General features: G+C 72.1%; 31 protein-coding genes and 1 pseudogene. 19 read left to right on the forward strand and 13 right to left on the reverse strand.

Annotation, left to right across the window (positions count from 1 at the left end):
• Window positions 1-97, forward strand: a 97-nt coding sequence (locus ACFY2B_RS42775) for an acyl-CoA dehydrogenase family protein (protein WP_376524717.1), incomplete at its 5' end; no start/stop codon positions are given.
• A 536-nt stretch (window positions 98-633) separates the two neighbouring features.
• On the forward strand, window positions 634-1,185 hold the full coding sequence (locus ACFY2B_RS42780) for a hypothetical protein (protein ID WP_390768486.1): 552 nt from the start codon (window positions 634-636) through the stop codon (window positions 1,183-1,185).
• 59 nt (window positions 1,186-1,244) lie between these two features.
• On the opposite strand, the gene ACFY2B_RS42785 is transcribed toward ACFY2B_RS42780, so the two are convergent.
• Window positions 1,245-1,793 (reverse strand): acyl-CoA thioesterase, encoded by a 549-nt coding sequence (locus tag ACFY2B_RS42785; RefSeq protein WP_390768487.1) that lies wholly within the window; start codon window positions 1,791-1,793, stop codon window positions 1,245-1,247.
• Window positions 1,794-1,912: 119 nt separating this feature from the next.
• Here ACFY2B_RS42785 and ACFY2B_RS42790 point away from each other — a divergent pair, with 119 nt between their 5' ends.
• Complete coding sequence (locus ACFY2B_RS42790; RefSeq protein WP_390768488.1) at window positions 1,913-3,217, forward strand: LCP family protein; 1,305 nt, start codon at window positions 1,913-1,915, stop codon at window positions 3,215-3,217.
• An 87-nt stretch (window positions 3,218-3,304) separates the two neighbouring features.
• On the opposite strand, the gene ACFY2B_RS42795 is transcribed toward ACFY2B_RS42790, so the two are convergent.
• Window positions 3,305-3,667, reverse strand: coding sequence for a four-helix bundle copper-binding protein (locus ACFY2B_RS42795; RefSeq protein WP_390768489.1), 363 nt, complete (start codon window positions 3,665-3,667; stop codon window positions 3,305-3,307).
• A gap of 151 nt (window positions 3,668-3,818) precedes the next feature.
• Window positions 3,819-5,195 carry an LCP family protein gene (locus ACFY2B_RS42800; protein ID WP_390768511.1) on the reverse strand — a complete coding sequence of 459 codons (1,377 nt, stop codon included), beginning with the start codon at window positions 5,193-5,195 and terminating at the stop codon, window positions 3,819-3,821.
• Window positions 5,196-5,446: 251 nt separating this feature from the next.
• Here ACFY2B_RS42800 and ACFY2B_RS42805 point away from each other — a divergent pair, with 251 nt between their 5' ends.
• Window positions 5,447-6,475, forward strand: coding sequence for a glycosyltransferase family 2 protein (locus ACFY2B_RS42805; RefSeq protein WP_390768490.1), 1,029 nt, complete (start codon window positions 5,447-5,449; stop codon window positions 6,473-6,475).
• A gap of 135 nt (window positions 6,476-6,610) precedes the next feature.
• On the opposite strand, the gene ACFY2B_RS42810 is transcribed toward ACFY2B_RS42805, so the two are convergent.
• From ACFY2B_RS42810 to ACFY2B_RS42825, 4 genes are all read right to left on the reverse strand, one after another.
• Window positions 6,611-8,260: an LCP family protein gene (locus tag ACFY2B_RS42810; RefSeq protein ID WP_390768491.1), complete on the reverse strand. Its 1,650-nt coding sequence runs from the start codon at window positions 8,258-8,260 to the stop codon at window positions 6,611-6,613.
• Window positions 8,261-8,506: 246 nt separating this feature from the next.
• A complete protein-coding gene (locus ACFY2B_RS42815) occupies window positions 8,507-10,252 on the reverse strand; it encodes an LCP family protein (protein ID WP_390768492.1) in 1,746 nt (581 codons plus the stop codon).
• 226 nt (window positions 10,253-10,478) lie between these two features.
• Window positions 10,479-11,672, reverse strand: a complete 1,194-nt coding sequence (locus ACFY2B_RS42820; protein ID WP_390768493.1) for an LCP family protein — start codon at window positions 11,670-11,672, stop codon at window positions 10,479-10,481.
• 433 nt (window positions 11,673-12,105) lie between these two features.
• Window positions 12,106-12,861 (reverse strand): TIGR03089 family protein, encoded by a 756-nt coding sequence (locus tag ACFY2B_RS42825; RefSeq protein ID WP_390768494.1) that lies wholly within the window; start codon window positions 12,859-12,861, stop codon window positions 12,106-12,108.
• A 129-nt stretch (window positions 12,862-12,990) separates the two neighbouring features.
• Between ACFY2B_RS42825 and ACFY2B_RS42830 the strand changes: the two genes are divergently transcribed.
• Window positions 12,991-14,403 carry a peptidoglycan recognition protein gene (locus ACFY2B_RS42830; RefSeq protein ID WP_390768495.1) on the forward strand — a complete coding sequence of 471 codons (1,413 nt, stop codon included), beginning with the start codon at window positions 12,991-12,993 and terminating at the stop codon, window positions 14,401-14,403.
• 130 nt (window positions 14,404-14,533) lie between these two features.
• A pseudogene (locus tag ACFY2B_RS42835) lies at window positions 14,534-14,776 on the forward strand (NDP-sugar synthase); the annotation flags it as partial.
• A 353-nt stretch (window positions 14,777-15,129) separates the two neighbouring features.
• On the opposite strand, the gene ACFY2B_RS42840 reads toward ACFY2B_RS42835, so the two are convergent.
• From ACFY2B_RS42840 to ACFY2B_RS42855, 4 genes are all read right to left on the reverse strand, one after another.
• Window positions 15,130-16,134 (reverse strand): DNA-3-methyladenine glycosylase family protein, encoded by a 1,005-nt coding sequence (locus tag ACFY2B_RS42840; RefSeq protein ID WP_390768496.1) that lies wholly within the window; start codon window positions 16,132-16,134, stop codon window positions 15,130-15,132.
• A 273-nt stretch (window positions 16,135-16,407) separates the two neighbouring features.
• Window positions 16,408-17,760 (reverse strand): coenzyme F420-0:L-glutamate ligase, encoded by a 1,353-nt coding sequence (locus ACFY2B_RS42845; protein ID WP_390768512.1) that lies wholly within the window; start codon window positions 17,758-17,760, stop codon window positions 16,408-16,410.
• A gap of 188 nt (window positions 17,761-17,948) precedes the next feature.
• Window positions 17,949-18,908, reverse strand: coding sequence for a 2-phospho-L-lactate transferase (gene cofD, locus ACFY2B_RS42850; RefSeq protein ID WP_390768497.1), 960 nt, complete (start codon window positions 18,906-18,908; stop codon window positions 17,949-17,951).
• 33 nt (window positions 18,909-18,941) lie between these two features.
• Window positions 18,942-19,448 (reverse strand): cysteine dioxygenase, encoded by a 507-nt coding sequence (locus tag ACFY2B_RS42855; protein ID WP_390768498.1) that lies wholly within the window; start codon window positions 19,446-19,448, stop codon window positions 18,942-18,944.
• Between the two features lie 769 nt (window positions 19,449-20,217).
• Between ACFY2B_RS42855 and ACFY2B_RS42860 the strand changes: the two genes are divergently transcribed.
• From ACFY2B_RS42860 to ACFY2B_RS42870, 3 genes are all read left to right on the forward strand, one after another.
• Complete coding sequence (locus ACFY2B_RS42860) at window positions 20,218-20,481, forward strand: WhiB family transcriptional regulator (RefSeq protein ID WP_003975777.1); 264 nt, start codon at window positions 20,218-20,220, stop codon at window positions 20,479-20,481.
• 182 nt (window positions 20,482-20,663) lie between these two features.
• A complete protein-coding gene (locus ACFY2B_RS42865; protein ID WP_390768499.1) occupies window positions 20,664-24,524 on the forward strand; it encodes a glycosyltransferase in 3,861 nt (1,286 codons plus the stop codon).
• A complete protein-coding gene (locus ACFY2B_RS42870; RefSeq protein ID WP_390768500.1) occupies window positions 24,521-26,029 on the forward strand; it encodes a DUF5719 family protein in 1,509 nt (502 codons plus the stop codon). Before ACFY2B_RS42865 ends, ACFY2B_RS42870 begins: the two co-directional genes overlap by 4 nt.
• A 112-nt stretch (window positions 26,030-26,141) precedes the next feature.
• Here the strand turns inward: ACFY2B_RS42870 and ACFY2B_RS42875 are convergent, their stop codons facing one another.
• On the reverse strand, window positions 26,142-26,594 hold the full coding sequence (locus ACFY2B_RS42875; protein WP_390768513.1) for a metallopeptidase family protein: 453 nt from the start codon (window positions 26,592-26,594) through the stop codon (window positions 26,142-26,144).
• A gap of 296 nt (window positions 26,595-26,890) precedes the next feature.
• On the opposite strand from ACFY2B_RS42875, the gene ACFY2B_RS42880 reads away from it, so the two are divergent.
• The 9 genes from ACFY2B_RS42880 (at window position 26,891) to ACFY2B_RS42920 (ending at window position 37,995) form a co-directional block, all read left to right on the forward strand.
• Window positions 26,891-27,313 carry a DUF3499 domain-containing protein gene (locus tag ACFY2B_RS42880; protein ID WP_390768501.1) on the forward strand — a complete coding sequence of 141 codons (423 nt, stop codon included), beginning with the start codon at window positions 26,891-26,893 and terminating at the stop codon, window positions 27,311-27,313.
• A gap of 177 nt (window positions 27,314-27,490) precedes the next feature.
• Window positions 27,491-29,107: an L-lactate permease gene (locus ACFY2B_RS42885; protein WP_390768502.1), complete on the forward strand. Its 1,617-nt coding sequence runs from the start codon at window positions 27,491-27,493 to the stop codon at window positions 29,105-29,107.
• A gap of 347 nt (window positions 29,108-29,454) precedes the next feature.
• Window positions 29,455-30,819: a phosphomannomutase/phosphoglucomutase gene (locus ACFY2B_RS42890; RefSeq protein ID WP_390768503.1), complete on the forward strand. Its 1,365-nt coding sequence runs from the start codon at window positions 29,455-29,457 to the stop codon at window positions 30,817-30,819.
• A gap of 675 nt (window positions 30,820-31,494) precedes the next feature.
• Window positions 31,495-31,665 carry a Trm112 family protein gene (locus ACFY2B_RS42895; RefSeq protein WP_109005418.1) on the forward strand — a complete coding sequence of 57 codons (171 nt, stop codon included), beginning with the start codon at window positions 31,495-31,497 and terminating at the stop codon, window positions 31,663-31,665.
• Window positions 31,666-31,779: 114 nt separating this feature from the next.
• Window positions 31,780-32,907 carry an SIS domain-containing protein gene (locus tag ACFY2B_RS42900; protein WP_390768504.1) on the forward strand — a complete coding sequence of 376 codons (1,128 nt, stop codon included), beginning with the start codon at window positions 31,780-31,782 and terminating at the stop codon, window positions 32,905-32,907.
• Window positions 32,908-33,124: 217 nt separating this feature from the next.
• Complete coding sequence (manA, locus tag ACFY2B_RS42905; protein ID WP_390768505.1) at window positions 33,125-34,276, forward strand: mannose-6-phosphate isomerase, class I; 1,152 nt, start codon at window positions 33,125-33,127, stop codon at window positions 34,274-34,276.
• A gap of 156 nt (window positions 34,277-34,432) precedes the next feature.
• Complete coding sequence (locus tag ACFY2B_RS42910; protein ID WP_390768506.1) at window positions 34,433-35,413, forward strand: cation diffusion facilitator family transporter; 981 nt, start codon at window positions 34,433-34,435, stop codon at window positions 35,411-35,413.
• A gap of 293 nt (window positions 35,414-35,706) precedes the next feature.
• The gene (ahcY, locus tag ACFY2B_RS42915) at window positions 35,707-37,164 is read left to right on the forward strand and encodes an adenosylhomocysteinase (RefSeq protein ID WP_390768507.1); all 1,458 of its coding nucleotides are present in this window, start codon (window positions 35,707-35,709) and stop codon (window positions 37,162-37,164) included.
• 216 nt (window positions 37,165-37,380) lie between these two features.
• Window positions 37,381-37,995, forward strand: coding sequence for a hypothetical protein (locus ACFY2B_RS42920; RefSeq protein ID WP_390768508.1), 615 nt, complete (start codon window positions 37,381-37,383; stop codon window positions 37,993-37,995).
• Between the two features lie 84 nt (window positions 37,996-38,079).
• Here ACFY2B_RS42920 and ACFY2B_RS42925 read toward each other — a convergent pair whose 3' ends face one another.
• Window positions 38,080-39,108, reverse strand: a complete 1,029-nt coding sequence (locus tag ACFY2B_RS42925) for an RDD family protein (protein ID WP_390768509.1) — start codon at window positions 39,106-39,108, stop codon at window positions 38,080-38,082.
• 132 nt (window positions 39,109-39,240) lie between these two features.
• On the opposite strand from ACFY2B_RS42925, the gene ACFY2B_RS42930 reads away from it, so the two are divergent.
• Window positions 39,241-40,248 carry a stage II sporulation protein M gene (locus tag ACFY2B_RS42930; protein WP_390768510.1) on the forward strand — a complete coding sequence of 336 codons (1,008 nt, stop codon included), beginning with the start codon at window positions 39,241-39,243 and terminating at the stop codon, window positions 40,246-40,248.
• Window positions 40,249-40,576 lie beyond the last annotated feature (328 nt).

Raw genomic sequence — 40,576 nt, forward strand, 5'->3', positions numbered from 1 at the left:
TCCGGTGGAGCGGATGATGCGGGACGCGAAGATCACGCAGATCTACGAGGGGACCAACCAGGTCCAGCGGGTCGTCATGGCCCGCAACCTCCCGTAACAAGGCTGCACCGCTCTCCCCGGCGTTGTCGGTCGCCGCTGGTAGAACTGCCGCACGCGTCACCCCTCTTACCCGTCGTACGGCAGGAGCAGCCCGCATGAGGACCCAGGACGACCACCTTGAGGAGCTGTACGGCCTCCCCGTCTTCACGTTCCCCGTGCCCGGTGCGACGGCGAAGCTGCCCGAGCCCGGTGCCGTGGCCTGGCGGATCGGCCATGAGAGGTGGACGAGTGGGGAGCCGTGGAAGGACACCTTCGGTCGTTTCTCTGCCGAAGTCGACCTCATGCGGGTCCGCGCGCTGATCGTCGGCATCTGGGACGATCCGGAGGACACCGATCCGTCCGAGGTGGTCGAAGCGCTGTTGGCCGTGCGCGACCGGTTGCCCGCCCTGCGGTCGGTGTTCCTCGGGGACATCACGGACAAGGAGTGCAAACTCTCCCGGATCAGTCAGACCGACGTCACGCCGCTGCTGGCGGGTTTCCCCGCGCTGGAGGAATTCGGCGCGCGCGGGAGAAGGCAGCAGCGGGGGAGAGGACTTGAGGCTGAGGTTCCCCGCCCTGCGCCACGACGTGCTGCGCAGGCTGGTCGTGGAGAGCAGCGGTCTGCCGGCCGACGCCGTGCGCGGTGTGGGGGCGAGCGAACTGCCCGCCTTGGAGCACCTGGAACTGTGGCTGGGTGACGAGGAGTACGGGGCCGATTGCGAGGTGGCCGATCTGGAGCCGATCCTGTCCGGTGCCCGGCTGCCCAGGCTGCGGCACCTGGCCCTGCGCAACAGCGCGATCCAGGACGAGGTCGCCGCCGCGGTGGCGACCGCCCCGGTGGTGGACCGGCTCGACGTGCTCGACCTGTCCCTGGGCACCCTGGGCGACGACGGCGCCCGCGCCCTCCTCGGCGGCCGACCGCTGACCCACCTCAAGAAGCTGGACCTGCACTACAACTTCCTCAGCGAGCCCGCCCGGGAACGCGTACGCCGGGCGCTCGCACCGGCGGGTGTCGAACTGGACCTCGACCAGGACGAAGCCAAGGGGTACGAAGAGGGCGACGGCACGGTGCGGCGCGAGATCTGTGGGGGGCCGGTCAGCTACTGATCAGCCATGGGCCCGCGCCCGGCCCGTTCGTCCGCCGCGCTGCCGGACGCCCCGCTCCGTCAGTCGTCGAACCCGTCCGCCGAGCGCTGTTCGCGCAGTTCCAGGATCTCCTGGCGGCGGGCGAGGCGGTGGGTGCGGCGGATCTGGGCCTCCTGGTAGCGGCGGCGGTCCCGGTCGGTCTCCGGGAGGACCGGCGGGAGCCGACGGGGTGTGCCGTCCGCGTCCACCGCCGTGAAGACCAGGTACGCGGAGCCGACATGGGTGGCCGGGGTCGACTCGTTCCAGCGTTCGGCGATGACCCGCACCCCGATCTCCATCGAGGTCCGGCCGGTCCAGTTGACCTGGGCCTGCACGTGGACCAGGTCGCCGACCCGGACCGGTTCGAGGAAGGCCATCTCGTCCATCGACGCGGTCACGGCGGGACCCTCGCTGTGCCGGCCGGCCACCGCGCCCGCCGCGTCGTCGACCAGCTTCATGATCACGCCGCCGTGCACCGTGCCCAGCAGGTTCGTGTCGTTGAGGGTCATGATGTGGCTGAGCGTGGTGCGGGACGCCGAGGTCGGCTTGCCTGGAATGTCGGAATCCGCTTTGACGGACGGGTCTGTCATGACCCCCACCATATGTCGAGCCGGCGTCCGGGGAATTTGTGTCAGATTGGCAACAGCGGCGCTCTTATTTTCCGACGGCCCTTGTAAGCCATATGGCCCTGCCCTGCACACTGGGGCGCATGAATGATTGGCCCGAGGCATGGTCCGACGACAACCGCGACAACCGGTACGGCCGCGGCAGCGCCAGCGGGCAGCCGGAGGGCGCCCGTTCGATGCGGCAGGTCAGGCGCGGCCCGGCGCCCGGGCAGGGCGGGTACGGCAACCCCGGCCCGTCGGCGCCCCCGTACGGCGGCGGGATCCCGCAGCAGCCGTCGTACGGCGGCCAGGGCTACGACGGCTACGGCGGCCAGCAGGGCTACGACAGCGGCTACAGCAACGGCCAGGTCTACGGCGGGGGCGGCCCGGGTGGCCCGGAGGGGCCGCAGCCCTACGGCCCCCGGCCCGCGCCGAACTGGCGGCGCCGGATCAAGTGGACCGCGATCATCGTGGTCAGCGCGCTGGTGGTCACCTCCGTGGCGACCTACTTCTGGGCCGACTCCAAGCTGCACCGGGACGTCGACCTCTCGAAGGTCATCGACCGGCCCGAGGCGGGCAAGGGCACGAACTACCTGATCGTCGGCTCCGACAGCCGCGCGGGCATGTCGGCGGAGGAGAAGAAGCAGCTGCACACCGGTTCCGCCGAGGGGCAGCGCACCGACTCGATGATGATCCTGCACGTCGGCGACAACGGCGACACGCTGGTCTCGCTGCCGCGTGACTCGGACGTGGAGATCCCGAGCTACAAGGGGTCGACCTCCGGCAAGGTCTACCAGGGCCAGGGCCGGCACACGAAGCTCAACGCGGCGTACGCGGAGGACGGGCCGACACTGCTGGTCCGCACGGTCGAGTACAACACCGGCCTGCACATCGACCACTACGTGGAGATAGGCTTCGGCGGCTTCGCGAAGATCGTGGACGCGGTCGGCGGCGTCGAGATCACCATCGACAAGGGCTTCAAGGACAAGTACTCGGGCGCGGACTTCAAGGCGGGCAAGCAGACGCTGAACGGCGAGCAGGCGCTGGCCTTCGTTCGCACCCGGCACGCCTTCGCCACCTCCGACCTGGAGCGCACCAAGAACCAGCAGAAGTTCCTGTCGGCGCTGGCCCACCAGGTGGCCACGCCCTCCACGATCCTGAACCCGTTCAAGCTCTACCCGACGCTGGGCGCGGGCCTGGACTCGCTGACCGTCGACAAGGACATGAGCCTGTGGGACCTGGCGTCCATGTTCTGGGCGATGAAGGGCGTCAGCGGCGGCGACGGCACCTCGATGAACATGCCGATCTCCGGCTCCAGCGGCGGCAACCTCCTGTGGGACAAGGCGAAGGTGAAGACGCTGGTGGACGAGTTGAAGAACGACGAGAAGGTCACCGTCACCGGCAACTGACCACGGCCACGGCCGCGGGACGCCAAGGGCACCCCGTGGGACGCCAAGGGCACCCCGGAGGGTGCCCTTGGGCCGGGCGGGCGAGGGTCACGCCCGCGCGGACGCCATCGCGCGGCAGGTCTCCGCGCAGCGGCGGCACGCCTCGGCGCACCGCTTCATCTGCGCGTCGTCCGGCATGGACATGCACGCCTCGGCGCACATGTCACACATCTTGGCGCACATCCCGCACATCTCCGCGGACATCGGCGAGCGCCGCATCATCATGTCCGCGCACATACGGGTCATCTCGGAACAGTCCATGAGCGTCCGCATGATCTGCATCTGGGCCTGGCCGCCCATCGACAGACAGGAGCTCATCGTCTCCTCGCACACGCTGTGGCAGTTCATGCACGCCTGAATGCAGTCCTGCATCTGCTGGGACAGGGCAGGCATGGTTCCGGGCTGGGTCATGGTTCCTCCAGGGGGACGAAAGGGCCCGGCGGGCCCCTGTGCTTCCGTCTTACGCCGGACCGATATGTACCGCCATCCGAGAGATCACGGTGAATGGGTGATAACCGTATGTATCGGGCGGTTTCTTCGGTGACCTGATCCCGAGGAACGCTCAGTCCTTGCCGGGGCAGACCACCTCGTCCCCCCGCACCGCCCCCGCCTCGCCCTGCGGCGGCGCCGGCACCTTCACCGTGCGGACCGCGCGGAAGTCCGCCCCGGCGATCACCTTCACCACCGGCCCCTGCCCCGGCACCGCCCGCAGCTCGCCGCCGGGCAGCGCCGCCGCCACGGACCTGGCCGAGCGGTCCCAGCGCGGGTCGTAGACGATCACCGTGCGCCGCACGTTCTGCTCGGTCGAGGTCACCGGCTGCCGGGTGGTGGCGAAGCCCGTCGCGGCCAGGGCCGCGTCCACGCGCCTGGCGAGCCCGGTCGTACCGGTGCCGTTCTCCACCTGCACCCGGATCTGCGGCGGCGCCACCTCCACCGGCATGACCCGGGCCCGCGCCGGCCGGTGGGCCACGGTGATCGGCTTGTCCTCGCGCAGGGCCGTGAACAGCTTCGCCGACCCGGCCGCGTCCCACTTCAGCGTCGACCCGATGCCCTTGACCGGGAACGCCATCTGTCCGATCGGCACGGTCGTGAACTCGGAGGACGAGGGGGAGAAGTTCCGCATCGCCCGGCCCAGGTCCAGCAACTCGTCCGTGCCGAAGCCGGTGTCCGCCCGGACCGAGCCCAGCACCGCCCGCGTCACGTCCCGGAACCTCATCGGGTTCAGCAGCACCCCGGACGAGGTTGCCCGCTCGATCAGCGCCGCCAGGAACCGCTGCTGACGCTGCATCCGGCCCAGGTCGCTGGCCCCGTCGACATGGCGCGAGCGGACGTACTGCAACGCCTGGCCGCCGACCAGCGTGTGCGTGCCGGGCGCCAGGTCGAGGCCGGTGTGCGAGTCCTTCAGGGGCTGCGCGGTGCAGATCCGGACCCCGCCGAGCACGTCCACGGTCTTCATGAAGCTGGTGAAGTCGACCTCCAGATAGTGGTCGATCTTCACATGGGTCATGTTCTCCACGGTGCGCACGGTCAGCTGCGGCCCGCCCTCCGCGTAGGCCGCGTTGAGCTTCACCGGATGCGCGCCGTGCCGCACCCCCGTGGTCCCGTCGACGTGCTCGGGCACCTCGACGTACGAGTCCCGCGGCAGGCTCACCACGGTGGCCCGCTCCCGGTCCTCCGAGATGTGCACGATCATGATCGTGTCGGTGCAGTGGCAGGGCGTGCCGCCCAGCCGGAACCGCCGCCGCTCCACCTCGGAGATCTTGTCCCGGCTGTCGGTGCCGACCAGCAGGACGTTCATGCCGTGCCCGCCGCTCGGGCGGTTCTTCATGTCCTTGAACGGGTCCACCCGGTCGATGTCCGCGTCCAGGCTGGTGACCACCGCGTGCCCGATCCCCGCCGAGGCCAGCACCACCACGGACAGCGTCGTCACCGCCCGCATGGCCCAGCGGGGCCGCTTCGGGCGCACGGGCCGCACGGTCCGTGCGGGCGGCCGTGGCACACGGCGGGGCGGCTGCGGGCGGCGCTGCGGCCGGGCAGCGGGCCGGGGCGGGCTGGGGGGCAAGGGGACACCTCCGGACGACGGCCGTACGTGGGATCCGGCGCAACGGTAGGCCCATACGATCTCCAGCCCGCCGCACTAGCCCGGCGGCACGCACCGGTGTCCCCCGTTCGCGGTAACGTGAGTCCCCTATGAACGCCAAGTCCGACGTGCGGCTCCCCGCAGTTTCTGTGATCATGCCCGTCCTCGACGAGGAGCGGCATCTGCGCGCGGCCGTCCAAGCGATCCTCGCGCAGGAGTACGCCGGTGAGATGGAGGTCGTGATCGCCCTCGGTCCGTCCACGGACCGCACGGACGAGATCGCCGCCGAACTGGTCCGTGACGACCCGCGTGTGCACACCGTCCCGAACCCGACCGGCCGTACCCCGGCCGGCCTCAACGCCGCGATCAAAGCCTCCCGTCACCCGATCGTGGTACGCGTCGACGGGCACGGCATGCTCTCGCCGAACTACATCGCCACCGCCGTACGGCTCCTGGAGGAGACCGGCGCGCAGAACGTCGGCGGCCTCATGCACGCCGAGGGCGAGAACGACTGGGAGCACGCCGTCGCCGCCGCGATGACCTCGAAGATCGGGGTCGGCAACGCCGCCTTCCACACCGGCGGCACGGCAGGCCCGGCGGAGACCGTCTACCTCGGTGTCTTCCGGCGCGCGGCGCTGGAGCAACAGGGCGGCTACAACGAGGAGTTCATCCGCGCCCAGGACTGGGAGCTGAACTTCCGCATCCGCGAGGCCGGCGGCCAGATCTGGTTCTCGCCGGAGCTGAAGGTGTCCTACCGCCCCCGGCCCTCGGTGCGCGCCCTGGCCAAGCAGTACAAGGACTACGGCCGTTGGCGGCACGTCGTCGCCCGCTACCACGAAGGCTCCATCAACCTGCGTTACCTGGCCCCGCCGACGGCGGTGTGCGCGATAGCCGCCGGCATCGTGGTGGGCGTCGCCCTCACCCCGTGGGCCCTGGTGGTCCCGGGCGGCTACCTGGCGGCGATCGTCGCCGGTTCGGTGCCCGCGGGCAAGGGGCTGCCGGCGCCCGCCCGCCTGCGCATCCCCGTGGCCCTCGCCACCATGCACATGTCCTGGGGCTGGGGCTTCCTGACCAGCCCGCGCTCCCTGGCCAGGCGGGTCATCGCCTCCCGCCGCCCGGCGGTGGCGCACACCCCGTGAGGCACTGAGCCCCGGAACGCGCGCGGGCCCCTCCCCCAAGCGGGGAGGGGCCCGTCGTCGTCAGCGCGCCACCACTGTCCTTACGGGCAGGGCTCCACCACTGTCAGCCGGCAGGGCTCTGCCACCGCCTGGCCCCTACCACTGGTAGGGCTTGTACACGTCCATGCACTGGTCCTTGTCGGAGCCGTTGATGGCGTCGGAGGTGCTGGGCAGGTCACCGGCCTTCGGGGCCGCCTGCTTCGGATAGTCGGTGCCGCTGCGCCAGTCGGCGCCCACGACGACCGTGACCCCCGACACATCGGTCGACTGCTTCACCGAACCCGCCGGAATTCCCAGCGACTTGGCGACCGCGGCGGCATCGCCCGCCAGATCCGCGCTCGGGTACCGCACCGTCGTCCGCTCCTCGGCCAGCGCCGCCGACGTGTCCTTCGCCGCCCTGGTGTAGCCCCGCTGTGCCAGCACCTGACTGATCTCGTCCGCCCGGCCCGGGACCGCGGCGAGCGTGGACGACCGGGTGCCGTTCTGCACCATCACACCGAGCCGGTCGGGGGAGACGGACGGCGCCTTGGTCGCCTGGGGCGAGGCCGTCGTCGTCTTCTTCTTCGGCTCGGCCGCGCCCTTGGCGTCGAACGGCACGTCGTCGCGGAGCATCTGCCACAGCTTGTCCGCGTCGGCGGTGTCCGGAACGACGTGCGCGTCCGGGTCCTGAGGGTCCTCCACCCAGGGCATCGTCGTCATCGTGATGCGGTTCGTCGGCACCGATTTGAGCTGCATGCCCAGGTCGTAGAGCTTCTTGACCGTGCCGATCTCCTCCGAGACCTTGAGCGAGTTCACGGCCGAGTCGGCGAGGCCCATCAGCCGCCCGGTGTCCGTGAAGACGTTCTGCTGCTTCAGCGTGCGGATCATCGAATTCAGGTACATGTGCTGGGCCCTGGCCCGCAGCGGGTCGCTGCCCCAGGCGTGCCGGGTGCGCAGCCACTGGAGCGCCTGCTCGCCCTTCACCTTGTGGGTGCCGGCCGTCAGCTTCAGGCCCGAGCCGCCGCTCACCCCGGGCAGCGGGCGGTCCCACACGTTCTGCTTCACACAGACGTCGACCCCGCCGATGGCGTCCGCCATGCTCACCACGCCGCCGAAGTCGATCGTCATCCAGTGGTCGATGTAGATTCCGGTGAGGTTCTCCCAGGTGGCCAGCGTGCAGCCGGCTCCGCCGCGGGCGAGCGTCTCGTTGATGATGGCGTTGGTCGCCGGGAACTTCTCGCCGGTCTTGGGGTCCTTGCACTCGGGTATGTCGACCCGGGTGTCGCGGGGAATGCTCACCAGGGCCGCGCTCTTGCGGTCCGCGGAGAGGTGGATGAGCATCTGTACGTCGGCGAGCGGCGGATTGGTGCGGAGGTCCTTGCCGCCGCCGAGCTTCACGTTCTCGTCCGAGTCACGGCTGTCGGAACCCAGCAGCAGGATGTTCACCGGCGTCTGCCCGGCCGCGTTCGGCTGGGCCTTCTTCGCCTTGGAGTCGCCGCTGCTGCGCTGCCCCTTCTGGATGCTGCCGTTGAGGTGCTGGTAGTAGAGGTAGCCGGCGCCCGCCGTCCCCAGTATCACCACCGCGAGCACCGTCGCCGACCAGCGCAGCACGCGCCTCTTGCGACTGCGTCTCTGGCCGTTCGGACCGCCGCCGTGCCGCCCGCCGCCGGGACGGCCGCCGCCGTCGGACGCACCTGACTCCCGCGGTATGAGTGGCGTCGTGCTCTCGACCGCGGGGACTTTCCCCCGCACACCGCTCTGCGCCAAAACCCTGCCCTCCCCACCCTGCGCCTGCCATACGGGTCCGTCCCGCGCCTGATTAGACGCGCGACGGACCCAATGGGTTACCTGGAAGACGCACCTCGTCTGCTTGCAATCGTCAGCGGTGCCGAAGCCGTACGCGTACCGGCGCGGGTCCCCCGGATAAACGGCGCAGCGCCGCCGGACACCGATGACGGGCAGCACTCCGCCCGGAAGGCCACCGTCCCGGCGTCCGGCCGGGCCGGGTTTCGCCTAGGAGGCGCACTTGACCTCGTCCGCCGTGGACTTGTCGACGTCCGGCGCCTTCGCCGGAGCGGACAGGGACTCACCCGGACCCTGGAAGTCCTTGCCCAGGGTCAGCGTCATCGTCGGCAGTCCCTGCGAGTTGGTCACGCTCTTGCCGGGCTTCATCTGGGCCCCGGCAAGCCCCAGGATGGAGGCCAGTTCGCGGGCCTGGTCCGCCTGGTCGGGCGCGTACTCAAGGGTGGTCTTGCTCAGCTTCACGCCCGCGGGGGCGTTGCCGGCGTTCTCCGACTTGAGTACACCCTCGTCGTTCTGCAGCCATTCCAGGGCATCCTGGGCCATGCCGGTCTCGGCGCCGCCGTTGAGGATCCGCACCCGGACCTCGGACGGGTCGGACTTGGTGCCCTTGAGCCGGCCGGCCTCCGCGTCCTTCTTCTGCTGCTGCTCCTTCTTCTTGACCTCGGTGAAGGAGACGTCGTTCTTGATCGCCTTGAACACGGCGGGGGCGGTCGCGTCGTTGAGGACGACCGTGACAGGTACCTTCTCCGCCGGGTTGTCCACCACCGGGACGGTCGTGAAGGTCAGGTTCTTCGGATCGAGTTTGCCCAGCTCAAGGCCCAGGTCCTTGAGTTTGCCGAAGCTTTCCAGCTGGCTGTCCACGGTCAGCGCCTTGGTGGCCGCCTCCGCCAGCTTCAGCATCTTCGTCGGGCTGGTCAGGGTGGAGTTCCCCTTCAGCTTGCGCATCAGCGCGCTCAGGAACTGCTGTTGCAGCGTGATCCGGCTGAGGTCGCCGCCGAAGCCGACGGAATGGCGGGTACGCACGAACGCCAGGGCCTGCTCACCGGAGATGGTGTGCTTGCCCTTGGAGAGCTTGAGGTGCGAGTCGGGGTCGTCGATGTCCTTGGCCAGGCAGACCTCCACCCCGCCCACGGCCTCGGTCAGCGTCTTGACCGCGTTGAAGTCGGCGACCATGAAGTCGTCCGGGGTGATCCCGGTCACCTCGGTCACTGTGCGCATGGTGCAGCTCGGGGTCCGCCCGTCCTGCCCGAGGCTCGTGTTGAAGCGGACGCCCTCCGTACCCGGAATGACCTTCGTGCTGCCGTCGGGCTGCTGGGTGGGGCAGTCCGGGACGTCGACGATCAGGTCGCGCGGGATGCTCAGCGCGGTCGCGTTGGACCGGTCCTTGGACACGTGGAGCAGGATGTTGGTGTCGGCGTGCCCGACGCTGCCCGCGTCGCCGTAGCCCTCGTTGCCCGAGCCGGTGCGCTTGTCCGTGCCGATCAGCAGGATGTTGATGGCCTGGTCCGTGCGGAAACCGCCGGTGCTCGCACCGTCGTCGGAGACGGAGGTGATGTTGCCGTTGAGGTGCCTGATGTAGAGGTAACCGGCCGCCGACACGGCGACCAGCACGAATGCCAGGCTGCCGCCGGTCCAGATCAGCGCCTTCTTCGCCTTCGCCTTCTTCGCCGGCCGCCGACCGCGGCCTCGTACGGGCTGCTCGGGCTCACCGCGGCGCCGCCGCTGCGCCGGGATCTCCCGCCCCGGCGCTCTGCCCTGTCCCCGTCCCGGTGCCGCCGCCCGGTCGCCGGGTACACGGCTGGTCTCCTGGGGTCCGCCGGACCGGCGCGGCCCGGGTACCGACGACTGCGGAGCGGGATTACCCAGTCGCAGTTCGTATTCGCCGGTGTTCGGATTGAGCACCCACTGGTCTGCGGGATCGAAATTGTCCGCCCGCCCACGGCCTTGCGCGTCCACGGTTGTCCGAATCCTCCGTCGGGGCCACGCGGCGCCTCCCCCCTTCAAGGCGCTCGGGTCTCGGTCAAACAGTGCACAGCCCCACATGCCTCGTGGCGTGGTGCACCGGGTCACACTATCCGCCCAGTTCAGCGTCGAGGGACGGCAGTGACAAATTCCGCACCGCTTACAACCGGGCAATCCGTCGCATACGCCTGGATAAAAGCTCGTCGACTTGCTACGCACTTCATGCGCAGTCGTCCTCGGCGGCTGTCCGGCCCGGGAACGCCGGAGCCGGAGAAGGGGCCTGCCGCCCGCCTGATTTGCCGCTGTTCGCCGATGAATGCTGCGGATCATTCCGGGTGATCGTCACCGGTGTGTCGGACCGCAGCTGTTCGAACAGCGCTCCGGCCGCGGGCTGGACGAGCTGGTCGCGATTGGTGTCGTAAGCGTACGAAGTTCGCGGAACGGTCATGAACTGCACATGTTCGGTGGGGATGTTCCGCAGCCCGCGTACCAGTTGGTACAAACCACGCAGACTCGCCAGTTCGGGATCGGTGGTGAGCGACGACGTGGCCGCGTCCAGCAGGGGATACAGCTTCACCGGGTTCAGCAGGGTGTCGTTGCTCCGCGCCTCGCCGACGAGCGCGGCGAGGAACTGCTGCTGGCGCGCCATCCGGTCGGTGTCGCTGCCGTCGCCGAGGGACTTGCGGGCCCGTACGAAGCCCAGTGCCTGTTCGCCGTCGAGCGTGACCCGGCCCGCGGGCAGCTTCAGCTGGGCGGCCTTGTCGTCGACCGGTTTCCGCAGACACACCTCGACCCCGTCGACGGCGTCCACCATCTTCTTGAAGCCGCTGAAGTCGACGACGGCGTAGTGGTCGATCCGGATGTTCGTCAGCTTCTCGACGGTCCGCACCGCGCAGGCCGAACCGCCCGTCTCGAAGGCTTGGTTGAGCATCGTCAGGGCCGGCCGGCTGCGCCCGCCGTCCGGCCGCAGACAACTCGGCACGTCGACCATCAGGTCCCGGGGGAGGGACACGGCGGTGGCGCTGCGCCGGTCCGCGGCGAGATGGAGCAGGATCATGGTGTCGGACCGCGCGGTGCCGGAGTCCCGCCCGTACGCCCCGTTGCCGTCCCCGGAGCGGGTGTCGGACCCGATCAGCAGGATGTTCTGCGCGCCGTGCACCAGGGCCGTGGGGCGCTCGCGCTCGTAGCGGGCCAGCTCGGCGGCGGCTGCCTCGTCCGCCGTCATGTTGCCGTTCAGTCTCGTGTACAGGGCCCACCCGCCCCCGGTGCCCAGCAGGACCAGCGTCGCCAGCCCCAGCGCCGACCAGGTCGTCCACCGCCGCCGGCGCCGGCGGGTCAGCCCGTCCCCGGTGGCGGAGGCGCCTGCCCCGGGACCGGGGGCGCTCCCGGAGGACGTACCTGCGGTGTCGCTCACGTACGGTCCACCCCCTCGTGGCGTACGAACGTGCGGTTCTGCTCCTTCGACGATCGCCCGGATGGGTGCCGGAGGCGGCCCGTGTTACTCCAATCGGGTGACGGCGCCGAGGGCCGCCGGGAGGGCCGAGGCGGGCAGGACCGCTCGGCGCGCGGTGCGGCCCCGGGGTGCGGCGGAGGGGGTGAATCATGTGGATGACCAGCGGAAACGGGTACGGTCTCGGACCTCGCCCGCACCCCGCAAGGCACCGCAGGGCCCGCACCTGGCACCGGCCCCTACCCCGGAAGGGCGGGACCCGGCAACGGGATGTCGACGGTAAGGGGCGGGTGTCGGGGGTGGGCCGTACCCGGGTGTCTGTGGTGCCTCCGGTGTCTCCGGTGGCCGTTTCTCTTGTGGTGCCTGTGGTGCTTTGGGTCTTGTGTTGCCCGTGGGGTCAGTGGCGGGAGGCGGTCACCCGTTCGCTCTCCATCCGCTTGGCCAGGGCGTTCTCGTCCAGCCGCGGCAGGTGCCGGCACAGCACCACGGACCCCCCGACGGCCAGCGGGGCGTACAGGCCCGCGCTCAGGCCCTCCCAGGTGTCGTACGGAAGTCCGGACAGCAGCCGGGAGCCGGGCCCGGTCAGGTCCAGCCCGGGCGCGTCGGCGCGGGCCCGGTCGACGACCTCGGACCCGGTCAGCTCCGCCCCGGCCACGATCAGCGCGGGCTCCTCCGGATCGACCGGTGCGAAGGGCGCGAACCGGTCCCCCTGGCCCGGCACCTCCACGGCGTAGTCGAGGAACCCGGCCGGCGGCTGCGGAAAGCGCCCGCCCAGTGGCCGCAGCGCCAGCGCGACCCGCTCGCCGGAGCAGGCCCGCGCCGCCTCCAGCGTGTCCGGCCCGCTTACCACGACGTCAGCCGCGGCGGGATCCCCGGCCACGTCCGCGACCGCGCCCACCGACGAACACGCCAGCAGCCACACCGCGGTCTGCCAGTGCGCGGGCAGCAGCAGCGCGACCCGGTCCCCGGGACCCGCGGCCAGGTCGCCCTGGAGCAGGTTCGCGGTCTTGGCCACCCAATTGGCGAAGGTGGCCACGGACAGTTCGACACGTTCGCCCGTGGCGTCGTCGTAGAAGGTCACCAGGGGGCGTCCGGGATCCGCGGCGAGCGCGGAACGCAGCAGGTCGGCGGGGGTGCGATCGGTGGCGTTCACCCGCGCAAGGGTACGCGCCGCCCGGCCTGCCGACCGCCCGGCGGCGCCACCGGTTCGGGCGAACGGAACCCGACGGCCCGTCAAGTCCGCAATGGACAGATATGTACGGCTCTGTTGAAGATCAGGGACATGCGTGGATTCCTCTTCTCCTCCTCCCCGACCGGCGCCCCCACGGTCGGGGTCGGCCTCACCTGCGCGGCCGTGCTCTCCCTCCCCCTGACCCTGCCCGCAGCCGCCGCGCCCGCACGACCGGTGCCGGCCGCGGACGGGTCCATGACCGGCGGCCGGACCTCCGGCCCGGCGGTCCCCGGCAGCACCCAGTCGCTGCCGCTCGTCCCCCTCACCCGCGAACTCGTCCTCGGCTCCGCCCCCCAGCAGGGCGTCCACCGCCAGGACGTACGCCACTTCTCCCTCGTCGGTGTCGTCTGGGACAATCCCGGCACCGAACTCCACGGCCAGGTCCAGGTCCGCACCCGCTCCGCCACGACCGGCACCTGGTCCGGCTGGCAGGACGTCGACACGCACAACGCGCACGGCGCCGACCCGGACACCGCGGAGAACACCTCCGGCCGGGTGCACGGCGCCACGGCCCCGCTGTGGGTGGGCGACTCGGACGCCGTGGAACTGCGGGTCCGCGCCGACGCCGCACCGGCCACCGGCGACGGCCGTACCTCGTCCGCCACGGCGCCCCTGCCGTCGGGGCTGCGCCTGGAACTCATCGACCCCGGCGCGGAGTCACCGGCCTCGGACTCCGCGGGCGACCCGGACCGCACCGGCGTCGGCCTCGACGACGCCGCGGCCGGCGCCTCCGCCGCCAACAGCGACCTCGTACCGCTCGGCGCCGCCGAGATCCCGGCGCTCAGCAAGGAGGACACCGAGCGGGAAGCGCTCGCCCAGCGCGGCCCCGAAGCGGCCGGGACACAGCTCGTGAAGCCGCACACCGGGCCGCGCCCGCGCATCGTCACCCGGCACGGCTGGGGCGCGGACGAGAAGCTGCGCGAACGGGGCTTCGTCTACACCAAGACGGTCAAGGCGGCGTTCGTGCACCACACCGCCTCGGGCAACAACTACACGTGCTCGCAGGCCCCGTCCGTCATCCGCGGTATCTACCGCTACCACGTCAAGAGCATGGGCTGGCGGGACATCGGCTACAACTTCCTCGTCGACAAGTGCGGAAACATCTACGAGGGCCGCGCCGGAGGTGTGACCAAGGCCGTCAAGGGCGCCCACACCCTCGGTTTCAACAGCGACAGCATGGGCGTCGCGGCCATCGGCACCTTCAACTCCACCAAGCCGCCCTCCGCCGCGGTGACCGGTGCCGCCAAACTCACCGCGTGGAAGCTCGGCCTCTACGGCGCGAACCCGAAGGGGAAGACATACCTGAGGTCCGGCGGTGGCAATCTGTACCCGAAGGGGAAGAACGTACGACTGAACGTGATCTCCGGTCACCGGGACGGGTACGCCACGGACTGCCCGGGCAAGCAGCTGTACTCCAAGCTCGGCACGGTCCGTGCCGCCGCGGCCCGCTACCAGGGGCGCTGAGGCCGGGGCGCGCGTTCACGCCGTCGAGGACGGCCGGGGGGACATCGCACGCGTACACCGCGTGCAGCCGCGCGGTCATCGAGGGCGTCGTCGCCGGGTCTGCATACACCGACCGGCCGAAAGAGGTTCGGCCCGGGGCGCCCGGGTGTCCAGCAGCACGATCCTGCCCGGCGCGGTCATCGAACCCGGCGCCGTCGTCACCGACTCGCTGATCGGCACCCGTGCCCGCGTCGGCGAACGCTTGGTCCTGCCCGGCACGGTCATCGGTGACGGCGCGGTCGTCGGCGCCGACAACGAACTCCGCGCGGGCGCCCGCGTCTGGTGCGACGCCCGCATCCCGGCCGGCGCGCTCCGCTTCTCCTCCGACCAGTAGTTCTCGTCCCCCGGTCAGTAGTTCTCCGTCGGCCGCAGCTTTTCGGGCTGGTTCCGGGGGCGCGGGTGGCGCCCGGAAGGGGCGCGGGGAACTGCGCGACCGGCCACGACGGCGCGGCAGACGAACGACGGCACATCGCGGCACTTCCGGCGGAGCGCACCGTGGGGCAGTGACCGCGGTCCGGGGCCCGCGACCCGGCCGGTGGTTCTCTGTCGGCCGTAGCTTTTCGGGCTGGTTCCGGGGGCGCGGGTGGCGCCCGGAAGGGGCGCGGGGAACTGCGCGACCGGCCACGACGGCGCGGCAGACGAACGACGGCACATCGCGGCACTTCCAGCGGAGCGCACCCCGCCCCGCTACAACCGCCCGATGTCCCCGCGCGGCATCCGCGGCGCCCGCCGTGCCGGGGTCCGTCCGCTCAGCAGGATCAGCCGGGTCGCCCGATGCCGCTGACCCGCGTACGGCTCCAGCAGCGACAGCATCACGGAGTCGTCCGCGTGCCGGTCCCCGGCGAGCGCCCAGCCCACGATCCCCGGCAGGTGCAGATCCCCGACGGTCACCGCGTCCGGCGCCCCATGGCTGCGCTGCACGGTCTCCGCCGACGTCCAGGGGCCGATCCCCGGCACGACCTGCAACCTCGCCTGCGCGTCCGCCGGTTCCAGCCGGACCGCCTCCTCCAGCCGCGCGGCGACCCGTACGGCCCGCAGAATCGTCGACGCCCGCTTGTCGTCGACCCCGGCCCGGTGCCACTCCCAGGAGGGAATCAGCGCCCAGGTCCGCGGCGCGGGCATCACCCACATGCGCCCCTCCACCGGCCCCGGCGCGGGCTCCCCGAACTTCCGCACCAGCAGCCGCCAGGCCCGGTACGCCTCGTCGGTCGTGACCTTCTGCTCCAGGACGGACGGGATCAACGACTCGAGCACCAGCCCGGTACGGGTCAGCCTGAGCCCCGGACGCCGGTGCCGGGCGACGGCCACCAGCCGGTGCCGCGGCGCGAACGCCTCCGGGTCGTCCGCCGCGCCGAGCAACTCGGGCAGCCGTTCCAGCAGCCACTCCGCCCCGGGGCCCCACGCCTCACCGCGCACCCGGCCGTCGTACGCCGACACCCGCAGCGTCCCGGGCCCGGCGGGCGTCCGGCTGGTCCGCCACACGGATCCGTCCGGCGCGGCCCGGAACGTGGGATCCGCCGGTCCACGCCTGAGCGGCCCCAGCACCAGCCCGATGTCGAGCTGCCACTCCGGCGCCCAGGTCCGTACCCGCTCCGGAGCCGGACCGGCCGGCCGCGGCACGCCCGCGGGCACGGCGGCCTGCCCACCGCGCACGGTGGTGCGCGTGGGCCGCGGAGCGAATCGTCCTGCCATGGCAGAGGTCCCAGAGCTTCCGGTGCCGTCTAATGCCGTCTAATGCCGTCTAATGCCGTCTAATGCCGTCCAACGAGGTCCAACGAGGTCCAACGAGGTCCAACGAGGTCTGACGACGTCCAACGAGGTCTGACGCGGTCTTCGAGACTATGAGGTCTTCGAGGTTCGTGAGGTCCACGAGGCGGTCGTCCCCACCGGTTCCGCTCAGACGTGGGGGAACTGGGCGACCCCAGTTCCCCCACGTCCCGCGGAGTCGTTGCCGAACCGCGGCGGTCACCGCACTTCGACGAAGGCCGACACCTCGCGCTCCGGACGCTCCCGGGGCCGCTCGGCCGGATGCCCGACCGCGACCGCACCCATCGGATCCCAGTCCTGTGGGAGCCCGAGCACCTCGCGCACCACGTCCCGGCAGAACATCGTCGACGACACCCAGGCCGAGCCCAGCCGCTCCCCGGCCAGCGCGACGAGGAAGTTCTGCACGCCCGCGCCCGTGGCGACCACGAACATCTCCCGCTCGGCACCGTCCCGCCGCGCGTCCCCGTAGGTGTGCGAGCCGTCCATCACCAGACACGGCACGACGAGATACGGCGCGCCCCGCAGCACCTCGCCGCGGCGCACCCGCTTGGCGATCGACTCCTCGCTCTTGCCGTCCCGCCGCAGATCGGCGATCCACGCCTCCCGCATGGCGTCGAGCAGCCGGGTCCGCGCCGCCGCCGACTCCAGCAGTACGAACCGCCACGGCGTCGTGTGGTGCGGCGCGGGCGCGGTCACCGCGGCGGCCACCGCCCGTCGTACCGCCCCGGGATCGACGGGCTCGTCGTTGAAGGCCCGTACGGTGCGCCGCAGGGTCACCGCTTCCCGCACGGCCTCGGAGGTGCCGAGCCGGAACATGTCGTCGCGGGCGTCGCGCACCAGGGCCCGCGCACCCTCGGCCTGCCCACCGCTCACCAGCTGGGACAGCCCGCGCAGCACCGCCACCGGCCGCCCGGCCGCCTTGCCCTTCACCAGATCGCCCGCGGCGGCCAGTTCGTCCGCCGTGGCGACGACGGTGGCGCTGAGCGGATTGCCGTGCGCGTCCGTGCCGCCCCGCAGATCGTCCAGGACGCGCACGCCCGCCGCGCCGATCGCCACGTCCGTGAGTCCCGCCCGCCAGGGCCGCCCGAAGGTATCGGTGACCACGACCCCGACGTCCACGCCGAGCGCTTCGCGCAACCCGTCGCGGATCGCGCGCGCGGACGCGTCGGGGTCCTCGGGCAGCAGCAGCACCGTGCCCGCCGGAGTGTTGGAGGCGTCGACCCCGGCGGCGGCCATGACCAGGCCCTGCCGGTTCTCGACGATCCGCAGCAGGCCGCGTCTGGCCACCACCCGTACGGTCTCCGCGTCGATCGCCGCCTCCCGGTCGGCCGCCTCGACGACGCGCCCCTCGGCCTTGGACACGATCTTGGAGGTGACGAGCAGCACGTCCCCGTCGAGCAGTCCCGGCTCGGCCGCGGCGATCAGCTTCGCCAGGTCGTCGCCCGGCTGGACCTCGGGAATCCCGGCGACGGCCCAGACCCGGAACCCGTCCGCACCGCGCCCCGACCCCGCACCCCCGGCCGGTCCGTCCCCCCGCCCCGCACGGCCCACGCCATCAGCGACGGCCTCCCCACCGTCGTCGGCAGGCACACGCGAGCCACCTGTGGACACACGCAAGCCGCCTGTGGACACACGCGAGCCCTCCACAGGCCCGCGCGCGCCGCCGGCAGGCACACGGGCCCCTCCGACGGGCGCAGCCGCCCCATCGACCCCGCCCGGCGTGCCGATCGTCTCGCCGCTCAAGCTCCCCGCACCTCCTCCGCGAGCGCCAGCGCCTCACGCGCCATCTGCGCCGTCGCAGCCACGTCGGTCATCATCAGGGGTACGGCCCGGCAGCGGATGCCGGCCGACTCGACCCGCTCGACCGCGTCCGCGTCGACCGTGTCGACGAGCCAGCCGTCGAGCAGGCCCGAGCCGTAGTGCTCGGCGACCGCGGCCGCCGTGGACTCCACGCCCACCGCCGCGAGCACCTTGTCGGCCATCCCGCGCACGGGCGCGTTCCCGACGATGGGGGACAGGCCCACCACCGGCACGCCCGCGTCGGCGATGGCCTCCCGGATGCCGGGCACGGCGAGGATGGTGCCGACGGAGACGACCGGGTTGGACGGCGGGAAGAGAATCACGTCCGCCTCGGCGAGGGCCTCCAGGACGCCCGGTGCCGGCTTGGACTGCTCGGCCCCGACCGGCACGACGGCCTCGGCCGGGACGGAGGCGCGCAGCCGCACCCAGTACTCCTGGAAGTGGACGGCCTTGCGCTCGCCGTCGATCTCGACCGCCACATGCGTCTCGACCCGGTCGTCGGTCATGGGGATCAGCCGGACGCCCGGCTTCCAGCGGTCGCACAGCGCCTCGGTCACCGCGCTCAGCGGATAGCCCGCGCCGAGCATCTGCGTCCGCACGATGTGCGTGGCGAAGTCCCGGTCGCCGAGCCCGAACCACCCGGGTCCGACTCCGTACGCCCCGAGTTCCTCCTTGAGGTGGAAGGTCTCGTCGGCCCGTCCCCAGCCCTGCTCCTCGTTGATGCCGCCGCCCAGCGTGTACATCACCGTGTCGAGGTCCGGGCAGACCTTCAGCCCGAAGAGGTGGATGTCGTCGCCGGTGTTGCCGATCACCGTGACGTCCGCGTCCGGCGCGGCCTGCTTCAGACCGCGCAGGAACCGGGCACCGCCGATGCCGCCTGCCAGAACCACAATGCGCATGGAATCAGTGTGTCAGCCGGGTACGACAACGCGTCAGGCAGTCAGCGGACGCGGCACGCCGCGGGCCTCGCAGTGCGGGGCGGTGTGCATGGTCATCTCGGTGAGGCCCGGATGGTAGACGTGCAGGCTGACCGCGGGCTCCAGCGCGTCGTTGACCACCTCGTGCACATATCCCGGCGCGAACACCCGCTGCACGCCCGGCGCCAGCACGCGCGCGCCCCGTGCGGACCGCTCCGTCAGCGCGCCCTCCAGGACCGTCAGCACTCCGGAGGACCGGCCGTGGTCGTGCCGCCCGGTGCCCTGCCCGGGGACCCAGGACAGCAGCCACACCTCGTAGCCGGGGCCGGTGCGCAGCCGGTGGTACCAGCGGGTCGTCGCGTCGTACCGGACCAGGTGCGCCCACTGGGCGCGGTCGGCCGCGACGGTGCGGGCGAGTCCCACGAAACCGGCGACGGTCTCCGGGTGCTCGCGCGGGGGCTGGAGCAGGTGGGGGACTTCGAGGAGGTCGCCGGCGATCTGCAGGTCGTTGTCGCTGTTCATCGTGGTGCTGTGGGTCCTCGGCAGGAAGTGGCGGGGGGCTTCGGGACGGGGGAGCGAAGAGGGGAGAAGGAGAAGCGGAGAAGCGGAGAAGAGGGGAAGCGGAGTGGAGAAGAAGAAAGGAGAGCGGTGGGCCGGGCGAAGCGGAGCGGACGGAGCGCGGAGGCTTCGGGAAGGCGGGCTGGGGCAGACAGCGGCCGAGCCGGACGGATGGGACGGACTCGGGGGAACAGCCGGAGCGCGCTTGGCTCAACAGCCGCAACAACAACAGCTGCGGCGAGCGCGGGCAGCACCGTGGGACCCGGCGGAGCGGGTCGGGGTGAGAGCCGAGTTCGCGAGCATGCCCTCAAGGACATCGGTTCACACCCGCAGTGTCAACTTGGCATCCGATATGTGGCACATGCTTCACCTCATCCGGTTCCTCTCCGGGGTGAAAGGTTTGCCCGTCGGGCCGCCGGGAGACATCGCGCACATCCGGGAGCGCGGGTTCCGCCGGAACGCGATCGAACTCCTGGGCGTCCTTCAGCGTACGGATCCCCGCAGATGCCGTACGGGTTCGGCGGCCCTCCCGGGGCTTCAGCAGCATGTCGAGGTTTATGGCGATTTGAACACTTTCCGCTCGGCCTTGGTTCCGCAGAGTGAATAACGGGCCCAATAGCAGATCTCGGCTTGACTCGCCCGGAGCAGCACACTTGTAATTTCACTCGTGTCGTTCAGCCGAAATCGGTAACGGCCGCCACACGGGGACGTGAAAGACAGACGAGGGGCGCACATGACCGAGCTGGTGCAGCAACTGCTGGTCGACGACGCGGACGAGGAACTCGGCTGGCAGGAGCGCGCGCTGTGCGCCCAGACCGATCCCGAGTCCTTCTTCCCCGAGAAGGGCGGCTCGACCAGAGAGGCCAAGAAGGTCTGTCTCGCCTGCGAGGTCCGCTCCGAGTGCCTCGAATACGCCCTCGCCAACGACGAGCGCTTCGGCATCTGGGGCGGCCTGTCCGAGCGTGAGCGCCGCAGGCTGAAGAAGGCGGCCGTCTGATCGGGGCAGCACGGAACCTTCAGGTACATACGTCGCGAACGGCCCGTAGCCGGTGGGTTATCCACAGGCGGCGGGCCGTCGTCATGCCCAGCCGATAGTGTGGTCGCTCGTCCGAGACGCCGCGCCGCCCCCTCGGGGTGCGGGCGTCCACCACAGTCCACCGAACCGGGGCCCGTACCTCGATGTCCGTGCACAGCCATACGGCAGCCAGTCAAGACGCCGCTGCCGCCGCAGCGTTCGACCCGGCCCGCCCGGCGGTGTTCGAGCCTGCCCACTCGGCAGCCTTCGACCCCGCCCGTCCGCCCGAGTTCCCGCGGCACGTGGTGACCGCGGTGCTCGTCTCCCACGACGGCGCCCGCTGGCTGCCCGACGCGCTCGCCGGGCTGTTCGGCCAGGAGCGGCCCGTCCAGCACGCGATGGCGGCCGACACCGGCAGCGCGGACGAGTCCGCCCAGCTGGTCACCGACGCGTTCGGCGCCGACCGCGTGCTGCACCTCGCCCGCCGCACCGGCTTCGGCCAGGCCGTCGAGGAGGCCAACCGCACCGCGCCCGTCCTCACCCCGGACGAGCTGCCCTACCTCAAGCGCCCCAGTGGCTGGGACCCCGTCACGCGTACCTGGCGCGACGAGGCGTACGACATGCCGGAGCTGCCGCACGGGGAGCCCGTGCAGTGGCTGTGGCTCCTGCACGACGACTGCGCCCCCGAGCCCGACGCCCTGGCCCAGCTGCTGCGCGTGGTCGACAACGAGCTGGAGCTGGGCCGCGACGACGTGGCCGTCGTCGGCCCCAAGCTCCGCGGCTGGTACGACCGCCGCCAGCTCCTGGAGGTCGGCGTCAGCATCGCCAACTCCGGCCGCCGCTGGACCGGCCTGGACCGCCGTGAACAGGACCAGGGCCAGCACGACCACGTGCAGCGCGTCCTGTCCGTCTCCACCGCGGGCATGCTGATCCGGCGAGATGTCTTCGAGGAACTCGGCGGATTCGACCGTCGGCTGCCCCTCATGCGCGACGACGTCGACCTGTGCTGGCGTGCCCATTCCGCCGGCCACCGCGTCCTCATCGCCCCCGAGGCCGTCGTACGGCACGCCGAGGCCGCCTCCCGCGAGCGTCGCACCGTCGACTGCGGCGGCCGCACCACTGCCTCCCCGCACAAGGTCGACAAGGCGGGTGCCGTCTACACCCTCCTCGTCAACGCGCGTACGGCGGTGCTGCCCTGGATCCTGCTGCGGCTGGTGCTCGGCACGCTCCTGCGCACCGTCGCCTACCTGGTCGGCAAGGTCCCCGGCCAGGCCGTCGACGAGGTCCGCGGTCTGCTGGGCGTCCTGCTGCGGCCCGAGCGGATCCTCGCCGGCCGGCGCAGCCGCGGTCGCCCGCAGGTGGACAAGGGCGAGCTGCGCCCGCTGTTCCCGCCGCCCGGCGCGACCGTGCGGGCCACCGTGGAACAGGTCGCGGGCAATGTCTTCGGCGCGTCCGACCCCGAGGTCTCCTCGGCCGGACGGCACGGCGGCGCGGTGGAGTCCGGCCCCGGCGGCGACGACGCGGACTTCCTGGAGGTCGAGCAGTTCGCCCGCCTCAAGCGCATCGCCCGCAAACCAGGCCCCGTCCTCTTCCTGGTCCTGCTGCTGGTCTCGCTGGTCGCCTGCCGCTCCCTGCTCGGCGGCGGCGCACTGTCCGGCGGCGCCCTGCTGCCCGCACCGGCCGACGCCGGCGGGCTGTGGTCGCGCTATCTCGACGCCTGGCACCCGGTGGGCACCGGCGGCACCCCGTCCGCGCCGCCCTACCTGGCGATCGTCGCGATGCTGGCGTCCGTACTGTTCGGCTCGACCGGCCTCGCGGTCACCGTGCTGCTCGTCTGCTCGGTTCCGCTGGCGGGCGTCACCGCGTACGTCGCCTCCCGCCCGCTCGTCACCTCGCGCCTCCTGCGCGCGTGGGCGGCCATCGCCTACGCCTTCCTGCCCGCCGCCACCGGCGCCCTCGCGAGCGGCCGGATCGGCACCGCCGTGCTGGCCGTGCTGCTGCCGCTGATCGCCCGCGCGGGCATCGCCGCGAGCGGCCTGGCACACGGCTCGGGCGTGCGTGGCAGCTGGCGCGCCACCTGGGCGTACGCACTGCTGCTGACCGTCACCACCGCCTTCACGCCGGTCGTGTGGCCCATCGCGCTGATCCTGGGCATCGGCGTGCTGGCCGTGCGCCGCGCGGACCTCCCCGCGCAGGGCCTGCGCTTCCTGACCCAGGTGGGCACCCCGCTGCTGGTCCTCGCGCCGTGGTCGCTGTCGCTGCTCCCGTTCGGCTTCTTCAAGGAGGCAGGACTGGAGTACGGCGCCTCGGCGGCCTCCGCGCTCGACCTGCTCGGCGCCAGCCCGGGCGGCCCCGGCACGGTGGACGGGCTGATGCTCATCGGCCTCGTGCTGGCCGCGCTGGCCGCCCTGCTGCGCTCCGAACGCCAGGCGGGCATCTACCGGGCCTGGGCGGTCGCCCTGGTGGCCCTCGTCTTCGCGGCCCTGTCCAACGGCTCCGCCTGGGCCGGCCCCGCCACTCTCGTCTACGGCATCGCGCTGCTCACCGCCGCCGCACTCGGCGCCGACGGGGCACGCGCACGCGTGGCCGAGCAGAGCTTCGGCTGGCGCCAGCCGGTCGCCGCGCTGATCGCCTTCGCGTCGGCCGCGGGCCCGCTGCTGGTCGCCGTGGGCTGGATGATCGGCGGCGCCGACGGACCGGTGGAGCGGCGCGACCCGGTGCAGGTGCCCGCGTTCGTCGCCGAGGACAGCGACACCGAGGACCAGGCCCGCACCCTGGTCCTCGACAGCGACTCCGGCGCACAGGTGCGCTACACCCTCGTCCGTGGCTCCGGCGCCCGCATGGGCGACGCCGAACTCGCCGTCGCGCAGGGCGAGAGCGCCACCCTCGACAAGGTCGTCGCCAACCTCGTCGCCGGCTCCGGCGCCGACCAGGCGGACCAACTCGGCGGCTTCGCGGTGCGCTACGTCATCGTCCACAAGGGCGCGCCCCGCGAGATGAGCCGCGTCCTCGACGCCACACCCGGCCTGAGCCGGCTCAGCGAGCAGGACGGCAGCGCGCTGTGGCGCGTCGACCAGCAGGTCTCGCGCGCGGCCATCGTGTCCGCCGACGGCTCGGGCACCCCGCAGGCCGTGGCCGCCGGTCCCGTCGACATCCACACCACCGTTCCGTCCGGCCCGGACGGCCGTGTCCTGCGGCTGGCCGACGCGGCCGCCGACGGCTGGACCGCCACCCTGGACGGCAAGCCGCTCACCCGTACCACGGTCGACGGCTGGGCCCAGGGCTTCGAACTCCCCGCCGAGGGCGGCACGCTGGACGTCGCCTACGACGCCCCGATCGGCCACACCGCCTGGCTGTGGGCCCAGGGCGCGCTCGCCGTGGTCCTGGTCGTGCTCGCCCTGCCCGGCCGTCGCCGCGACGTCGACGACGACCTGCCCGAGGAGGCCGCCGTCCCCGCCCAGGCCGTGGCCGGGGAGGGCCGCCGGGCCCGCCGCCTGCGCGCCCAGGCGGATGCCGAGGACTCCGGCGCGCCGGAGGCACCCGACCCGGACGGCCCGCCGTCCACCGAGGAGGCCCCGGCCGCCGTACCGCACCAGCAGACCTACGACACGCCGGTGCCCCCGGGCGAGGACACGGCGGCCTGGGGCAACGACACGGGCGCCTACGCGGGTACCGAGTACTACGGCGACCAGTACCAGGGCGCCGGCCAGTACCAGGGCACGGAGCAGTACCAGGGCGCCGGCCAGTACCAGGGCACGGAGCAGTACCAGGGCGCCGGCCAGTACCAGGGCGGCTACGACCAGCAGGCATACCAGGCGGATCCGTACCAGAGCGGCCAGTACGACCCGTACGGCTACGACGGCGCCCCCCAGCAGGGTGCCTACGACCCGACGTACCAGCAGGGTTACGAGCCCGGCTACGACGCGGGCTACGACCCGCATTACGACCCGGCGGCCCACCCCCACCCCCACCCCCATCCCCACCACGGCACCGCCAGCGAGCGCCCCGACGGGAGCCAGCAGTGAAGCGCACCACCCTGTCCCTGATCGCCGGCACGGCCGCGCTCGCCGCCGTCACCGGTTTCGCCACGCTGGAGACCCCGGCCGCCTCCGGCGCGGCCGCTCCCGGGGCGGCCGCCCAACTGCCGGTGGAGCGCACGAGCCTGCTGTGCCCGGCGCCGAGCCTCTCCGACATCGCCGAGACGTCGTACACGTCCTTCACCCCGGTCACGAAGGGCACGAAGGGCGACGGCAAGGCCGAACTGAAGCCGGTGACCGAGGAGTCGGCGGACGGCACCGGCGACACGGGCAAGGGCAAGGGCGGCAAGAAGAAGGACGCCGAGCCGGTGCTCACCCCCAAGGCGCCCGGCACCCCGGCCACCGGCGACACCTCCGGATCCGACACGCCCGCGCTCGCCGGCACCGCCGAGGGGAAGTCGGCGCCCGGCTGGACCGTCCAGGAGACCACCTCGATCGCCGCGGGCACCGGCCGCGGCCTACAGGGCGTCACCTGTACTACGGCGGACACCGAGTTCTGGTTCCCGGGTGTCTCCACGGCCGCCGACCGCACCGACTACGTGCACCTCACCAACCCCGACGACGGCGCGGCCGTCGTCGACCTGGATCTGTACGGCAAGGACGGCGCGATCAAGTCCACGGTGGGGGAGGGCATCACGGTCCCGCCGCACTCCAGCAAGCCCGTCCTGCTGTCCACACTCGCCGACGACGCGCAGAGCGACCTCACACTGCACGTCAACGTCCGCAGCGGGCGGGTCGGCGCGGCCGTCCAGGCCCTCGACGCCAAGACCGGCGGCGACTGGCTGGCGGCGGCCGGCGAGCCGGCCGACACGCTGGTGCTGCCCGGCATCCCGAAGGACGCCACCGACGTCCGGCTGATCGCCTTCACCCCCGCGGACAGCGACGCGGACCTGAAGATCCGCCTGGCCTCCTCGGACGGCCTGATCACCCCCGCCGGGAACGAGACGCTGCGCGTGAAGGCGGGCATGACGACGGCCGCCGACCTGGGCGAGCTGACCCGGGGCGAGGCGGGCTCCCTCGTTCTGATGCCGGGGGACCAGTCGGTGCCGGTGATCGCCGCCCTGCGGGTGACCCGGGGCAAGGGCGACAAGCAGGAGACCGCCTTCATCCCGGCGACCGAGCCGGTCGGCGCACGGGCGACAGCCGTCGGCAACAGCGCCAAGGGCACGACCCTGTCCGTCACCGCACCCACCGCCGCCGCCGAGATCAAGGTGACGGCGTCGGCCGGCACCGAGGGCGGCACACCCGTGACGAAGTCCTATCGGGTCAAGGCGGGAACCACCCAGGACATCGAGATCCCGGCCCCGTCCGGCCTGAAGGGCACGTACGCGCTGACGGTCGAGACCGTCTCGGGCGGCCCGGTGTACGCCTCCCGCACCCTCACCGCCACACAGGAGGGCATCCCCGGCTTCACGGTCCAGACGCTCCCGGACGACCGGGGAACGGTCGCGGTACCGCAGGCGGACCAGGACCTCTCGGTCCTCCAGCGCTGAGCGGCGCGACAGACGGGCGGCGCGTTACGGAAGGGCGCGGCGGTTTCGGAGGGGACGCGGCCGTACGAAGGGGACACCCAGGTGTGCGGGAGGGGCGCGCGGGTGTGCGCGCTCAGTCCTCCCCGTAGCGTGGATCGACGGTCTCCGGGGTGAGCCCCAGCACCTCGGCGACCTGCTCCACGACGACCTCGTGCACCAGCGCCGCCCGCTCGTCCCGTCCCTTCGTACGGATCTCCACGGGCCTGCGGTACACCACCACGCGCGCCCGGTGCCCGTCGCGCGCCGGCACGGTCCGGCCGAGCGGCACGGCCTCGTCGCTCCAGACGTCGCCGGGCTGTCCTTGGAGCCGGGGCACCTCCAGCACCTGGAAATCGATGTCGGCGAGCTGCGGCCAGCGCCGCCCGAGCCGCTCCACGGAGTCCTGCACCAGGTCCGCGAACGCCTCCGCGCGCGATGCCGCGAGCGGCACCTGCGGCGGGGCGATGGGCCCGCGCATGCCACGCCCGTGGCGGTCACGACGACGGGGCCCGGGGCCGACGGCACGGGGCGGTACACGGTTGTCCATCACTGGTGAAGCGTAGTCCTCGCGCGGTCCGCCCGCCGGTCCCCCACGCGCCGACCGGGACGCCGACCGGGCGCCGTGTACCGCATGTCGTGGGATGACCATTCCAGCCAAGGTTGAACACGTTTCGGCGGCTCTCCGGGACCGCCGTCCTCAAGCCAATTGGCGGTGTTTGTGCCGACTCATGACCGGATGCCCGCGTGCCGGGGACTGTGGGCGAGTCCGTTCACGCAGGTCAGGAAAGTGTGATCGCAGGGGCGTGTGGGGCGTTTCACAACACGACACGGTGGAGTGACCTGGTGGAGAGTCTTCGCGGCCCGCTCAAGAGTGCGGTACCGTCCAACGTCGTGAGCCCTGTACGTCGCTGTTCGCGCACCGCCTGCGGCCGACCCGCCGTTGCGACGCTGACGTACGTCTACGCCGACTCGACCGCCGTCCTCGGCCCGCTCGCCACCTACGCCGAACCGCACTGCTACGACCTGTGCGCCGAGCACTCCGAGCGCCTGACCGCTCCGCGCGGCTGGGACGTCGTCAGGCTCCTCGACGGCTCCGCTCCGGCCCGCCCCAGCGGTGACGACCTGGAGGCGCTCGCCAACGCCGTGCGCGAGGCGGCCCGCCCCCAGGAACGGGCGGCCGAGGCGGGCGGCGGGGCACGCACGGCGGACCCCATGGAGGTCGCCCGCCGCGGTCACCTCCGGGTGCTGCGCTCACCGGACAACTGATTCCCGCGCGCCGACCCGCGCCGCCGGCCCTCCGCACGACCGACTCCCCGTGGAACCTTCCGCGGATCGACGCATGCCCATTGACGCGAGGTTGTCGCGGACACGACCATTCCGTCAGCTGAAACGAGAAATCGATTTCCGTATGCCGGAAAACGATGAGGCCCGGGGAGGCCCCCCGTGTACGTCCAGCACCTCGATCCCGTCGCCGCTTCACTCGGCCTGTCCGCCCTGGTCGCGGCCCTGCCGCTCGTCATCGTCCTGGTCCTGCTCGGCGGCGTCCGCATGAAGGCGCACCTGGCGGGTCTGATCGGCCTCTTCGCGGCCGTTCTGGTCGCCTGGCTCGCCTACCGCATGCCGCTGGAGCAGACGCTGTCCAGCGCCGTCCAGGGGGCCGCGTTCGGCCTCTTCCCGATCCTGTGGATCGTCATCAACGCCCTGTGGGTGTACCGGATGACCGTCCGCACCCGGCACTTCGACATCCTGCGCCGCTCCTTCGGGCGGTTGTCCGACGACCCGCGCATCCAGGCCCTGGTGGTCGCGTTCTGCTTCGGCGCCCTCCTGGAGGCCCTGGCCGGATTCGGCGCGCCGGTCGCCATCTGCTCGGTGATGCTCGTCGCCCTCGGCTTCGACCCGGTGCGCGCCGCCGTGGTCTCCCTGGTCGCCAACACCGCGCCGGTCGCCTTCGGCGCCATGGGCACCCCGGTCGTGACGCTCGCTCAGGTCACCGGGCTGCCGCTGGACTCCGTCGCCTCCGTGGTCGGCCGGCAGACACCGCTGCTCGCCCTGGTCGTGCCGCTCGTCCTCATCGGGCTCGTCGACGGGCGCCGCGGGCTGCGCGAGACCTGGGTGCCCGCCCTGGTGTGCGGAGTCGCCTTCGCGGCCGCCCAGTTCGCCGCCTCCAACTACGTCTCGGCGCAACTCGCCGACATCGCCGCCTCCCTGGTCGGCGCCGGCGCCCTGGTCGCCGTACCGCACGCGCGCGTGCCCGCCACGGAGACCGTACGGGCGTCCGTGCTGACCGGCGCGCGCAGCGAGGACCTGGACGAGTCCGACCCGCGGCCCGAAGTCCTGCGCGCCTACGCCCCGTACGCGTTCATCGTGGTGATCTTCTCCCTGGCGCAGGTCCCGGTCGTCAAGGACTGGCTCGCGCGAACGACGCAGACGTACGACTGGCCCCTCCTGAACGTCGCGGCCCCCGACGGCACCCCGGTCAGCGGGAACGTCTTCAGCTGGCCCGTCGTCTCCACGGGCGGCACGCTCGTGCTGTTCGCCGGAGTGTGCACCGCGGCCGTGCTCGGCGTGCACGCGCGCGTGGCGGTGCGCGAGTGGGTCGCGACGGTGCACGAACTGAGGTTCGCGATCCTCACCGTGACGTCCGTGCTGGCCCTCGCCTACGTCATGAACCTCTCCGGACAGGCGGCGACGATCGGCCAGTTCGTGGCCGCGGCCGGCGCCGGACTCGCCTTCCTCTCACCGGTCCTCGGCTGGTTCGGAGTGGCCGTCTCCGGATCCGACACCTCGGCGAACGCCCTCTTCGGTGCCCTCCAGGTGAGCGCGGCCCGCGAATCGGGACTGTCGCCCGAACTGCTCGCCGCGGCCAATAGCTCCGGTGGTGTCCTCGGCAAGATGATCTCGCCGCAGAACCTGACCATCGCCTGCGCCGCGGTCGGCCTGGCCGGCCGCGAGGGCGACCTGCTGCGCAAGGTGCTGCCCTGGAGCGCCGGGCTGCTCCTGGTGATGTGCCTGATCGTGGTCGGCCAGAGCACACCGGTGCTGGGGTGGATGCTGCCGTGAGCCGGCCGGGCTGCTGATCCGGGCTGTGCCGGCGGGGGTGGATGCCGATGTGGGCCGCGGCGGTGGGGGCCGGACGGCGATCTGGGCCGCGCTGGTGGGGGCCGGATGGCGCTCTGCGCTGCGTCGGTGAGGGCCGGACGCCGTCGGCACGGGCCGCGCCGACGTGGTCCGGGCGCCGTCGGCACGACCTGCGTCGGCGGGATCCGGACGCTGCCGTGAGCCGTGCCCACGCCGTCCGGACGGGAGCCGACCCGGCAGCGCGGCCCGGGGCCCTGGGGCGTCCGCAGCGGACCTCCGGTTCGTACGGGTAGTTTGTGCGGACCGATAGGACTTCAGGAGGGTTGGCCGTGGCTGCTGATCTGTCGCAGATCGTGAAGGCGTACGACGTACGCGGAGTGGTCCCGGACCAGTGGGACGACTCGCTGGCCGAACTCTTCGGGGCGGCGTTCGTGCAGGTCACCGGCGCCGACGCGATCGTGACCGGCCACGACATGCGACCGTCCTCGCCCGGCCTGTCCCGCGCCTTCGCGCGTGGTGCCGCCGCCCAGGGCGCCGACGTCACCGAGATCGGCCTGTGCTCCACCGACCAGCTGTACTACGCCTCGGGCGCCCTCGGTCTGCCCGGTGCCATGTTCACGGCCTCGCACAACCCGGCGCGCTACAACGGCATCAAGATGTGCCGCGCGGGCGCGGCGCCGGTCGGCCAGGACACCGGGCTGGACCAGATCCGCGAACTGGCCGAGCGCTGGCTGGAGTCGGGCGCCCCGCAGCCCGCCGAGCGGCCGGGAACCGTCACCGGGCGCGACACGTTGACGGACTACGCGGCGCACCTCCGCTCCCTCGTCGACCTGACCTCCATCCGCCCCCTGAAGGTCGTCGTGGACGCGGGCAACGGCATGGGCGGCCACACGGTCCCCACGGTCTTCGCCGGCCTGCCCCTGACCCTGGTCCCGATGTACTTCGAACTGGACGGCACGTTCCCGAACCACGAGGCCAACCCGCTCGACCCGGCCAACATCGTGGACCTGCGGCAGCGGGTGCGTGCGGAGGGTGCCGACCTCGGCATCGCCTTCGACGGCGACGCCGACCGGTGCTTCGTCGTCGACGAGCACGGCGATCCCGTGTCCCCGTCGGCAATCACCGCCCTGGTGGCCGCGCGCGAACTGGCCCGCAACGGCGGGCAGGGCACGGTCATCCACAACCTCATCACCTCCTGGTCGGTCCCCGAGGTCGTCAAGGAGCACGGCGGCGTCCCGCAGCGCACCCGGGTGGGCCACTCCTTCATCAAGGCGGAGATGGCGCGCACAGGCGCGATCTTCGGCGGTGAGCACTCCGCGCACTACTACTTCAAGGACTTCTGGAACGCCGACACGGGCATGCTCGCGGCCCTCCACGTCCTCGCCGCCCTCGGCGGCCAGGACGCTCCCCTGTCCGCCCTCGTCGCCCAGTACGACCGCTACGTCGGCTCCGGCGAGATCAACTCCACGGTCGCCGACCAGAAGGCCCGCCTCGCCGCGATCCGCGCCGCCTACGCCTCCCGGGAAGGCGTCACCTTCGACGACCTCGACGGCCTCACCGTGTCCACCGCCGACTGGTGGTTCAACGTCCGCCCCTCCAACACCGAACCCCTGCTGCGGCTGAACGCGGAGGCCCGCGACGAGGCGACCATGGCCGAGGTGCGGGACGAGGCACTGGCGATCATCCGGGGCTGACGACCGCCCGGATGCGGACCGCTGCCGACCGCTTCGGCGCGCCTGACGACCCCCCCGGCGCGGGCCGTCGTGCCGTGCGGCCCGAGGGCCCCGTTCTTTGCCCGCAGGGGTCGCCGTGCCGAGCCGTCAGCCGTTCGGCGGGGTCGCCGTGCCGAGCCGTCCGGCGTGGGAGGCGTTGCGCCGTACCGCCGGGGCCGTGTCGCGCCGGCCGGCTGATGTGCTGTGCCGCGTGGGGCCGGGGCCGCTGTGCCTCGTAAGTGCAGGGCCGCTGGGCCGCTCAGGGCAGGGCGGCCGTAGCGCTCGGCCGTCGGCCGCCAGCGGCCGAGGCGGGGCGGGGCGGGGCGGAACGTCGAGGCGGGCCGCCGTCCCGATCCGGCTTCCGGGCGCCGCGCCGTCCCGACCCAGCCGGCGTGCCGCCCGCCGTACCGGCCCCGTCTGATGCGCGGCGCCGTCCTCGACCCCACCTGGGCGTGCCCCACTCGGGCGCACCCCCTCACCGTGCCGTCCGTCCCGCAGGAGCCGGTCGTGCGGCAGGAGCCGTCGCCCGCACGAGCCGTTTCCCGTCCGCCCGGGCCAGACATTCCAAGGCTCGCCCGGCCCCCGCGGCCCGGTCCCACAGCGGTACCCTGACCAGGCACATCAGTGCACGACCGTATCCGCTCGAAGGGACACCCCATGCCGCTGGAAGCCGGCCTCCTGGAGATCCTCGCCTGCCCGGCCTGCCACGCTCCCCTCAAGGAGCAGGACTCCGAGCTGATCTGCACCGGTCAGGACTGCGGCCTCGCGTACCCCGTCCGCGACGGCATCCCGGTCCTCCTCGTCGACGAGGCCCGCCGCCCCGCCTGAGGACGAGCCCCCTGGACCGGCCACCGGCCCGGGCCCCGGGGCCGCCCACCGAGGCGCCCACCCGCACAGACGAGCCGCCCCTCAAGGACCCCGGCGCATCGGAGGCAGTCACCCATGCTCGACGAATCGCTGCTCGACACCCCGGAGGGCCTCTCCGAGGCCGACCGCCGAGGTCTCCTGCGGGGCGCCGCGGAAGCCGGTGCCCGCGTGCGCGTCGCCGCCCGGCAGGCCATCGAAGCCGGCATCGGCGGCCTCAAACCGGACGGCAGGCCCCGGTCGGTCCTGATCGCCGGACCCGGCGCCGCCGCCACCCACGCCGCCGACTTCCTCGGCTCGCTCGCCGGCCCCGGCAGCCCCGTCATCCGGCTCGCCCCCTCCGGCGTCGCCCCCGCGGCCGGCGCCCTGCGCTGGGAACTGCCCGGCTGGGTCGGCTCCGTCGACCTGCTGCTGATCGCCACCCCGGACGGTTCCGAACCCAGCCTCTCCCTCCTCGCCGACCAGGCGTACCGCCGCGGCTGTTCGGTCGTCGCCGTGGCTCCCGCCCGCACCCCGTTGGCCGAGGCGGTCACCGGAGCGCACGGCCTCTTCGTACCGATGGCCACCGCCCCCTACGACCACGAGGAACCGCTCGCCGCGTCCTCCCCGGGCGTCCTGTGGGCGCTGCTCACCCCGCTGCTCGCGCTCCTCGACCGCATCGGACTCGTCACCGCCCCGTCCGATGCCCTGGACAAGGTCGCCGACCGCCTGGACCAGGTCGCCGAGCGGTGCGGCCCGGCCGTCGTGACCTACAGCAATCCAGCCAAGGCGCTCGCCGCCGAACTCGCCGACGCGCTCCCGGTGATCTGGACGGAGGGCGCCGCGGCCGGTCCGGCGGGCCGGCGTTTCACCGCGGCCCTCGCCGAACTGGCCGGCCGCCCCGCCCTCGTCGCGGAACTCCCCGAGGCGCTCGCCGCCCACAGCGCGCTGCTCGCCGGCCCGCTCGCCGCCAGCGCCGACCCGGAGGACTTCTTCCGCGACCGGGTCGACGAGCCCGCCGCGCTGCACGCGCGCGTGGTGCTGCTCCGCGACCGTCCGATCGGCGGCCTCACCGCCGCCCCGGCCGCCCGTGACCTGGCCCTCAGCCACGACACGCCCATCAGCGAGCTGGAACCGGCATCCGGCGACGAACTGGAGACCCTGGCGGAGCTGATCGCCATGACGGATTTCGCCGCCGTTTACCTGGCGCTCGCTTCAGGAGCCTGACCTGGACACCCAGGGGGCCCGGCCCGGCCAACAGATCCCGCCCGGTCACCGGATCCCGCCCGGTCACCGGATCCCGCCCGGTCACCGGATCCCGCCCGGCGGACAGATCGCGACCAGACACCGGACCCCGACCCACCGGCACCCCGACCGGCCGTACGCGGGACCGACCCCAGACATACGCGGCGACAGTACGCACACATCCGGCAGAGAGAGCCCCATGGACCGCCTCGACAACACCATCCGCCCCTACGCCTGGGGCTCGGCCACCGCGATCCCGAAGCTCATCGGCGTCGAGCCGACCGGCGAACCACAGGCCGAGATGTGGATGGGCGCGCACCCCGGCGCCCCCTCACGCACCCCGCGCGGCACGCTCGTCGACGTCATAGACGCGGACCCGAAGCGGGAACTGGGACCGGAGGCGGTCGCCAAGTTCGGGCCGCGGCTGCCGTTCCTGCTGAAGATCCTCGCGGCCGGCGCCCCGCTCTCCCTCCAGGTCCACCCCGACCTCGAACAGGCCAGGCAGGGGTACGAGGACGAGGAGCGGCGCGGCATCCCGGTGGACGCCCCGCACCGCAACTACCGGGACGCCAACCACAAGCCCGAACTGATCTGCGCGCTCACCGAGTTCGACGGCCTGTGCGGCTTCCGCGACCCGCTCCGGGCCGCCGACCTCCTCGACGGCCTCGGCGTCGACTCCCTCAAGCCGTACGTGGATCTCCTGCGCGCCCGCCCGGCGGACGCCGCGCTGCGCGAGGTCCTCACCGCCGTCCTCACCGCCGACCGGGACGAGATGGCCCGCACCGTCGCCCAGGCCGCCACCGCCTGCGCCCGCCTCGGCGGCGACCACGCCCCCTACGCCGACATCGCCCAGCACTATCCGGGCGACCCCGGCGTCATCGCCGCGATGCTCCTCAACCACGTCCGCCTGCAGCCCGGCGAGGCCCTGTTCCTCGGGGCCGGCATACCGCACGCCTACCTGAACGGCCTCGGCGTCGAGATCATGGCCAACTCCGACAACGTCCTGCGCTGCGGCCTCACCCCCAAGCACGTCGACGTCCCCGAACTCCTGCGCATCGTCCGCTTCGAGGCGAGCGACCCGGGCGTGCTGCGCCCGGAAGCCTCCCCGGACGGCGAGGAGGTCTACGAGACCCCCATCGACGAGTTCCAGCTCTCCCGGTACGTCCTCCCGGCGGGCGGCACCACCCACGACCTCACCCTGCCGACCCCGCAGATCCTGCTCTGCACGGCCGGCACGGTACGGGCGGGCGAGCACGAACTGACCCCCGGCCAGTCCGTGTTCGTACCGGCGGCCGACAAGGCGGAGGTGTCCGGAACCGGAACACTCTTCCGGGCCACGGTGCGCCTCTGACCCGACTTGTCCGATCATCCGACCGAGGTTGTGGACACCTGGCGCACCAGGAACAGACGGGGCTGCAAGAATGGCCCATCGGCAAAGGGCGGGCAAAGGCGACCGGCATCGGCCCGCACGGCGTAGCGGTACGTAGGGGAAGGGGCAACGCGACACATGAGCGCGTCAGGCGGCACCAAGGCGATCGTGGCGGCACTCGGCGCCAACCTCGCGATCGCGGCATCGAAGTTCGTGGCGTTCGCGTTCAGCGGATCATCCTCGATGCTCGCCGAGGGCGTCCACTCGCTGGCCGACTCGGGCAACCAGTTCCTGCTGCTCATCGGCGGCAGGAGAGCCCAGCGCGAGGCCACCCCGCAGCACCCCTTCGGCTACGGCCGCGAGCGGTACATCTACGCCTTCCTCGTCTCGATCGTCCTCTTCTCGATCGGCGGCATGTTCGCCGTCTACGAGGGCTACGAGAAGATCAGCCACCCCCATGAGCTGGAGAACTGGTACTGGCCGGTGGGCGTCCTCGTCTTCGCGGTCATCGCCGAGGGCTTCTCCTTCCGCACCGCCATCAAGGAGTCCAACGAGCTCCGTGGCAAGCTCTCCTGGTCGCAGTTCATCCGCCGGGCCAAGGCACCCGAGCTGCCGGTGGTCCTGCTGGAGGACTTCGGCGCCCTGATCGGCCTCGTCCTCGCCCTCGGCGGCGTCGGCCTGTCCGTCCTCACCGGCGACGGCATCTGGGACGGCATCGGCACGCTCTGCATCGGCCTCCTGCTCGTCGCCATCGCCCTCGTCCTCGCTGCCGAGACCAAGTCGCTGCTGCTCGGCGAGGCCGCCGGCACCGAAGAGGTCAAGAAGATCGGAGCCGCGATCGTCGACGGCGAGACGGTCACCGGCGTCATCCACATGCGCACGCTCCACCTCGGCCCCGAGGAACTGCTGGTCGCCGCGAAGGTCGCGGTCCAGCACGACGACACGGCCACCGAGGTCGCGGACGCCATCAACGCCGCCGAGGCCCGCATCCGCACCGCCGTCCCGATCGCCCGCGTCATCTACCTGGAACCGGACATCTACAGCGAGGCCGAGGCCACCAAGGGCCCGGACCCGGAAGCGGCCCCCGGCGGCCCCACCCCGCACGCTGCCGGGCACTGACCCCGGCCCGCCCACGGGTACCCGCCGGCCTTTACCGCGCCGGGAAAGGCGTGAAGTGTTCGGAGGCGGACTGGGGCGGCACGGTCCCGCGGTGTAGCTTGGGACGGAGCCAGACGTCGCTGCTGATGGCGGTCGGGCGGCCTAGTACGGGCCGACCGAGGGAGAGAGGGCCTCCGACGGACTGCGCTGCGCGTACGTGGGCATGCCTGTGTCCTCTTCTCGGGCACCCCTGTGTCCGCCGCCGCGCAGACCAGCCGTACCCACCTCGACCCAACCCCGAGGAGCAGCTCGCAATGACGACTGTCGACAACCGACAGGACTTCAAGGTCGCCGACCTCTCCCTGGCCGAGTTCGGCCGCAAGGAGATCACCCTCGCCGAGCACGAGATGCCCGGCCTCATGGCGATCCGCAAGGAGTACGCGGAGACGCAGCCCCTCGCCGGCGCCCGCGTCACCGGCTCCCTGCACATGACCGTGCAGACCGCCGTCCTCATCGAGACCCTGGTCGCCCTCGGCGCGCGCGTCCGCTGGGCCTCCTGCAACATCTTCTCCACCCAGGACCACGCGGCCGCCGCCATCGCCGTCGGCCCGAACGGCACGCCCGACAACCCGCAGGGCATCCCGGTCTTCGCCTGGAAGGGCGAGACCCTGGAGGAGTACTGGTGGTGCACCGAGCAGGCACTGACCTGGCCGGACGCCGCCACCGGCGGCCCGAACATGATCCTCGACGACGGCGGTGACGCCACCCTCCTCGTCCACAAGGGCGTCGAGTACGAGAAGGACGGCAAGGTCCCCGGCCTGGAGACCGCCGAGTCCGACGAGCACCGCGTCATCCTCCAGCTGCTCCACCGCACCCTGGGCGAGAACCCCCAGAAGTGGACCCAGCTGGCCTCCGAGATCCGCGGTGTCACCGAGGAGACCACCACGGGCGTCCACCGCCTGTACGAGATGCAGCGCGACGGCGTCCTCCTCTTCCCGGCGATCAACGTGAACGACGCCGTCACCAAGTCGAAGTTCGACAACAAGTACGGCTGCCGCCACTCCCTGGTCGACGGCATCAACCGCGCCACCGACGTCCTGATCGGCGGCAAGACCGCGGTCGTCTGCGGCTACGGCGACGTGGGCAAGGGCTGCGCGGAATCCCTGCGCGGACAGGGCGCCCGCGTCATCATCACCGAGATCGACCCGATCTGCGCGCTCCAGGCCGCGATGGACGGCTTCCAGGTCACGACCCTCGACGAGGTCATCGACAAGGCCGACATCTTCGTCACCACGACCGGCAACAAGGACATCATCATGGCCTCCGACATGGCCAAGATGAAGCACCAGGCGATCGTCGGCAACATCGGCCACTTCGACAACGAGATCGACATGGCCGGCCTCGCCAAGGTCCCGGGCATCGTCAAGGACGAGGTCAAGCCCCAGGTCCACACCTGGACCTTCCCGGACGGCAAGAAGCTCATCGTGCTGTCCGAGGGCCGCCTGCTGAACCTGGGCAACGCCACCGGCCACCCGTCGTTCGTGATGTCCAACTCCTTCGCGGACCAGACCCTGGCCCAGATCGAGCTGTTCGCCAAGCCCGACGAGTACCCGACCGGCGTCTACACGCTGCCCAAGCACCTCGACGAGAAGGTCGCCCGCCTCCACCTGGACGCGCTCGGCGTGAAGCTGACCACGCTGCGCCCCGAGCAGGCCGCGTACATCGGCGTGGAGGTCGAGGGCCCGTACAAGCCCGACCACTACCGCTACTGAGCCGGACCACCGCTGCCGCTGAGCACCACCCGCAGCGGATCCACCGGGAGGTGCGCGCCCGGCCATGGACGCACACCCCCGGCGGCAGCCCCTCCGAGGCAGGCCCCCGCACCCCCGTGCCGGGGGCCTGCCCCTTTGGTCCGACCGGCCGTCACACCGGCCGGGGCGGCCCGTCGAGCCGACCGGACCACCCGCCCGTCAAGCCCCAGGACCCCCATGCCCCGCGGCCGCTATTCGCTCCTCGATCCGCACGATCACACCCCCTTCGCACAAGAACACTTCCAGTGCGCCCCCGGCCCCTCCGGCTGGCGCTACGTCTCCCGGCTGACCACCCCTTCGGGCCACCCCAGCGGCTCCGTCGACCTCACCCTCGACGAACTCGGCCGCCCCATCCGCCTCGAACTCCACGTGGGCGGCTGGCAGGTGCGCGGCGCCGCCCTCGACGGAGTGACCTGGGTCCGCACCGACCCCACCGGCTCCCATGCCACCGAAGGCAATGTGCGCGCCCACGCCTTCACCGGCACGTCCCCCGCGTTCCTCATCGCCACCGTCCGTCTCCTGCGCCTCACTCCTTCCGACTCCGCGACCCGCGTACGCCTCGTGGCCTTCACGGACCCGGTCCTCGCCCCGCGCACCGTGGACCAGTCCTGGGCCTTGGTGAACAGCGAAGCACACGCCACTGACAACGGCCCGCTGGCCGTGGACGAATACCAGGTCACAGCCCTGGACACGGGTGAACGGCACACCGTTCACATCGCCGGCGACGTGGTGCTCGCCGCACCCGGCGTCGAACTGGACGACCTCGACTCCCCGCCGTCGGTCTTCGGCTGACCGGATCACCCGAGCCGCCCGACGCGGCCATACCCCCGGCACAGCGGTCCCGTGGAGCGCGGACGACCGACGGGACCGCTGTCCCTACGCGGGCGGTACGAAGCCGGTGGCCGGCCGGTCGTCCGATGCCCCCGGGCGGCCCGCTGCCGACCCGGGCGGGGCATCGGACGCCGGGTTCCGCCCGGCACCGCCGACGGGATACTCCACCGGCCGCTCGGCCTGCGGCCAGTACGCCGTAGACGCGGGAGCCGGCGGTACCGGAGTGCCGTATCCGCCCACCGGGCCATACCCGCTCGGAGGGACGTACCCGCCCGGCGCACCGGCCGCGGCCGGTGAACCAGCAGCCGCACCGTCCCGGACCTGTCCACCCCCGAAAGCACGCCGGGCCTCCCGCGCCTGGCGCTCCTGCACCACCGCCGCCAGGTACGCGGCCGGCGGCACGCCCTGCGGCGCCGGCACCCCCGTGCCCGCCGCCAGGTCGGCCGCCAGCCGCTCCGCCATGGCCCAGGACACCTGCGGGTCGAGTTGCCGCATCCGCGTCAGGTACTGGCGGACGGCGAGCCACAGACTGTCCGGAACCGCCGACAGATCAAGCCCCGCGAAGCGCCCCGCCAGCCACGGCGGGGGCGGAGGCACGAACGCCGTCCGCCCGGAGGGCACCCGCTCCCGCACGACCAGCGTGCCCGCGAAGACGTCCCCGAGGCGCCGCCCCCGAGCCGACACGAGCGAGGCGATGCACGCGATGACCCCGAACGTCAGCAGAATCTCGACGACACCGAGCGCCCCGCGCATCAGCGCGTGCCGGAACCGGATCGGCCCGCCGTCGTCCCGGACCACCCGCAACCCGCACGCCATCTTCCCCAGCGATCGACCATGACTGAGCGTCTCCACCGCGATCGGCCCGCCCACCAGCACCAGCAGGAACGACGCAACCGACAGCGCGACCTGCGCCGCCTCGTCCAAGGACGACGTCGACGCCACCAGAACCGTCGCCACGGCGATGTAGACGAGCACGGCCACCGCCAGATCGAGCAACACCGCCAGCGCCCTGCTCGGCAGCTTGGCGGGCCGCAGTTCGAGCGCCACCGCCTCGCCGGTCACCAGCTCACTCACACCCGTCCTCCTTCCCCTGGCCTGCCCCGAGAACCGCAAGTCTGCCAAGCTGAAGGCGCAGCGCCGCCCCAGTAGGACAAACCGACAGTCACGACGAGCGGTCGACGACCAGCCGAGGAGCAGGCAGACCCGATGGACCTGGACGTCTTCGTCACCGCCCACCGAGCCGAGTGGGACCGCCTCGACGCCCTGCTGCGCCGCCGGGGCCGCCTCAACGGCACCGAAGCCGACGAACTCGTCGCCCTGTACCAGCGCACCGCGACCCACCTCTCACTGATCCAGTCCAGTGCCCCCGATCCCCAGCTGACGGGCCGGCTCAGCCAACTCGTGGCACGCGCGCGCAGCGCCGTGACCGGAACGCGCCGCGCCTCCTGGCGTGACGTGACCCGCTTCCTGGGACAGGGCTTTCCCGCCGCGGTCTACCGGGCGCGCCACTGGTGGGTGCCGACCGCGCTGCTGTCCACGGTTGTCGCGGTCCTCCTGGGATGGTGGATCGGCGCTCACCCCGAGGTGCGGTCCTCGATCGCCGCGCCCAGCCAGTTGCGCGATCTGACCCGCCCTGGCGGCGAGTACGAGACGTACTACTCAAGCCACCCGGCTGCCTCCTTCGCCGCCCAGGTATGGACGAACAACGCCCAGGCCGCGGCGATGTGCCTGGTCCTCGGAGTCTTCCTCGGCCTCCCGGTGCTCTGGATCCTCTTCCAGAACATGCTCAACCTGGGCGTCGGCTTCGGCCTGATGTCATCGGCCGGCCGACTCGACACCTTCCTCGGCCTGGTCCTCCCCCACGGCCTGCTGGAACTGACCGCCGTCTTCGTCGCCGCGGGTACGGGCCTTCGCCTGGGCTGGACCGTCATCGACCCAGGTCCACGCACCCGCCGCACCGCTCTCGCCGAGGAGGGCCGGGCCGCGATCGGCATGGCGATCGGCCTCGCTCTCGTCCTTTTCGTCTCCGGCGCCATCGAAGGCTTCGTCACGCCCTCCGGCCTGCCCACCTGGGCTCGCATAGCCATCGGAATCGCCGCCGAGCTGGCCTTCCTCGTGTACGTCTTCGTACTCGGCGGCCGTGCCGCTCGTGCGGGCGACAGGGGTGACCTGGCGACATCCGAGCGCAGTGCGACCGCACCCACGGCCGCCTGATGTGCGGACACCGGTGTTGACCTGCTAGTCTCCTCTTCGCCCCGGGCTACCCGTTGACACGGGCCTCTCGGGGAGGTAGATTCAAACAGTTGCCCAGAACTGGACAGGTTCTGCGGTGGTCGTTAAGATCTATCTGCTTCTTCGTGAACACGGTTCCAAGAAGCCTCTCTCCCGATTTACTCAGGAATGAGTGGCCGGTCAGACCGGCCGAGAATCTCTGATAAAGTCGGAACCGCCGGAAAGGGAAACGCGAGAGCGAGACCCTGGAAAGCACCGAGGAAATCGGACCGAGAAAAGGTCTGATAGAGTCGGAAACACCGAAGGGAAG

It is taken from the genome of Streptomyces sp. NPDC001270 (assembly GCF_042896695.1).
Lineage (GTDB): Bacteria > Actinomycetota > Actinomycetes > Streptomycetales > Streptomycetaceae > Streptomyces.

Bases quoted from the DNA above. Each gene is read 5' to 3' on its own strand.
- ACFY2B_RS42920 (WP_390768508.1), top strand. From the start codon at position 37,381: ATGCCCCGCGGCCGCTATTCGCTCCTCGATCCGCACGATCACACCCCC.
- ACFY2B_RS42895 (WP_109005418.1), top strand. From the start codon at position 31,495: ATGCCGCTGGAAGCCGGCCTCCTGGAGATCCTCGCCTGCCCGGCCTGC.
- ACFY2B_RS42800 (WP_390768511.1), bottom strand. From the start codon at position 5,195: ATGCGGGCGGTGACGACGCTGTCCGTGGTGGTGCTGGCCTCGGCGGGG.
- ACFY2B_RS42795 (WP_390768489.1), bottom strand. From the start codon at position 3,667: ATGACCCAGCCCGGAACCATGCCTGCCCTGTCCCAGCAGATGCAGGAC.
- ACFY2B_RS42900 (WP_390768504.1), top strand. From the start codon at position 31,780: ATGCTCGACGAATCGCTGCTCGACACCCCGGAGGGCCTCTCCGAGGCC.
- ACFY2B_RS42865 (WP_390768499.1), top strand. From the start codon at position 20,664: ATGTCCGTGCACAGCCATACGGCAGCCAGTCAAGACGCCGCTGCCGCC.
- ahcY (WP_390768507.1), top strand. From the start codon at position 35,707: ATGACGACTGTCGACAACCGACAGGACTTCAAGGTCGCCGACCTCTCC.
- cofD (WP_390768497.1), bottom strand. From the start codon at position 18,908: ATGCGCATTGTGGTTCTGGCAGGCGGCATCGGCGGTGCCCGGTTCCTG.
- ACFY2B_RS42855 (WP_390768498.1), bottom strand. From the start codon at position 19,448: ATGAACAGCGACAACGACCTGCAGATCGCCGGCGACCTCCTCGAAGTC.
- ACFY2B_RS42805 (WP_390768490.1), top strand. From the start codon at position 5,447: ATGAACGCCAAGTCCGACGTGCGGCTCCCCGCAGTTTCTGTGATCATG.
- ACFY2B_RS42860 (WP_003975777.1), top strand. From the start codon at position 20,218: ATGACCGAGCTGGTGCAGCAACTGCTGGTCGACGACGCGGACGAGGAA.
- ACFY2B_RS42875 (WP_390768513.1), bottom strand. From the start codon at position 26,594: ATGGACAACCGTGTACCGCCCCGTGCCGTCGGCCCCGGGCCCCGTCGT.
- ACFY2B_RS42910 (WP_390768506.1), top strand. From the start codon at position 34,433: ATGAGCGCGTCAGGCGGCACCAAGGCGATCGTGGCGGCACTCGGCGCC.
- ACFY2B_RS42830 (WP_390768495.1), top strand. From the start codon at position 12,991: ATGCGTGGATTCCTCTTCTCCTCCTCCCCGACCGGCGCCCCCACGGTC.
- ACFY2B_RS42930 (WP_390768510.1), top strand. From the start codon at position 39,241: ATGGACCTGGACGTCTTCGTCACCGCCCACCGAGCCGAGTGGGACCGC.
- ACFY2B_RS42785 (WP_390768487.1), bottom strand. From the start codon at position 1,793: ATGACAGACCCGTCCGTCAAAGCGGATTCCGACATTCCAGGCAAGCCG.
- ACFY2B_RS42790 (WP_390768488.1), top strand. From the start codon at position 1,913: ATGAATGATTGGCCCGAGGCATGGTCCGACGACAACCGCGACAACCGG.
- ACFY2B_RS42840 (WP_390768496.1), bottom strand. From the start codon at position 16,134: ATGGCAGGACGATTCGCTCCGCGGCCCACGCGCACCACCGTGCGCGGT.
- manA (WP_390768505.1), top strand. From the start codon at position 33,125: ATGGACCGCCTCGACAACACCATCCGCCCCTACGCCTGGGGCTCGGCC.